The sequence below is a fragment of the Cupriavidus sp. UYPR2.512 genome (assembly GCF_000379565.1).
In the GTDB taxonomy this organism is placed as follows: Bacteria; Pseudomonadota; Gammaproteobacteria; order Burkholderiales; family Burkholderiaceae; genus Cupriavidus.
In genome coordinates this window covers 1-51,106 of the sequence record NZ_KB903154.1, presented here as the reverse complement: position 1 = coordinate 51,106, position 51,106 = coordinate 1, and the positions used below count along the sequence as shown (strand labels likewise).

Annotated in this window: 44 protein-coding genes and 5 pseudogenes; 32 read left to right on the top strand and 17 right to left on the bottom strand. The window is 64.1% G+C overall.

The window, feature by feature from the left end:
- A partial coding sequence (locus A3A5_RS39390; RefSeq protein WP_018313498.1) for a transposase occupies positions 1 to 213 on the top strand: 213 nt, incomplete at its 5' end.
- A 403-nt stretch (positions 214 to 616) separates the two neighbouring features.
- Here A3A5_RS39390 and A3A5_RS0126505 read toward each other — a convergent pair.
- Positions 617 to 2,077, bottom strand: coding sequence for an efflux transporter outer membrane subunit (locus A3A5_RS0126505; RefSeq protein WP_026201161.1), 1,461 nt, complete (start codon positions 2,075 to 2,077; stop codon positions 617 to 619).
- A gap of 89 nt (positions 2,078 to 2,166) precedes the next feature.
- Here A3A5_RS0126505 and A3A5_RS0126500 point away from each other — a divergent pair, with 89 nt between their 5' ends.
- The 5 genes and pseudogenes from A3A5_RS0126500 to A3A5_RS45125 form a co-directional block, all read left to right on the top strand.
- Positions 2,167 to 2,784 carry a TetR/AcrR family transcriptional regulator gene (locus A3A5_RS0126500; protein WP_026201160.1) on the top strand — a complete coding sequence of 206 codons (618 nt, stop codon included), beginning with the start codon at positions 2,167 to 2,169 and terminating at the stop codon, positions 2,782 to 2,784.
- 78 nt (positions 2,785 to 2,862) lie between these two features.
- Positions 2,863 to 3,978, top strand: a complete 1,116-nt coding sequence (locus tag A3A5_RS0126495) for an efflux RND transporter periplasmic adaptor subunit (protein WP_026201159.1) — start codon at positions 2,863 to 2,865, stop codon at positions 3,976 to 3,978.
- Complete coding sequence (locus A3A5_RS0126490) at positions 3,975 to 7,115, top strand: efflux RND transporter permease subunit (RefSeq protein ID WP_018313494.1); 3,141 nt, start codon at positions 3,975 to 3,977, stop codon at positions 7,113 to 7,115. The genes A3A5_RS0126495 and A3A5_RS0126490 overlap by 4 nt, the downstream gene beginning before the upstream one ends.
- Before the next feature lie 52 nt (positions 7,116 to 7,167).
- On the top strand, positions 7,168 to 7,974 hold the full coding sequence (locus A3A5_RS0126485) for an oxidoreductase (protein WP_018313493.1): 807 nt from the start codon (positions 7,168 to 7,170) through the stop codon (positions 7,972 to 7,974).
- A gap of 48 nt (positions 7,975 to 8,022) precedes the next feature.
- Positions 8,023 to 8,262: pseudogene (locus tag A3A5_RS45125) on the top strand (OB-fold nucleic acid binding domain-containing protein); the annotation flags it as partial.
- 73 nt (positions 8,263 to 8,335) lie between these two features.
- On the opposite strand, the gene A3A5_RS0126475 reads toward A3A5_RS45125, so the two are convergent.
- Positions 8,336 to 8,785 (bottom strand): zinc-finger-containing protein, encoded by a 450-nt coding sequence (locus A3A5_RS0126475; RefSeq protein ID WP_026201158.1) that lies wholly within the window; start codon positions 8,783 to 8,785, stop codon positions 8,336 to 8,338.
- 772 nt (positions 8,786 to 9,557) lie between these two features.
- Between A3A5_RS0126475 and A3A5_RS0126465 the strand changes: the two genes are divergently transcribed.
- Entirely contained in the window at positions 9,558 to 10,160 is a 603-nt protein-coding gene (locus A3A5_RS0126465; protein WP_018313489.1) for a DUF1326 domain-containing protein, read from the top strand.
- Positions 10,161 to 10,216: 56 nt separating this feature from the next.
- Positions 10,217 to 10,956: pseudogene (locus A3A5_RS39385) on the top strand (DUF2182 domain-containing protein).
- A gap of 815 nt (positions 10,957 to 11,771) precedes the next feature.
- Here A3A5_RS39385 and A3A5_RS0126450 read toward each other — a convergent pair.
- A complete protein-coding gene (locus tag A3A5_RS0126450; protein ID WP_018313488.1) occupies positions 11,772 to 12,569 on the bottom strand; it encodes an IclR family transcriptional regulator in 798 nt (265 codons plus the stop codon).
- Between the two features lie 173 nt (positions 12,570 to 12,742).
- Between A3A5_RS0126450 and A3A5_RS0126445 the strand changes: the two genes are divergently transcribed.
- The 5 genes from A3A5_RS0126445 to A3A5_RS42205 all read left to right on the top strand — a co-directional run bounded on the left by A3A5_RS0126445 (position 12,743) and on the right by A3A5_RS42205 (position 18,487).
- Positions 12,743 to 14,497 carry an FAD-dependent oxidoreductase gene (locus A3A5_RS0126445; protein ID WP_063829971.1) on the top strand — a complete coding sequence of 585 codons (1,755 nt, stop codon included), beginning with the start codon at positions 12,743 to 12,745 and terminating at the stop codon, positions 14,495 to 14,497.
- Positions 14,498 to 14,587: 90 nt separating this feature from the next.
- Positions 14,588 to 15,346 carry a glucose 1-dehydrogenase gene (locus tag A3A5_RS0126440; RefSeq protein ID WP_018313486.1) on the top strand — a complete coding sequence of 253 codons (759 nt, stop codon included), beginning with the start codon at positions 14,588 to 14,590 and terminating at the stop codon, positions 15,344 to 15,346.
- Between the two features lie 58 nt (positions 15,347 to 15,404).
- The gene (locus A3A5_RS0126435) at positions 15,405 to 16,760 is read left to right on the top strand and encodes an MFS transporter (protein WP_018313485.1); all 1,356 of its coding nucleotides are present in this window, start codon (positions 15,405 to 15,407) and stop codon (positions 16,758 to 16,760) included.
- A complete protein-coding gene (locus A3A5_RS0126430) occupies positions 16,757 to 17,926 on the top strand; it encodes an MFS transporter (RefSeq protein ID WP_018313484.1) in 1,170 nt (389 codons plus the stop codon). The genes A3A5_RS0126435 and A3A5_RS0126430 overlap by 4 nt, the downstream gene beginning before the upstream one ends.
- 279 nt (positions 17,927 to 18,205) lie before the next feature.
- On the top strand, positions 18,206 to 18,487 hold the full coding sequence (locus A3A5_RS42205) for a porin (RefSeq protein WP_081623993.1): 282 nt from the start codon (positions 18,206 to 18,208) through the stop codon (positions 18,485 to 18,487).
- Positions 18,488 to 18,945: 458 nt separating this feature from the next.
- Here the strand turns inward: A3A5_RS42205 and A3A5_RS0126425 are convergent, their stop codons facing one another.
- From A3A5_RS0126425 to A3A5_RS0126380, 10 genes are all read right to left on the bottom strand, one after another.
- On the bottom strand, positions 18,946 to 20,007 hold the full coding sequence (locus A3A5_RS0126425) for a phosphotransferase (RefSeq protein ID WP_018313483.1): 1,062 nt from the start codon (positions 20,005 to 20,007) through the stop codon (positions 18,946 to 18,948).
- Positions 20,000 to 21,196 carry an acyl-CoA dehydrogenase family protein gene (locus tag A3A5_RS0126420; RefSeq protein ID WP_018313482.1) on the bottom strand — a complete coding sequence of 399 codons (1,197 nt, stop codon included), beginning with the start codon at positions 21,194 to 21,196 and terminating at the stop codon, positions 20,000 to 20,002. Before A3A5_RS0126420 ends, A3A5_RS0126425 begins: the two co-directional genes overlap by 8 nt.
- Positions 21,197 to 21,207: 11 nt before the next feature.
- Positions 21,208 to 21,999 (bottom strand): SDR family NAD(P)-dependent oxidoreductase, encoded by a 792-nt coding sequence (locus A3A5_RS0126415; protein WP_018313481.1) that lies wholly within the window; start codon positions 21,997 to 21,999, stop codon positions 21,208 to 21,210.
- 43 nt (positions 22,000 to 22,042) lie between these two features.
- Positions 22,043 to 23,512, bottom strand: a complete 1,470-nt coding sequence (locus A3A5_RS0126410) for an NAD(P)(+) transhydrogenase (Re/Si-specific) subunit beta (RefSeq protein WP_018313480.1) — start codon at positions 23,510 to 23,512, stop codon at positions 22,043 to 22,045.
- A complete protein-coding gene (locus A3A5_RS0126405; RefSeq protein WP_018313479.1) occupies positions 23,509 to 23,865 on the bottom strand; it encodes an NAD(P) transhydrogenase subunit alpha in 357 nt (118 codons plus the stop codon). Before A3A5_RS0126405 ends, A3A5_RS0126410 begins: the two co-directional genes overlap by 4 nt.
- 10 nt (positions 23,866 to 23,875) lie before the next feature.
- Positions 23,876 to 24,994 carry a Re/Si-specific NAD(P)(+) transhydrogenase subunit alpha gene (locus A3A5_RS0126400; protein WP_018313478.1) on the bottom strand — a complete coding sequence of 373 codons (1,119 nt, stop codon included), beginning with the start codon at positions 24,992 to 24,994 and terminating at the stop codon, positions 23,876 to 23,878.
- 103 nt (positions 24,995 to 25,097) lie between these two features.
- The gene (locus A3A5_RS0126395; RefSeq protein ID WP_018313477.1) at positions 25,098 to 25,892 is read right to left on the bottom strand and encodes a TauD/TfdA family dioxygenase; all 795 of its coding nucleotides are present in this window, start codon (positions 25,890 to 25,892) and stop codon (positions 25,098 to 25,100) included.
- Positions 25,893 to 25,918: 26 nt separating this feature from the next.
- A complete protein-coding gene (locus A3A5_RS0126390; protein ID WP_026201153.1) occupies positions 25,919 to 26,890 on the bottom strand; it encodes a zinc-binding dehydrogenase in 972 nt (323 codons plus the stop codon).
- Positions 26,891 to 26,968: 78 nt separating this feature from the next.
- The gene (locus A3A5_RS0126385; RefSeq protein ID WP_018313475.1) at positions 26,969 to 27,334 is read right to left on the bottom strand and encodes a hypothetical protein; all 366 of its coding nucleotides are present in this window, start codon (positions 27,332 to 27,334) and stop codon (positions 26,969 to 26,971) included.
- Positions 27,324 to 27,785, bottom strand: a complete 462-nt coding sequence (locus A3A5_RS0126380) for a hypothetical protein (RefSeq protein WP_018313474.1) — start codon at positions 27,783 to 27,785, stop codon at positions 27,324 to 27,326. The genes A3A5_RS0126385 and A3A5_RS0126380 overlap by 11 nt, the downstream gene beginning before the upstream one ends.
- Positions 27,786 to 27,989: 204 nt before the next feature.
- Here A3A5_RS0126380 and A3A5_RS0126375 point away from each other — a divergent pair, with 204 nt between their 5' ends.
- The 15 genes and pseudogenes from A3A5_RS0126375 to A3A5_RS0126300 all read left to right on the top strand — a co-directional run bounded on the left by A3A5_RS0126375 (position 27,990) and on the right by A3A5_RS0126300 (position 43,958).
- Positions 27,990 to 28,280, top strand: a complete 291-nt coding sequence (locus A3A5_RS0126375; protein ID WP_018313473.1) for a UxaA family hydrolase — start codon at positions 27,990 to 27,992, stop codon at positions 28,278 to 28,280.
- A gap of 5 nt (positions 28,281 to 28,285) precedes the next feature.
- The gene (locus A3A5_RS0126370; RefSeq protein WP_018313472.1) at positions 28,286 to 29,440 is read left to right on the top strand and encodes a UxaA family hydrolase; all 1,155 of its coding nucleotides are present in this window, start codon (positions 28,286 to 28,288) and stop codon (positions 29,438 to 29,440) included.
- A gap of 6 nt (positions 29,441 to 29,446) precedes the next feature.
- Positions 29,447 to 30,151, top strand: a complete 705-nt coding sequence (locus tag A3A5_RS0126365; protein WP_018313471.1) for a GntR family transcriptional regulator — start codon at positions 29,447 to 29,449, stop codon at positions 30,149 to 30,151.
- The gene (locus A3A5_RS0126360; RefSeq protein ID WP_018313470.1) at positions 30,148 to 31,194 is read left to right on the top strand and encodes an Ldh family oxidoreductase; all 1,047 of its coding nucleotides are present in this window, start codon (positions 30,148 to 30,150) and stop codon (positions 31,192 to 31,194) included. The genes A3A5_RS0126365 and A3A5_RS0126360 overlap by 4 nt, the downstream gene beginning before the upstream one ends.
- Positions 31,195 to 31,283: 89 nt before the next feature.
- Positions 31,284 to 34,841 (top strand): indolepyruvate ferredoxin oxidoreductase family protein, encoded by a 3,558-nt coding sequence (locus A3A5_RS0126355; RefSeq protein WP_026201152.1) that lies wholly within the window; start codon positions 31,284 to 31,286, stop codon positions 34,839 to 34,841.
- A gap of 73 nt (positions 34,842 to 34,914) precedes the next feature.
- A complete protein-coding gene (locus A3A5_RS0126350; protein WP_018313468.1) occupies positions 34,915 to 35,895 on the top strand; it encodes a tripartite tricarboxylate transporter substrate binding protein in 981 nt (326 codons plus the stop codon).
- Between the two features lie 57 nt (positions 35,896 to 35,952).
- Positions 35,953 to 36,930, top strand: a complete 978-nt coding sequence (locus tag A3A5_RS0126345; RefSeq protein WP_018313467.1) for a tripartite tricarboxylate transporter substrate binding protein — start codon at positions 35,953 to 35,955, stop codon at positions 36,928 to 36,930.
- Between the two features lie 120 nt (positions 36,931 to 37,050).
- Entirely contained in the window at positions 37,051 to 38,379 is a 1,329-nt protein-coding gene (locus tag A3A5_RS0126340; protein ID WP_018313466.1) for an MFS transporter, read from the top strand.
- 97 nt (positions 38,380 to 38,476) lie between these two features.
- Positions 38,477 to 38,623: pseudogene (gltA, locus tag A3A5_RS0126335) on the top strand (citrate (Si)-synthase); the annotation flags it as partial.
- A 199-nt stretch (positions 38,624 to 38,822) separates the two neighbouring features.
- The gene (locus A3A5_RS0126330; RefSeq protein ID WP_232431464.1) at positions 38,823 to 39,251 is read left to right on the top strand and encodes a nuclear transport factor 2 family protein; all 429 of its coding nucleotides are present in this window, start codon (positions 38,823 to 38,825) and stop codon (positions 39,249 to 39,251) included.
- Positions 39,252 to 39,642: 391 nt separating this feature from the next.
- Positions 39,643 to 40,170 (top strand): DUF3455 domain-containing protein, encoded by a 528-nt coding sequence (locus A3A5_RS0126325; RefSeq protein WP_026201151.1) that lies wholly within the window; start codon positions 39,643 to 39,645, stop codon positions 40,168 to 40,170.
- Positions 40,171 to 40,571: 401 nt separating this feature from the next.
- Positions 40,572 to 40,950: pseudogene (locus A3A5_RS42200) on the top strand (transposase); the annotation flags it as partial.
- Positions 40,951 to 41,457: 507 nt separating this feature from the next.
- Positions 41,458 to 41,643: a diguanylate cyclase gene (locus tag A3A5_RS0126310; RefSeq protein WP_018313460.1), complete on the top strand. Its 186-nt coding sequence runs from the start codon at positions 41,458 to 41,460 to the stop codon at positions 41,641 to 41,643.
- 113 nt (positions 41,644 to 41,756) lie between these two features.
- Positions 41,757 to 42,968 carry a S53 family peptidase gene (locus tag A3A5_RS0126305; RefSeq protein WP_026201150.1) on the top strand — a complete coding sequence of 404 codons (1,212 nt, stop codon included), beginning with the start codon at positions 41,757 to 41,759 and terminating at the stop codon, positions 42,966 to 42,968.
- A gap of 555 nt (positions 42,969 to 43,523) precedes the next feature.
- The gene (locus A3A5_RS0126300; protein ID WP_018313458.1) at positions 43,524 to 43,958 is read left to right on the top strand and encodes a universal stress protein; all 435 of its coding nucleotides are present in this window, start codon (positions 43,524 to 43,526) and stop codon (positions 43,956 to 43,958) included.
- Between the two features lie 149 nt (positions 43,959 to 44,107).
- On the opposite strand, the gene ybgF is transcribed toward A3A5_RS0126300, so the two are convergent.
- The 3 genes from ybgF to A3A5_RS0126285 form a co-directional block, all read right to left on the bottom strand.
- Positions 44,108 to 44,866, bottom strand: a complete 759-nt coding sequence (gene ybgF / locus A3A5_RS0126295) for a tol-pal system protein YbgF (protein ID WP_026201149.1) — start codon at positions 44,864 to 44,866, stop codon at positions 44,108 to 44,110.
- 73 nt (positions 44,867 to 44,939) lie between these two features.
- Positions 44,940 to 45,200, bottom strand: coding sequence for an H-NS family nucleoid-associated regulatory protein (locus tag A3A5_RS0126290; protein WP_026201148.1), 261 nt, complete (start codon positions 45,198 to 45,200; stop codon positions 44,940 to 44,942).
- Positions 45,184 to 46,371: a DNA-binding protein gene (locus A3A5_RS0126285; RefSeq protein WP_018313455.1), complete on the bottom strand. Its 1,188-nt coding sequence runs from the start codon at positions 46,369 to 46,371 to the stop codon at positions 45,184 to 45,186. Before A3A5_RS0126285 ends, A3A5_RS0126290 begins: the two co-directional genes overlap by 17 nt.
- A 139-nt stretch (positions 46,372 to 46,510) precedes the next feature.
- Between A3A5_RS0126285 and A3A5_RS0126280 the strand changes: the two genes are divergently transcribed.
- From A3A5_RS0126280 to A3A5_RS0126270, 3 genes are all read left to right on the top strand, one after another.
- A complete protein-coding gene (locus A3A5_RS0126280; RefSeq protein ID WP_018313454.1) occupies positions 46,511 to 47,746 on the top strand; it encodes a tyrosine-type recombinase/integrase in 1,236 nt (411 codons plus the stop codon).
- A 289-nt stretch (positions 47,747 to 48,035) separates the two neighbouring features.
- A complete protein-coding gene (locus tag A3A5_RS0126275; RefSeq protein ID WP_018313453.1) occupies positions 48,036 to 48,296 on the top strand; it encodes an XRE family transcriptional regulator in 261 nt (86 codons plus the stop codon).
- Between the two features lie 534 nt (positions 48,297 to 48,830).
- A complete protein-coding gene (locus A3A5_RS0126270; protein WP_018313452.1) occupies positions 48,831 to 49,091 on the top strand; it encodes a hypothetical protein in 261 nt (86 codons plus the stop codon).
- A gap of 82 nt (positions 49,092 to 49,173) precedes the next feature.
- Here the strand turns inward: A3A5_RS0126270 and A3A5_RS0126265 are convergent, their stop codons facing one another.
- The gene (locus tag A3A5_RS0126265; protein WP_369797818.1) at positions 49,174 to 50,766 is read right to left on the bottom strand and encodes an IS66 family transposase; all 1,593 of its coding nucleotides are present in this window, start codon (positions 50,764 to 50,766) and stop codon (positions 49,174 to 49,176) included.
- A 114-nt stretch (positions 50,767 to 50,880) separates the two neighbouring features.
- Between A3A5_RS0126265 and A3A5_RS0126260 the strand changes: the two are divergent.
- Positions 50,881 to 51,106 (top strand): annotated as a pseudogene (locus A3A5_RS0126260) (IS3 family transposase); the annotation flags it as partial.

Below are 51,106 nucleotides of genomic sequence, written 5' to 3'. Positions count from 1 at the left end.
CAGGATATCCTGGACCGCTGGCTCTTCGAGCACCGTATGGTTCTCTTTCATCTGCCGCCTTACAGCCCCGAACTCAACCTGATTGAAATCGTCTGGAAACATGCCAAGTACCACTGGCGACGCTTCGTCACATGGACCAAAGAAACCATCGATACCGAGATCGAAATTCTCCTCTCCGGCTACGGCTCAAAGTTTGAAATCCGTTTCTCGTGAATACTTATATCAAAAGATATACCACTTGGCGATGGCTATCAAGATATCTACCACTGCGATTCTTGGTCATCTCCTGCCCTTCTGCTGTCTGGGCCGCACTCCGAGCCGAGATGAATCTGGTCAACGCTCCTACCAATTTTTCCCCGCCTCCCGGCAGCGTGAGCCCCCAGTTCCTTCAACCTTTGGTCTTTTAGGTCACATCTGCACATCGGCCGTGCACTTCTGAAAATGCGGAGGTTATATGCTTCGCTGTCTCGTACCAATCTACACCCGCCCGAAATAAATATTGCCCCCTGACGCCTCAGTTCGCACTGACTTCCCTGCCACCCCGGGCAGGACCAGGCCGCGAGTTGTCGCGCCATCCATGCCACGTGGCATCGCCCACCCTCTTGGCGTGCCGTTGCTATCTGATTGCCACCGCCTCGGATTCGCGGGGTTGCCAACCACCACCGAGCGCCTTGAAGGCAGCGACCGCTGCGCGTGCTGATTCCGTTTGCGCCTGTGCTCGCGTATCGGAGGCGCGTAGCAAGTTTTCGTCGGCTTGCAGGACTTCGATGAGGCTGACGACACCTTTTTGATATGCCGCAAACGAAGCCCGTCGCGCGCGGCCGAGCGAATCCACTCCCTGAGCGAGCACAGCAGCCTGCTCCTCGCGCTTGACCAGGGCCGAAAAGGCGTTTTCCACGTCCTCAGTTGCATGCAGCACGGCCAGTCGATAGGCCGCCAGCATCTCGGCCTCCTGGCCCTTGGCCTGATTGATCTGCGCGTTGATGCGGCCGAAGTCGAACAGACGCCAGCGCAGACCCAGCACGCCGGCAGCCTGACTGGCGCCGCCTGTGAACAAATTGCCAGCGGCCAACGAGGTCGCGCTGCCGATCAGTCCACTCAGGGAGAGCTTGGGGTAGTACTCGGCAATGGCGACACCAATCCGCGCGTTCGATGCGGCCAGGCGGCGCTCGGCCACGATCAGGTCAGGCCGGCGCCTGAGCAGGTCACCCGGTGATCCCGTCGCTCCGAGTTGCGGCGCGACCGGGATGTCGCCAGCTTCAACCAGCTCCGCCCTGTGCGTGCCGGGCGGCGAGCCCAGCATCACATCCAGTGCGTTCATGGCCGCGTCCAGGGCCGCCTCGAGGAGCGGAACGGTTGCCCGAACCTGGGCGAGCGCTCCTTCGGCCTGCCTCACCTGAAGTTCGGCCGCCAACCCCTTGCCATACAGCAGGTTGATGGTTGAGAGCAGTTCCTGCTGCGTCTGTACCTGCCGCCGGGCAACGTTCAGACGGGCTTGCAATCCACGGACACTGATGTAGATGTCGGCGGTCTGTGCCGCCACAGCCAGGCGCGTGGCCGCTGCGCCAGCTTCCGAAGCCTGGTACTCGGCCAGCGCCGCTTCCCGTCCGCGACGCAGGCCGCCGAACAGGTCCAGTTCCCAGCTCGCGCTGACATTGGCCTCGTAAGCATTGCCATAGCGGTCGAAACCGGGCGTCGAGTTCAAGACTCGCCCCAAGGGCGTTTCAACGGATTGGTAGACCCTGGCTGCCTGGCCGCCGACATTGCCGGAAGGCAGCAACGCGGCATTTGCCATCCCAAGTCCTGCACGTGCTTGAACGATACGAGCGGATGCCTGCGCGAGGTCAAGATTCTGTTCCAACGCAAGGGTCACAAATCGTGTCAGTTGCGGATCTCCGAAACCCATCCACCATGTGGCGAGGTCGGCACTGCCAGTCGCGTGCCGATGGTCGACCGCTGCCTGGCCCAGGAACCGTTCCGACATTGGTGCGTCTGGCCGGACGTAATCAGGGCCGACCGCGCAGCCTGCCGAGAGGGTGGCAACAATGAGTGCAGCAAGGGTATGTTTAGGCAGCATAGGGCTTCTTCATAGGCAACACGCTAGTGACCATAATACCAAATGGTCACGAGTTGTCCAATGCTTGCGGCTGGCGTAAGCTGGAGCCCATGACTAAAACCAGTACTTATCCCACCCCAGCCCGGGGCCCGGCCGACCACGAGGTGCGAGATCAGATCGTGGCCGCGGCCACCGAGCACTTCAGCCGCTACGGCTATGAAAAAACGACTGTCTCGGATCTCGCCAAGGCCATCGGTTTTTCCAAGGCATACATCTACAAGTTCTTCGAGTCCAAGCAAGCCATCGGCGAAATGATCTGCGCGAACTGCCTGCGCGAGATCGAAACCGAGGTCAGAGCGGCTGTTGCGGAGACCGATCTGCCGCCGGAGAAGCTGCGGCGGATGTTCAAAGTCTTCATCGAGGCCAGCCTTCGCCTGTTCTTCCAGGATCGCAAGCTTTACGAGATTGCCGCATCGGCGGCCACAGAGCGCTGGCAATCGGTGCTTGCCTATGAAGGGCGCATCCAGAAGTTACTTCAGGACATCTTGCAGGAGGGCCGTCAGAGCGGAGACTTCGAGCGCAAAACACCCCTCGATGAAACCGCAATGGCGATCTACCTGGTGATGCGCCCTTACCTCAACCCGCTGCTCTTGCAGCACAGCTTCGACTACACCGACGAAGCGCCGGCGCAACTGTCTGGCCTGGTTCTGCGCAGCCTCTCGCCCTGACGCATTTGTGACCATTGACTAAATTGGTCACATGAACAACAATGAAGGTCCTGATCACTTCGGTCAATGGGGACTTTCATGCTCCGGCCTCGCATCGTTACCGCTACAGCCATCTGTGTATTGCCGTTTGCATTGGTCGCTTGCGGCGGAAAAGCACAATCCGATCCGCGCACCGAGGCACCGCTGGTGCGTGCTGCAATCGTCCAGGGTGCGCCCCCTGCGTCACGTTCGTTCACCGGCACCGTAGCCGCCCGGGTGCAGAGCGACTTGGGTTTCCGGGTCTCCGGCAAGGTGCTGGAGCGGCTGGTGGATGCCGGGCAAACCGCCAGGCGCGGCCAGCCGCTCATGCGCATCGACCCCGTCGATCTGAAGCTTGCCGCGCATGCACAGCAGGAAGCCGTCGCCGCCGCGCGAGCGCGGGCGCGGCAGACAGCGGAGGATGAAGCCCGCTATCGCGACCTGCGCGGAACCGGCGCAATCTCGGCGTCGGCCTACGACCAGATCAAGGCTGCAGCGGATGCTGCCAAAGCCCAGCTCAGTGCGGCCGAAGCCCAGGCCGACGTTGCCCGTAATGCAAGCCGCTATACAGAGTTGGTGGCGGATGGCGATGGTGTCGTCATGGAAACGCTGGCCGAACCCGGCCAAGTCGTCAACGCTGGACAGACCGTGGTGCGCCTGGCCCATGCCGGGCGTCGCGAGGCCGTTGTCCAGTTGCCGGAAACCCTGCGCCCCGCGATCGGTTCCACCGGACAAGCCACGCTCTTCGGCAAAGAAGGCGTGGGCGTTCCGGCCAAGCTCCGGCAACTCTCGGATGCTGCAGATCGACTCACCCGCACCTTCGAGGCCCGCTACGTACTGGAGGGAGAGCTAGCCAATGCGCCATTGGGCACCACGGTCACAGTCCAGGTCCCGGACGGCCAACCCTCCGTGCAAGGCGGCTTACAGGTGCCGATTGGCGCCCTGTTCGATGCGGGCAAGGGACCAGGGGTGTGGGTCATCCATGGTGTGCCGGCAAAGGTTTCCTGGCGGCCGGTCGCAGTCCAGCGCCTGAATGACGACGGCGCACGCATCGCCGGTCAACTCAAGCAAGGCGACCGGATCGTCGCGCTCGGCGCGCACCTGCTGCGCGAAGGTGAGCAGGTCCGGGTGGCAGCTCAAGCCGCCGCCACCGCGACCGAAGGAGTCCGTCCGTGAGCGAAGGTCGTTTCAACCTGTCGGCGCTCGCCGTGCGTGAGCGCTCCATCACCTTGTTCCTGATCTGCCTGATCTCACTGGCCGGGCTCATTTCATTCTTCAGGTTGGGCCGGGCGGAAGACCCGGCCTTCACGGTCAAGGTGATGACCATCGTCACCGCCTGGCCTGGCGCCACCGCGCAGGAAATGCAGGACCAGGTCGCCGAGAAGATTGAAAAGCGCATGCAGGAGCTGCGCTGGTATGACCGGACCGAGACCTACACAAGACCTGGCCTGGCGTTCACGACCTTGACCTTGCTCGACAGTACGCCACCTTCGGAAGTGCAGGAGGAGTTCTATCAGGCTCGCAAGAAAGCCGGCGATGAGGCCAACAACCTTCCGCCTGGCGTGATCGGACCGATGGTCAACGACGAATACGCGGATGTCACCTTTGCACTGTTCGCGCTCAAGGCCAAGGGCGAACCGCAGCGCTTGCTGGTACGCGACGCAGAGACATTGCGCCAGCGGCTGCTGCACGTGCCGGGCGTGAAGAAGGTCAACATCGTCGGCGAGCAGTCGGAGCGCATCTATGTCGAGTTTTCGCATGAGCGCCTGGCAACGCTGGGCGTCAGCCCGCAGGACGTATTCGCCGCCCTCCATAGCCAGAATGCCCTGACGCCGGCTGGCTCCGTTGAAACCAAGGGGCCGCAGGTGTTCATTCGCCTGGACGGCGCTTTCGACGAAATGCAGAAGGTCCGCGACACGCCGGTGGTGGCGCAAGGCCGCTCGCTGAAGCTGTCGGACATTGCCACGGTCAAGCGTGGTTATGAAGATCCTTCTACTTTCATGATCCGCAACGGTGGCGAACCCGCGCTGCTGCTGGGCATCGTCATGCGCGACGGTTGGAACGGACTCGACCTGGGCAAGGCGCTGGACAGAGAGGTTGGTGCGATCAACGCAGAGCTGCCGCTGGGCATGGGCCTGACCAAGGTCACCGACCAGGCCGTCAACATCAGCTCGGCGGTCGATGAATTCATGGTCAAGTTCTTCGCCGCTTTGCTGGTGGTCATGCTGGTGTGCTTCGTGAGCATGGGCTGGCGTGTGGGCCTGGTGGTTGCCGCAGCAGTGCCGCTGACCTTGGCCATGGTCTTCGTGGTGATGGCCGCGTCCGGCAAAAACTTCGACCGCATCACCCTGGGATCACTGATCCTGGCGCTGGGCCTGCTCGTAGACGACGCCATCATCGCCATCGAGATGATGGTGGTGAAGATGGAAGAAGGTTACAGCCGCATCGCCGCCTCCGCTTATGCCTGGAGCCATACCGCAGCGCCGATGCTTTCGGGCACGCTGGTCACGGCCGTCGGCTTCATGCCCAATGGCTTCGCACGATCTACCGCTGGCGAATACACCAGCAACATGTTCTGGATCGTCGGCATCGCACTGATCGCGTCGTGGGTAGTCGCAGTGGTTTTCACACCTTACCTGGGCGTCAAGCTGCTGCCCGACTTCAAGACGGTCAAAGGCGGCCACGACGCGCTCTACGACACACCGCGCTACAACCGCTTCCGTCAGGTGCTGGAGCGCGTCATCACACGCAAGTGGCTGGTCGCCAGTTCGGTGGTGGCGCTCTTCGTCGTGGCTGTGCTCGGCATGGCGGTGGTCAAAAAGCAGTTCTTCCCGATCTCTGACCGCCCGGAAGTGCTGGTCGAGGTGCAGATGCCCTATGGCACATCGATCGCGCAGACCAGTGCCGCCACGGCGAAGGTGGAGGCCTGGCTGGCCAGACAAGAGGAAGCAAAGATCGTCACAGCCTACGTCGGCCAGGGCGCGCCACGCTTCTATCTGGCAATGGGGCCGGAACTGCCTGATCCATCGTTTGCCAAGATCGTGATCCGCACGGACAGCCAGAATGAGCGCGATGCGTTGAAACTGCGACTGCGCCAGGCGATTGCCGGCGGTCTTGCTTCTGAGGCGCGCGTGCGTGTCACCCAACTCGTGTTCGGTCCGTATTCGCCGTTCCCGGTGGCCTACCGGGTCACTGGCCCGGACCCGGATAAGCTCCGCGGTATCGCGGCTGAAGTGCAGCAGGTCATGGATGCCAGCCCAATGATGCGGACGGTCAACCCTGACTGGGGCACGCGCTCACCCACGCTGCACTTCACCTTGCAGCAAGACCGGTTGCAGGCGGTAGGACTGACCTCCAGCGCCGTGGCGCAGCAACTGCAATTTTTGCTAAGCGGCGTGCCTGTCACCGCCGTGCGTGAGGACATTCGAACAGTGCAGGTCATGGCGCGTTCGGCCGGCGACGTCCGGCTGGACCCAGCCAGGATCGGCGACTTCACGCTGGCTGGCGCCAACGGACAACGCGTCCCGCTGTCGCAGGTGGGCAAGGTCGATGTGCGCATGGAGGAACCGGTCATGCGCCGTCGCGACCGGATGCCGACGATCACTGTCCGCGGCGACATCGCCGATGGCCTGCAGCCGCCAGACGTGTCGGCAGCCATCACCCGGCAGCTTCAGCCCGTCATGGCCAGGCTCCCGGGCGGTTATCGCATCGAGCAGGCTGGCTCGATCGAAGAATCAGGCAAAGCGACGAAAGCCATGCTGCCGCTATTCCCCATCATGCTGGCAATCACCCTGCTTATCATCATCTTTCAAGTGCGCTCGATTTCCGCGATGGTCATGGTGTTCCTGACCAGTCCGTTGGGCCTGATCGGTGTGGTGCCGACCCTGATTCTTTTCCGGCAGCCATTCGGCATCAATGCGCTGGTCGGCCTGATTGCGCTATCGGGAATCCTGATGCGCAACACGCTGATTCTGATCGGGCAGATCCGCCACAACGAGTTGGCGGGATTGGATCCGTTCAAGGCGGTCGTCGAGGCAACCGTGCAGCGTGCCCGACCGGTGATCTTGACCGCGTTGGCAGCGATCCTGGCCTTTATCCCGCTGACCCATTCGGTGTTCTGGGGGACGCTCGCCTACACGCTGATCGGCGGTACTTTTGCAGGGACGATTTTGACCCTGGTGTTCCTCCCGGCCATGTATTCCATCTGGTTCAAGATCACGCCGGGCAATACAGCCGATCTGTGGAGAAGCGCGCACGAACAGGCACAGCCTGCGGAACAGATGCTGCAGGACTCGCCCGCCGCCCGGGGGTAAAGGACGCCACTCAGCTTTTTGTCCCAATTCACCTGTATCGAAAGGAACTGCCATGTCGAAGCCCACAGTAGTCGTTGTTACCGGCGTGTCATCGGGTATCGGACGTGTCGCCGCAGAGAAGTTTGCCAAACGGGGATGCCGGGTATTCGGCACCGTACGCAGCATCACCAAAACGGCCCCATTCCCCGGTGTCGAGCTTGTCGAGATGGATGTTCGCGACGAAGCTTCCGTTCAACTTGGAATTCAATCCATCATCGACCAGGCCGGCCGCATCGATGTACTGGTCAATAACGCTGGAATGAACATGATCGGCGCGGTGGAGGAAACTGCGACCAGCGAGGCCGCATCTCTCTTTGACACTAACGTATTCGGCATTCTGCGCACGACACGGGCAGTGCTCCCGCACATGCGAACACAGCATCACGGAAGGATCGTCAATGTCAGTTCTGTGCTCGGCTTTCTCCCGGCTCCGTACATGGGACTTTATTCGGCCTCCAAGCATGCCGTAGAAGGGCTGTCAGAAACCCTGGATCATGAGGTGCGTCAGTTCGGCATTCGCGTAACACTGGTCGAACCGGCTTACACCAGGACCAATCTGGAAGCCAATTCGCCTCAGGCAAAAGCGAAGATCGCGGACTATGACCGCGAACGTGACCTCGTATCGCGCTCTGTCGCTGACAGTGTTAACGGCGCTCCTGAACCCGATGGTGTGGCCAACACCATCGTCGAAGCGGCGCTTGGCGCCTGGCGTATGCGTCGCACTCCAGCCGGACAGGCATCCCTCTTGAGTAAATTGCGTCGTTTCATGCCTGCTGGCCCCGTCGATGCAAGCCTGAGGAAAGCAGTCGGACTCGCTTGAAATCATTCGATCGCCGCGGAGCCCAGGCTCGCCAGACCGCTTGCGACGCCGGGCATTTCGAATAGCGTTGTCTTCATGACGCTGGAGGATGAGACCGGTGTTATCAACGTGATTATCTGGCCCACCGTGCTGTAGCGATTCCGCAAGGAAATCCTGAGCGCGTCGTTGGTTGGAATCTATGGGCAATGGCAGTGCGAGGGCGAGGTACGCCATTTGATCGCGCAGCGCGTCGTGGACTTGTCGTGGATGCTTGGCCAGCTCGACACGAGGAGCCGAAACTTCTGCTAACCGCGGGACCGTGCAACGAACCGCATCACAGCCATTGCGCGACCGTGGCGGTGCTGCACTGACCGGATGGCGTTCAAGCGGATGGATCGGGTCGCCGGGAAGCCTGAAACTCCGCGATGTATCGGATCGCCTCGTCGCATTGGTCAAGCGACAAGGCATGAATGCTCGGCGTCGCGACGTCCATGCCAAGCGATGCAATGAGCCATTTCATGGCTTTGCCCCGGGCCTCGAAGGCATTGACACCGTCGCGTCGCATCTTTGCCGCGACCAAAGGCTCCAGCGCATCGTGCAGCTGACTTTTTCGCTCACGCAGCGCCGCGTTGGCCAGCCGACCCAGTGGCGTGTTGTGCTTGCTGCGTGCCCGCACGCCGATCCAGGCCTGGCACGGAACGCAAATCCAAACCGGGCCATGGCCTTCGAGGTAGGGATAGCCGTCTTCGCCCGCGCGTGCAAGGATCACCTTTGCACCACAGTAGTCGCAGACGGGCTGAGGGGGAGCGGGTATCGGTCGGCCAACACGCATGACAAGTCGAGACGCAACAAGGGACGTGAGCGATTCTACGACAGGAGACCGAGCCCTTTTGCTGCTAGGCAGCCAGGCGGAGCACATTTTCCTCTTGCTGCCCCGGGCGCAGATGATCGAGATGTGGCCGCCCTCGCCTGGAAAGATCTGCAGGACTCTGGTCATGGCAATGTATTCGAACAGGAAATTCCCCTATAGGTCCAGGCCGCTCAGTCAATCCCGGCCTGCTATTACATTTCACGACATCAGTTCTGTGCGATGGCGAACCCAACACCGCAGATTGTGAGATCAGAACCTTTTAGGCTCAAAACGTGCGGCGCCCTACCCCCCGGCGCACCGCGCGTTTCACCCCGCCGGCGGCACCATGTCGACGGGGTGTTTTTCTCCGGTTTTGCCCCGGCAGAACCTCTGCAGGACGATTCCGGCCCGCGGCTCCGCTTAGCGGGATCAACAAGTGGCGAAGCAATGTTAGAGCTTGCCGACGGCTGCGACGAACACGACGGCGCCAATCACAGCGTTCACATTGAGTTCGAGTTTCGCGGCCCATTGGGCCGGCAATGGCTTTGCATGGCAATTTCGGCTTCCTACAATTGTGAGGTGACAAGTTCGTCGACAGATTGCGGGGTTGCGGACGCCGCCTGTAATCGATACGGCCGGCTGTCCGCATGCGTTTTCCGCCGCATACCGCCGCCCGTTCCGGCCCTGGCGCAGTGCCAACCGGTTGCACCCGGGGCCGCACAACTTTCATCGAAAGAATCCATCGGAGGAAGCGATGAGCTATCACCTTGAAGGTCGTCTGCTCGAGGTCTGCAACTGCCGCGTCCTGTGTCCTTGCTGGATCGGCGAAGACCCGGATTTCGAAACCTGCCAATCGATCAATGCCTGGCACATCGACCAAGGCACGGTTGAAGGCGTCGACGTCGCCGGCAATACCATTGCGACGGTGTGCCGCATCCCGGGCAACGTGCTGCAGGGCAATTGGTCCGTGGCCATCTACATCAGCGACCACGCCTCGAAGGCGCAGGAGGAGGCGCTGCTGAAGGTCTACTCCGGCCGGGCCGGCGGCCCCGTCGCCGACCTCGCGCAGTTGTTCGGCACCGTCGTGTCCGTGGAGCGCGCGCCCATTACCTTCGATGTCGTCGGTGGCAAGGGAACCCTCAAGATCGGCGCGGATTACCACGCAGAACTCGAGCCCTACTTGGGCCCCAGCGGCGCAAATACCACATTGTCGGACACCGTCTTCTCGACGGTTCCCGGCGCGCCGGTGTTCGTCAGCAAGGCGCCCGTCTACCGCTCGAAGAATGCTGCGCTCGGCATCGATCTCAACCTCAAGGACCATAACGCACTGCAGAGTACCTTCCTGTTCGATGCCTGATCGAGGTGTCCGGCCACCGCTCCACACCCTCGCCCTGCCCAGCGCCCGCGCCGGTCATGCACGCCCTATCGCGTCATCGACGCGTCTTCCGGCCGGTGCTTGCCACCCTTGTTACGCTAGCTTGGCTCGCGCTGTGGCTTTGGACACGCAGCCCTTACGGGCGCTACCTTGAACACGGCGACTGGACCACATCGGGGCCGGTAGCAGCGCTGTGCGGTGCTATCCCCGGTGGCTCGCTGATTGTGCCGGCCGTACTCTACGCACTGTCGTGGACGTTGATGATCCTCGCGATGATGCTCCCCACCACAGTGTTGCTGTTCAATACGTTCGACCGTGTCGTCGCGGTCCGAACGGACCGCACACGCCTGCTGTTCCTACTCGGCCTCGGCTACGTGGCAGCGTGGAGCGCATTCGGACTGCTGGTGCACGGACTGCACGCGCTGCTCCTCGCGGGCATCGAGCGGGTGCCGGCGCGTTTCAGTTCAGCGAACTCAAGTACCGGTGCCTCGACAAATGCCGCACGCCGCTGAGCTTCGTGATCAGCCATTGGCGTGGCCGCGCACCCGAGCGGCACGCCTTCACGCTGGGCCTGCACCATGGGCTGTTCTGCGTTGGCTGCTGCTGGGCGCTGATGTTACTGATGTTTGTCGTCGGTGCCGGCAGCCTCGGCTGGATGCTGACGCTTGCCGCAGTGATGGCGATCGAGAAGAACATATCCTGGGGACGGCGGCTTAGCTCGCCGCTCGGCGTGGCATTAATGGCCTGGGCCGTGCTGCTCGTGGCGAGTCATGCCTGAGGTAGCTTTGAACCCGCCCGTGAGAGCGGCTTTCCGACAGATAGGAATGGTTCAATTGCATGGCATGCCCGGAAGAGACGCCCCATAGCTTGTTAGCCCATGACAGGTATCTCTGACGGAATCGTCATCCGAGGGTGAATCTCGGTCGAGGGGAAATTTTCCCACCTTAGTGCAACAATAACGAAACTCAGTCGATCCGGCTGGGACACTTTTCACTGCCGAAGGAGTCATGGCGGGTTGCTCCGGCGTTGAGACACTCTTCGCCTCTCGCGGAGCCATGGCGGGCTGCACTGGCGCCGGGACATTTTTCGTCACAGAGGGAGCCATGGGGAAGCGCTGAGGCCTCGAGACGTTTCTCGTCGCTGTGGGAGTCGTGGTGGGTCGCTGAGGCGCCGGTATGTTCTTCGTCGCCGCGGGGGGCGGAATACCCTGATCTTCTGTTGCCGGATCTACACATTGTCCCTTCTGGCAAATTCGCTCGCCTTTGCACTGCATGTCATGTTCGCAACCAACTGCACTGGCATGCAGCGGGACGACCGCCATCGCTGTGGCGAGAAGCAAGCCTAGTGGTTTCATGGCTTCGCCCCCAAACGGGAACTGTGGGTGTGTCGAGGTGTGGATGTTCCTCCGTATTTTGAATCAAACCTCGTGAAGTTGCATGGCGGCAAGGCGTTTGGGAGACTAAAACCTAACACCATAGCAATACTGTCCCGCAATATGCAAAGACTGCACTGAGTGCGTCAGGATCCACTCGGCTCGTTCAATGTCGACACGGACCATTTCAGCCCTCTGAAGCTAGACGCCTGTAAGCACTTCTACAAGCCCCTGTAGCCGAGGCGCTTCGAAACCGCATGCGCACAAGCATCCAATGCTTTGGCCACCGGCCCCTCCCAATCGGTATCAACAGTGCCGGTTGGTCCCATGATGGTGATCGTCAGCGCAATGTTTCCCGAATAATCGAATACGGGCGCAGAAAAGGCGATGATCCCTGGCGTGGGATGGTTGATGCTGCGGGACATGTGGCGCGCCCGCGCTTCCTTGATCATTTCCTCGACCACGGCGGCGTCCAGCGGATGTGCAATATCGGGGCCGAGCCGAATGCGATCGTCCAGCAACAGCTTTTCGGTGAACTGACGTGGCAGGAATGCCGAGAAAATCCTGCCGGTCGCCGTATTGGCCAGCGACATGACCGTGCCGGTGCGGATGTTCGTGTGGATGGGATAGGACGCATCGATCAACCGCACAATGACCGGCCCAAGGTTTCCCCAAACGGCGAGCGCGACCGCGTGCGACGTTTCTTCCGAAAGCGCTTCGGCGAACGGCGTGGCCTCGCGGATCGGGTTCAGCGTCTGCAGGCTGGTCAGCCCGAGCTGGATGGCCATCGGGCCGAGCAGGTAGTGACCCGTGACCGGGTCCTGGGCGACTAGCCCGATCTTGCCAAAGCTCACCAGATACGGATGGATCTTGCCGGAGGGCATGTTCGCCGCCTTCACGAGATCGCGTAGCGCCATCGGCCTGGCCTCGGAGGCCAGCACCTTCAGGATTTCTCCCCCAACTTCAATCGACTGGATGCCGCGGCGCTCTCGCTCGGGTGCCTGGTCGGTCTGGTCCACGATATGTCTCTGCCATGAGATGGATAGTGCGCGCAGTATAGCACTAGACATTATCTAGTTAACAAGCGTAGGGTTAACGTGTAGATAATTTCAAGCGCGCTAGTATTAATCTAGCAAACATGGAGGCGCCGGCTTTTGGCGACCGTACCGCCCGCACTTGAATGGAGAAGTCGATGTCTACACTGCAACAGGAAAAATGTGATGTTCTGGTCATCGGATCAGGCGTCGCCGGCATGTCCGCGGCCATTACTGCCGCCAGCCGGGGGCTGAAGGTCATCGTGGCCGAGAAGGCGAGCTACTACGGCGGCACGACGGCCCGCTCGGGAGGCTGGCTCTGGGTGCCGAACACCCATCTGGGCAAGGCATACGGCCATCACGAACTACCGGACCAGGCGCTGACCTATATCCGGAACCAGGCCGGCGCCGGGTTCGATGAGGCGCGTGTTCGCGCCTTTTTGGCGAACGGCCCGAAAGCGATCGAGTTCTTCATGACGAAGACCGCCGTCCAGTTCGACATGCCGCTCACGTTCCCGGACTACCATGCCGAGGCGCCCGGCGCCGCACAGGGCGGCCGCTCGATGGTGACGCGTCCATACGACGCGCGCGAGCTCGGCCCGCTGCTCAAAACCCTCGGCCCCGTGCTGCCGGAACTGACGGTCTTCGGCGTGACGATCGGTTCCGGCAAGGAGATCGTCCACTTCATGCGGGTGACTCGATCGCTGGAGTCTGCGTGGTATGTCACCAAACGTCTGACCAAACATTTCCTGGAGGTGATGAAGTACGGGCGGGGCATGACGCTGACCAACGGCAACGCGCTGGCCGCGCGGCTCGCGAAGTCGGCAGCCGACCTGTCGATTCCGGTATGGCTGTCGTCGCCTGCCGTGCAGTTGTTGCAGGAGGGGGGGCGCGTCACCGGCGCGGTGCTTGAGCGCGACGGCCAGCGGGTCAGCGTGAAGGCGCGTCACGGTGTGGTGCTGGCCAGCGGCGGATTCCCGCACAACCTCGAGCGGCGCAAGGAGACTTACCCGCACGTGAAGGCCGGGCACGGTCACTTCTCGCCAACGCCCCAGACCAATGTGGGCGACGGCACGCGCATGGCCGAAGAGGTGGGCGGTGTGTTCGACAAGACCCTGTCGAATGCCGCCGCGTGGACGCCCATGTCGCTCGTGCCGCGCAAGGACGGCACGACCGGCATCATGCCCCACTTCATCGACCGGGCGAAACCAGGCGTGATTGCCGTCAGCCTGGATGGCAAGCGCTTCGCCAACGAGGCGAACTCGTATCACGATCTCGTCCAGGCGATGATCGCCGCCTCGAAGGGCAAGCCGGAGACGGCTTGCTGGCTGATCGCCGACCATGCGGCGATCCGGCACTACGGCCTCGGCTTCGTGAAGCCGTTCCCGATGCCGCTCGGGCCGCATCTGCGCAACGGATACCTCAAGCGCGGCAAGATGATCGAGGACCTTGCGAAGCAGATCGGTGTCGATCCGGCGACACTCGCCGCCACCGTTCGCCAGTACAACGAAACGGCGCAGTACGGCCGCGATCCCGAGTTTGGGCGCGGCAGCAAAGCCTACAACCGCTATCAGGGCGACGCGCTGCACACGCCCAATCCCTGCGTCGCGCCGCTGGCCAACGGTCCGTTCTATGCGCTCAAGCTCGTACCGGGCGACCTTGGCTCATTCATGGGCATCCGTACGAACGAGCATGCCCAAGTCGTCTCCCGGGACGGCGATCCGATCCCCGGCCTCTACGCAGCGGGCAACGATGCGGCAAGCATCATGGGCGGCGAGTACAACGGTGCGGGCATCACGCTCGGCCCGGGTCTGACCTTTGGCTATGTCGCGGGCAACCACATCGCCGATCACGTTCAGGCCACGCCCCCGAAAGCGAGCGCCGCCGCGCGCGAGCCTCTGGCCATGCACTGAATTCCCTACCCGATTTTTGTCACCCACGCGGCCGCATTGCGGCGGCCGCGTGGCGGCGTTCACCCTGAATTTCCCTCGATTGCAATCATGATGATTCCTCAACTCCTGACCGGGAAGGTCGCTTTCATAACCGGCGCGGGCCAGGGCAACGGCCGGGCCATCGCCATCGGCCTCGCAGAAGCCGGCGCGACGGTCATCGTGACCGACATGAACCAAGCCAATGCCGACGAGACGGCGGCGATGATCGATGCCCGTGGACATGCGGCACGCGCCTGCACGCTGGACGTGACCGATGCCGCGCAATGCCGCGCCGTCGCCGAAGAGATCACCGCCTGCGTCGGCCCCGTCGACGTGCTGGTGAACAACGCCGGCATCCTCATTCGCGAGGGCATCGACAGCGAGAATGCGCTGGCCAACCTGCAGCGGGTGATGAAGGTCAACCACGAAGGAACCTTCAACGTCTGCCACGCGTGGCTGCCGGCCCTGCGGCAGACCCGGGGCGCTATTGTCAACGTCGCGTCCATCGCGTCGCTTTCGGGCCAGCCGAACACGCTCGGCTACTCGCCCTCGAAGGGCGCGGTGAAGATGCTGACCCAGTCGCTGGCAGCCGACCTCGCACGCGACGGTGTGCGCGTCAATGCCATTGCACCGGGCGTCATCGAAACGCCCATGACCATTTCCACGCGCACGGACCCGGCGAAGCTCGACCGCTTCATGTCCCGCGTCCCGATGAACCGGGTTGGGCAACCCGAAGAGCTGGTGGGCGCAGTGCTGTTTCTCGCCTCGTCGATGTCCACCTATGTGACCGGCGTGACCCTGCCCGTGGACGGCGGGTACCTCGCCGCCTGACCCTCACAAACGAGGCAAGCGCGCACAGCGCGCTTGCCCGCCCATCCAGGAGACAACGATGAAACAGGCATCCCGCACGATCGACGTGCAGTCCTTCATCGACGCTGAACGCTTTTCCCCTTGCCAGTGGCTGGTCCTCGCCCTCTGCTTCCTCGTCGTGGCGGCCGACGGCTATGACACGGCGGCAATCGGCTTTATCGCACCGTCGCTGGCGCGCGAGTGGGGCATCGGCCGCGGCGAACTCGGTGTCGTCATGAGCGCAGCACTGGCTGGCCTGAGCCTGGGCGCGATCTTCGCGGGACCCGTGGCGGATCGCATTGGCCGCAAGACGGTACTGGTGGCAGCTGTCACGTGCTTCGGAGGATGGACACTCGTTGCCGCCCATGCACAGACCGTCGGCACATTGACCGTCCTGCGCTTCCTGACCGGACTCGGGCTCGGTGCGGCCATGCCGACGACCATCACGATGATGTCGGAATACGCGCCGTCGCGTCTGCGTTCCCTTGCGGTGAATGCCATGTACTGCGGCTTCTCCGGCGGGCTGGTGGCGGGCGGCGCGGCATCGGCCTGGCTGATTCCTCATTTCGGCTGGCGAAGCGTGTTGACGGCTGGCGGCATCGCGCCGCTGATACTCGCCGTGCTGCTCCTTGCGCTGCTTCCGGAGTCGGCCCAGTTCCTGGCGGTACGCGCCGGGGCGCCCGAGCGGATCGCGCGCATCCTGAAGCGCATTGCACCTCGGCAATCGCTCGAACACTGCGTGTTCGTCGCGCCGATGGCTTCGGCAGGCAAGGCGGGAAAGGCTTCTGCTCTTGCACTCATTCTGTCGGCCGGATACCGGCGGCGCACGTTCCTGCTCTGGCTGTCGTGCTTCATGGGGCTGGTGATCTATTACCTGATGACGAACTGGATGCCGACGCTGTTCCGTGAGGCAGGGTTCAGCGGGGAGCGTGGCGCGTTGCTGGCCTCCCTGTTTCCCCTTGGCGGCTTGCTCGGCAACCTTGTTGCGGGCTGGCTCATGGACCGCTTCAATGCCAACCGTACCATCGTCGTAGCGTACCTGCTGGCCGCTGTGCTCGTCATCGTGGTGGGACGCGGTGTCGATCATCCGGAGTTCCTCGGCATCTCGCTTTTCCTTTGTGGCACCCTGGTCACGAGCGCGGCGACCTCGATGTCCACCTATGCCGCAGGCCTCTATCCGACCGAGGCGCGTACGACGGGCGTGGCGTGGATGCAGGGCATCGGGCGGATCGGTGGCATGGCCGGCGCCTTCATCGGCGCAGGCCTTCTCGGTCTTGGCTGGGGCTTCGGCCATGTATTCGGCCTGCTCGCCGTGCCGGCGCTGCTCGCGGCAGGGTCAGTCTTCATCATCGCAAAGCCCCGGCACGCCTATCCGATGGCAAGGGTGGCAGAGTGAGGCGGTTCGGAACGCTCGCCATTGCGGCGGTCATGAGCATGGCGTCCATGCGCGCCTGTGACGCCTTGCTTCCGGCACTGTCGTCGGACTTCAATGTACCCATTGGCATGGCGGCGTGGTCCATCTCCGCGTTCGCGCTGGCCTATGGCCTGATGCAGCTCGTATATGGACCGCTCGGCGACCGCTTCGGCAAACTCCACATCGTCACCCTTGCGCTGGCAGGCTGCGCCGTTGCGAATGTCATGGCCGCCGTGGCCCCGACCATGCCCGCCCTCGCGCTGGCCCGGGGACTCTCGGGCGCAGCCGCGGCGGGTGTCATCCCCATGAGCATGGCGATGATCGGCGATACGGTTCCGGTCAGGGACCGCCAGCAGGTGCTTGCCCGCTTCTTCCTCGCGACCATCGGCGGGATGATCGGTGGCCAGTGGATGTCCGGGCTGATCGCCGACTGGCTGCACTGGCGCAGCGTCTTCTGGGTGCTAGCGGCGGGCTCCGGCGTCGCGGCGCTCGCCGTGCGGATGCGGGAATCGGGCATGGTCTCCGACCTGATTGCCAGGCGTTCAATCGGGGAGCAGTTCCGCAGCGTGCTGGGTCAGCCACGCGCCAGACTGGTGTTCGCAGTGACGGCGATCGAAGGCCTGTTCACCCTGACGGGATTTGCCTTTGTGCCGACCTATCTGCACGGCCGCTTCGGGCTCGGCCTCGGTACGGCCGGCGCGGTGATGGCGATGTATGGCGTCGGTGGCCTGGCATATGTGGCGCTGTCCGGCGTGCTGATCAGGCGTCTGGGTTCTGATGCGCTGGCCGCCCTCGGAGGCGCGCTCCTGGGCTCCGCCTTCGCCATCGTGGCGGTCGGACCACGGTGGGAATGGAGCGTGCCCGGATGCTTTCTCGGCGGACTCGGCTTCTACATGCTTCACAACACCTTGCAGACCCAGGCGACCGAGGTGTTCCCGCCATCGCGCGGTACGGCGGTCGGGCTGTTTGCCGCGAGCCTGTTTCTTGGGCAGGCGCTCGGCATGAGCGGCGCTGCGGCCGTCGCCGGCACCCTCGGCGAGCGATGGCTGTTTGCCGCCGCCGCCGTGACTCTTCCCCTTCTCGGCATGGCATTCGGAGGACGGCTCCGCGCAGACGGTCCCCGTCACCGTCACGGATCGCTGCCATAGATGCCTGCCACCTGCCAGCCATCGAACCAGTTTGCCCTGAAGCGCTCACGACGCTGATCGCCGCTGGCTTCCACTTGCCGATTCACCAGACGACGGGCCGTTCGGCGCGTCGAGGAAAGCCCCTTTTTTTACAAAACCCGAACGAACACGCTTCAAGACCAACTGGAGGATCCAAGATGCAAGACTTGACGGCAAGAAGCGGTATCACCTGCTGCGTGGCGCTCTCGGCGGCGTCATACCCGGGTCCGTCGCGGGCGCAGCACCAACCAGGGCTCCAACCTGTACTGGCTGGGCGCCAACTGGCAACTCACGCCTGCTATCACGCTGGCTGGTGCCGCCTATTTCCAGGATTTCAGAACTACGGGCAGTGATCCCTGGCTGTTCGCATTCAATGCCGACTATGCCTTCTCGAAGCGGACACACGCGTATACCTCTCTCGGCTATACAAAGAACAAGGGCGTCGCGAATCTCGGCTTCTTCGACTCCGGCAAGTCGTTCGGAAATGCCAATCCCGGCCAGAATCACCTAGGAGCCGTCGTAGGGGTGCGGCACATCTTTTGAAGTCCGCAGGTAGTTCCTTCCTTCTGCCTCTGCCTGCCTCGCTCCCACGTCTGGGGAGCAGGCACGCGCCAGCGCTCGTACTCTGGCAGAGGGCCTTTGCAGGCCTGAAAGTGAAGGGGCTGGCCTGCTGACTGACACCTTGTCTTGCCACATTGGCGACGTCACCAAGTGGGTTCGCCGACGATCGCACGCAGCCGGCGGTCGAGTCTCTGCGAACTTCCGCAACGGCCGAGCACTTGCCGGCCGGCAGGAAGGCTCGGACGACCGCTGTAGCCTGGAAGGCGCCGCAGCAAACTCTTAGCATCTGCAGATTCGTCATGCCCTTCGCACGCGCGAGGGGCTGCGACAAGGGTTCGTTATCGGACCTTATTGCCCGGGCCTGTCAACGCGCCCGGCGGGATGCAGGGGATGGCATGCCCCCGCGCTGGACCTGATGGTCGAGTATGACTACGACAATGTCAGCCCACCCGCTGCGACTGTGCCCAGGCCAGGTCCGCCACGCGCGCGAAGCGTTCGCCCATCGCATGTGCCTCGGCACTGGACGCGGTGCCACGTGCAGCACGGCCCTTGACGCCGTGCAGGATCGCCGCGAAGCGGAACATGTTGAAGGCGATGTAGAAGTCCAGGTTGCCGATGCCGTCGCGCCCGGTGCGGCGGCAATAGGCCTCGACGTACGCCGCCTCGTCCGGCAAGCCCGCAGTCGCCAGGTCACGCCCCGCGATGCCGCCCAGGATATCGGGCGGCATGCGGAACATCATGCCGTGGTAGGCAAAGTCGGCCAGCGGATCGCCCAGCGTTGACAGCTCCCAGTCCAGCACAGTCAGCACGCGCGGCTCGGTGGGATGGAAGATCAGATTGTCGGCCCGGAAGTCGCCGTGGATGATGGCCACGTCGTCGGTGGCGGGCAGATGCTTCGGCAGCCACTCGACCAACCGGTCCATCGCCGGATGCCGGCCCGCCAGCTCGTCGTTCAGGTACTGACCGGACCAGCGCGCCACTTGTCGCGCGACATAGCCGCCCGCCTTGCCGTAGTCACCGAGCCCGACTGCCTGCGGGTTGATCGTATGCAGGCTGGCCAGTGTCGCGTTCATCGCATCCATGTACGCAGCGCGGTCGTCGCGCGGCACGTCCGCAAAGCCGGCATCCCAGAAGATCCGCCCTTCGACCATGTCCATGACGAAGAACCAGCTGCCGATCACCGAATCGTCGGTACAGAGCCCGTGGATGCGGGGCACCGGAAAACCCGCCTGCCCCAGCGCCGCCATCACGCGGGCTTCCCGTTCCACCGCATGGGCGCCCTTGAGCAGTTCGCCGGGCGGCTTGCGCCGTAGCACATAGCTGTGCCCCGGCGTGCGCAGGCGGTAGGTGGGGTTGGATTGCCCACCCTTGAACTGGTCGATCGTCAGCGGCCCGGCATAGCCCTCGACGTGCTGCGCCATCCAGCGCTCCAGGGCCGCCTGGTCGAATCGGTGCTGATCGCGTACCGGCACCGTGCCGGCGAAATCATGGGCCTCAGCCATGGCTCGCCTCGCCGCTCAGGGCCTTGCGCTTGATCATCTTCGCCAGCGACCACTTGTGGACCTCGGTCGGGCCGTCATAGATGCGGAAGGCGCGCACTTCGCGGAACACCTGCTCGACGATCGTATCGCGCGATACGCCCGATCCGCCCATGACCTGCACGCAGCGGTCCGCGACGCGGTATACGGCCTCGGAGACCGCCACCTTGGCCATGGAGCTTTCGTTGGTGCCGAGCACGCCACCATCGAGCACGCCGGCGCACCAGTCGATCATCAGCGCGGCCTGTTGCAGGTCGATCAGGTTCTCGGCCAGCATGAAGCCCACGCCTTCGTGGTCGATCAGCAGCTTGCCGAAGGCCTTGCGCCGGGTCGCGTAAGCCGTGGCGATCTCGTGCGCGCGCGTCGCGCAGCCGTGCCAGCGCATGCAATGCGACAGGCGGGCCGGGGACAGTCGCACCTGCGCATAGCGGAAGCCTTCGTTGACTTCGCCAAGCACCTGGCTGGCTGGTACGCGCAGATTGTCGATGACGATCAGCGCATGGCCGCCCGGCATCGAATTGTCGATGGTGTCGAGCACGCGTTCGATGCGGATGGCAGGGTCCGGCAAGTCCACCAGGAACATCGTCGACTGGACCTTGTCGTCGCCGCCCGTGCGCGCCATCACGATGCCGACCGAAGCGCCTTCCGCGCCGGTGATGAACATCTTGCGGCCGTTGATGACCCAGTGGTCGCCCTGCTGCACCGCAATGGTCTGCAGCATCGACGGATCGGACCCCGCGCCGCCCTCCTCGGCCGGCTCGGTCATGAAGAAGGCCGAGCGCGCCTCGCCGCTCACGAGCTTGTCGAGGAAGCGCTGCTTCTGTTCCAGCGTGGCGACCTTGCCGAGCAGATACATATTCCCTTCGTCCGGCGCCATCGTATTGACGGCAACGGGGCCTAGCGGCGACAGCGCGGAGCGCTTGAGCACCGCCGCCGTCTCGAGCTGCGTCAGGTGGCTGCCGTCGGGCAGGATGTGGGGCGTCATGACGCCGGCTTCGCGGGCCTTGGCACGCAGTTCGCCGACCAGGTCCTCAGTCGGGCCGTGACCGGCGTTGCGAGAATCGCGCTCATAAGGCGCGACAACGGCGCGCACGAAGGCCTCGACGCGGTCGGCGATGGCCTTGCTGCGCTCGGTGGGACAGGGAGTGAACATGGAGGCTTGCCTCAAAGCGAATTGATGGAATGGCCGCCGTCGACGGGCAGCACCGTGCCGGTCATGAACTCGGAGGCGTCGGAGGCCAGCAGCAGCAGCGCGCCGTCGAGCTGGCGCGGCTTGCCGAGCCGGCGCTGCGGGATGCGCTGGACCAGCGCCTGTCCGCTTTCGGTCTCGAAGAAGCTGCGGTTGATCTCGGTCTCGAAGTAGCCCGGCGCGAGCGCATTGACACGGATGCCGTGGCGCGCCCATTCCAGCGCAAGCGAGCGCGTGAGGTGGATCAGGCCGGCCTTGGCGGCCGTGTACGCCGGCACCTGCTGGGCCACGCGCAGCCCGAGGATCGACGCGATGTTGATGATGCTGCCGCCCGTGCCGGCGTCACGCATCATGCGCGCGGCACGCTGCGCCACGCGCCAGGCGCCGTTCAGGTTGGTGTCGATGACGCTTTGCCACTGGGCCTCATCCACCTCCATGGCCGGTCCCGTGGTGGCGATGCCGGCGCTGTTGACGACGATCTGCACCGGTCCAAGCTCGCGCTGCACGGCTTCGAACGCGGCGTCGACCGAGGCAGGATCCCTCACGTCCAGCGCCACCACGCAACCCTGGCCGCCCTGCCTGCGCAGTTCGGCCAGCAGCGCCTCGCCTTCGGCCACGCGCCGCCCGGCCAATGCCACCTTGCAGCCCGCGCGCGACAGGGTCTGCGCGAAATGCAGGCCGAGCCCGCCAAAGGCGCCGGTCACCAGCGCCACCTTGTCCTCGAGGTCGGCAAACGGCTCAAGACCGCGACCATCGTGCTGCTTCATTGCATGTCTCCTGTGTGCTGTGTTTTCTGCGTGGAGGCTCTGCTTACGCGGCCTTGACCATGTCCTCGACCACCTTCTTGGCGTCGCCGAACACCATCATGGTCTTGTCCATGTAGAACAACTCGTTGTCGAGACCGGCGTAGCCGGCCGCCATCGAGCGCTTGTTGACGATGATGGTCTTGGCCTTGTAGGCCTCCAGGATCGGCATGCCGGCGATCGGCGACTTCGGGTCGGTCTTGGCCGACGGGTTCACCACGTCGTTGGCGCCCAGCACCAGCACCACGTCGGCCTGCCCAAACTCGCTGTTGATGTCTTCCATCTCGAAGACCTGGTCGTATGGCACCTCGGCCTCGGCCAGCAGCACATTCATATGGCCCGGCATGCGGCCCGCCACCGGATGGATCGCGTACTTCACGGTCACGCCCTTTTCGGTCAGCTTCTCGGTCAGCTCCTTCAGCGCATGCTGGGCACGGGCCACCGCCAGGCCATAGCCCGGCACGATGATGACCGTCTCGGCATTGCCCATCAGGAAGGAGGCGTCATCGGCCGAACCCGACTTCACGTTGCGCTGGACCTGCGTGCCGCTTGCGCCAGCGGTGGCGGCTTCGCTGCCGAAGCCGCCCAGGATCACGTTGAAGAACGAACGGTTCATCGCCTTGCACATGATGTACGAGAGGATCGCACCGCTGGAACCCACCAGCGAGCCGGCAATGATCAGCATCGGGTTGTTCAGCGAGAAGCCGATGCCCGCCGCGGCCCAGCCCGAGTACGAGTTCAGCATCGACACCACCACCGGCATATCGGCACCGCCGATCGGGATGATGATCAGCACGCCCAGCACAAAGGCAATGGCGAGCATCACCAGGAACGGCAGCCAGTCCTGCATCATGAAGAACGCGACGCCGAAGCCGATCATCGCAATGGCCAGCGCCAGGTTCAGCATGTGCTGGCCCGCGAACACCACCGGTGCGCCCTGGAACAGGCGGAACTTGTAGCGCCCGGCCAGCTTCCCGAAGGCGATCACCGAACCGGAGAAGGTGATGGCGCCGACGAAGCAGCCGATGAACAGCTCGACGCGATTGCCCAGCGGAATCTCATGAGAACCGGCCGGTGCAATGCCGAACGCCGCCGGCTCCGCCACGGCGGCCACCGCGATGCACACCGCGGCCAGGCCGATCAGCGAGTGCATCGCCGCGACCAGCTCGGGCATCTTGGTCATCTCGACCTTCTTCGCCACGTAGGCACCAATGCCGCCGCCCACCACCAGCCCGGCGAGAACCAGCGCCAGGCCGAAGCCGATCTCCGTGCCGGCGCCGCCGGACGCGAGGAACTCGTTCTTGAGCTTGGCAATCAGCGCCACCGTGGTGAGCGCCGCCACTGCCATGCCGATCATGCCGAAGGCATTGCCCTTGCGGGCCGAAGCGGGATGCGAGAGGCCCTTCAAGGCCTGGATGAAGCAGGCCGACGCACCCAGGTAAAACAGCGTCACCGTATTCATGGACAGGGCATTCATCGCGGCATCTCCACGAGTTCGCCACCGGCATGCGCCGGCGCCTTCGCCTCGGCCCGCGCCTTGGGCGCCTTCTTGCGGAACATCTCGAGCATGCGCTGCGTGACCAGGAAGCCGCCGAACACATTGACCGCAGCCAGGGCCACGGCCAGCGTACCCATCGCGCGGCCGACGCCGCCTTCGGTCAGGCCGGCCGCCAGCATGGCGCCGACGATGATGATGGCCGAGATCGCATTGGTCACGGCCATCAGTGGCGTATGCAAGGCGGGCGTGACGGTCCAGACTACGTGGTAGCCCACGTAGATGGCCAGGACGAAGATGATCAGGTTGATCACCGTGTGGTTCACCATTTCCATCGATCTCTCCTTAACAGGCCAGGGCCTCTTCTTCGCGCCGCGTCATCAGGCAGGCGGCGACGATGTCGTCTTCGAGGTTCAGCATGAACTGGCCTTCCTTGTCGATGACCAGCTTAAGGAAGTCCAGCACGTTGCGCGCGTATAGGGCCGAAGCATCGGCCGCGACCATGCCGGCGAGATTCGTATGGCCCACGAAGGTCACGCCGTGGCGCTCGACCACCTCATCGGCCACCGTCAGCGGGCAGTTCCCGCCCTGCGCAGCGGCCAGGTCGACCACCACCGAACCGGGCTTCATCTGCTGCACGGTCGCCTCGTGCAGCAGCACCGGCGCCTTGCGGCCCGGGATCAGCGCGGTGGTGATGACGATGTCGGCCTGGATAGCGCGCTGATGCACCAGCTCGGCCTGGCGCTTCATCCAGTCTGGCGGCATCGGACGGGCATAGCCGCCCACGCCCTGCGCAATCTCGCGCTCTTCATCGGTGACGAACGGTACGTCGAGGAACTTGCCGCCCAGCGATTCGATCTGCTCCTTCACGGCGGGGCGCACGTCCGAGGCCTCGATCACCGCGCCGAGGCGCTTGGCCGTGGCGATGGCCTGCAGGCCCGCCACGCCGGCGCCGAGGATCAGCACGCGTGCTGCCTTGACGGTGCCGGCGGCCGTCATCAGCATCGGCATGAAGCGCTGGTAGTGATGAGCAGCGACCAGCACGGCCTTGTAGCCGGCGATGTTGGCCTGCGAGGACAGCACGTCCATGCTCTGTGCACGTGTGGTGCGCGGCGCAGCTTCAAGCGCAAACGCGGTGATGCCGGCGGCGATCATACGCGCGTTGTTCTCGGTATCGAACGGGTTGAGCATGCCCACTAGCACCGCGCCCGGCTTCATGTGCGCCAGCTCGGTGATCTCGGGCGCGCGCACCTTCAGCACCAGTGGCGCGCCGAGCGCATCGGCGGCGCTGCCAATCCGTGCGCCGGCGGCCTCATAGGCCGCATCCGGCTGGCTGGCCCGTACGCCGGCACCCGCCTGCACCACGACCTGATGGCCTTGTGCGACGTACTTCTTGACCGTCTCTGGCGTGGCGGCGACGCGCGCCTCCCCCGCCCGGATCTCAGTCGGGATTCCTATCTGCATGCTTCACTCTCCTGTGAACCGCGCCGTGCCGTGCGGGTCGCGATGCGCGGGGCAGCGCCACCGGCCAACAGCGGCCGAGGCGGTACCGGTAAGGTGGTGCCGCTCAGCGGGGCACTTCGCCTTCGAGCGTCACGCGGTTGAGCACGCGCTCGGCATTGCCGTAGTCATGGACGGCGTAGTGCATGGTGCAGCGGTTGTCCCACATCAGCACATCGCCCTCCTGCCACATGTGGCGGTAGACGTTGTCCGGGGTGACCGAGTGCTCGTACAGGAAGTCGAGCAGCGGACGGCTTTCCGCCTCGGTCATGCCTTCAATGCACTGCGCCGTGTCCGGGTGGCCAACATAGAGCGCCTTGCGTCCGGTCTCGGGGTGCGTGCGCACGATCGGGTGCACGGCCGAAGGCACTTTGTCCGAGCCCGTCATCTTTGCCAGGCGGGCGCCCGTGAAGCGCGCGCGCAGCCCTTCGATCATGCGTTGCATCGCGGGCGACAGCCGCTCGTACGAGGCGTACTGATTGCACCACATCGTGTCGCCGCCAACCGGGATCGTTACCGCCGACAGGATGGAGATCTTCGGCGGCACCTCGGTATAGATCGAGTCGGAATGCCAGGCTTCGGTTGAAGCGGTCTCCTTCGGGATCTTGGTGACCTGGGCCAGCTCCGGAAACTCGGTCAGGCCCTTGAGCAGCGGATTGCCCTGCACGGGCTTGCCCCAGCGCCGGGCGAACGCTACCTGCGCGGCGGGCTGCAGGTGCTGGCCGCGGAACACCAGCACGCCGTGCTTCAGGAAGGCGTCATGCAGGATCGCGAACGCCGCGTCATCGAACGGCTGGTTCAGGTCTACGCCGGTCACGGCCGCGCCGACGGATCCGGTCAGCGGCTTGATCTGAATCGTCATCATGTCTCCTCGTTTTTTTGGATGGTTCAGTCGACCAGCAGCACGATCTTGCCGACGTGCTGGTCTTGCTTCATGTACTCATGTGCCGCGTGGATATCGGTCATGGCAAAGGTGCGGTCGATCGGCAACCGTACGCGGCCGGCGCGCAGGAAGGGCAGCATGTCGCGCGCGCAGGACTGGATGCACTCCAGCCGCTCCTGCTCGGTACGGGTGCGGAAGGTCACGCCGATCAGCTGCAGGCGCTTGAGCCACAGCGTCGACAGGTCGATCTGGGCCGTGGCAGAACCGAGGCGCGCGATGTTCACCAGGCGCCCCTTGACGGCGAGGCTCTTCATATTGGCTTCGAAGACCGGGCCCCCGACCGTGTCGATGATGATGTCGACGCCCTTATTGCCGGTCGCCGCCATGACCGCGTCGACCTGGTCGTCCTTCGATGAATCGATGCCGACGTCCACGCCGAACTGGCTGATCTTGTCCAGCTTGGCCGCCGAACGCGAAGACGCCATGACAGGCTTTGCGCCCATCAGCGAAGCGATCTGGATCGCGGCCATCGCCACCCCGCCCGAGGCGCCGTTGACCAGCACCGACTCGCCAGCCTTGAGCTGCCCATTGACCACCAGCGCGTCGTGCGCGGTGATGAATACATTGGGGAACGCCGCCGCGTCGATCCACGACATGCCGTCCGGCACCGCGATCAGCGCCATCGGATCGGCGACCACAAATTCGGCCTGGCAGCCGCGGCCGTGGCCCATGACGCGGTCGCCCTTGCGCCAGCCGTTCACGCCTTCGCCGATGTCGGCGACCTCTCCGGCGAACTCGACGCCGGTGGTGATGGTGTTGCCGGTACGCAGCTCCTTCGCCTGGTTGATTTCCCCGCGGTTCAGGCCTGACGCACGCACCCTGACCAGCACCTGGCCCGGTCCCGCGACGGGAACGGGAATATCCTGCACCTCAACCTTGCCGCCCTCGGGGCCTGGTACTACACGGACTGCCTTCACTGTTGGCTCCTTGTCTGACTCTGTCGTTGTCTCTTGATCGGTCTGCGTTGATCGGTCTGTGACTCACGCGCTGCCGGTTCACATGGCGCCAAGCGCCGCCGCCCGGATCTGCGAAAGCAGCGCCAGCGCGCGTTCGGCCGCGGCCTCGCCGCCAGCGTGACAGCCCCGCACGAACGGCGCGCGGCTGTCCTCGATCGCCGCGAGCGCTGCAAGCGGCTTTTCCGCCGCCACCGCGAGCCGCCGGAATTCATTGACGGTCAGCAGGTAGCTGTGAAATACGTCCTGCTGCGGCGGCGTGGCATCAAGCTTGTGCAGCAGCGCGTTCAGCCAGTGCGTGCCGGCCAGCATCGCGGCCTCGATGGTCATCTCGTAGTCGGCCTCCCCGCATTTCTGCAGGGACGACTCGATGCGGCGCGCAAGCGCCACGTGTCCTTCAATGTCCATGTGCGCCTCCTTCCATGCGCTCTGACAGCAGGCCCAGGCAACGCTGCAGCGCCGCGTCGCAGTGCTGCACAATGACCTGCGTCGGCACCAGGCCTTCGCGCAGGCACGGATCGCGGTAGTGCTCGATCCGCTCCATGTCTTCCATCATCGCAGCAATGTCCGCGGGCACCGGCGCTTCCACTTTGGGACGGCCGACATGCAGCACGTCGCCGAGCGGCCGGAATGCCGACTTCAGGTTGCCGTCGGGCTGCGGCACCAGATAAACCCCGGGCTGCGTCGGGAACATGTCGTCGTCGAGCGTGATCCCTGCCTGGTGCAGTGCTGCATTGACCGCATGGGTTCCCGCCGTCATGCCGGCCCAGAACCACAGTTCGAAATCCTGTAGCGGATCGAGGCGTTCGCGCAGTGCCTGCAGCTTCGCAATCTTCCCCAGGTGTGATGCCACCTTCATGCCTGCCTCCTCCTGTTGATCCGGTGCCGCTAACAGCGGCGCCGTTGTCATGACGATAGACACGCGCAGTGCCCATGTCAACCACTTCTATATAGGACTTATACGTAAGAGTAGTGGTTTTCTCGGGGGGAAGCTTGTTTTTTCTTGACTAGGCGCGGCGCCATTCTCTACATTGCATCTCAACACCTATACAGGAATTGATCAATGCCTCGAGCCATCGTTCTGAACCCAGCCGACAATGTGGCCACCCTGCTGGATGCCGGCCATGCCGGTGACGCCTGCGCCCTGGAAGGCGAGCGGACGGGAAAGCTGGTCCTGCTGCAGGAGGTTCCGTTTGGCCACAAGGTGTGTGTCGCCGACACCTCGCCGGGCCAGGAAATCCGCAAGTACGGCCAGATCATCGGCCGCGCCAGCCAAGCGATCCGTGCCGGCGAACACATGCACGTTCACAACATCGAGTCGGCGCGTGCGCGCGGCGACCTGCACAAGGGCTAAGACAGATGCCAACCACCTTTCTCGGATACCCGCGCGAAAACGGCGCGGTCGGCGTGCGCAACTGGGTCGCCGTGGTCTCGGTCATGGACAACTGCAACCCGGTCACGCGCACCATTGCGCGCACCGTGGGCGGCTGCATCCCGGTCACCACGCTGTTCGTGCGCGGGCAGTTCGGCGCCGACCTCGATTTCGCGTTCGAATCGCTGGCCGGCCTGGGCCGCAATCCCAATATCGCCGCAGTACTGCTGGTAGGGCTGGAGCCGTCGTCCACGGAAGAGGTGGCGCGCCGCATCCAGGCCACCGGCAAGCCGGTCGAGCGGGTCCACTTGCAGCCCAACGGCACCGTCGACTGCATCGCCGAAGGCACGCGCAAGGCGGCTCGGCTGTCGCTGGCCGCGTCGCGTGCGCGCCGCGTGCCCTGCCCCGTGTCGTCGCTGGTGATCGGTGTGGAATGCGGCGGATCGGATACCACCTCGGGCCTGAGCTGCAATCCGGTCATCGGTCGCATGGCGGACATGGTCATCGCCGAAGGTGGCACCGTCATCATCTCGGAGACCTCGGAGTTCATCGGCGCCGATCATCTGTTCGCCGAACGCGCCGCCGACGGTCGGGTGCGCGAGGCCTTTGTCACCGCAGTGCGCAACATGGAAAACCTGGCGATCTCGCGCGGCGTCGACATGCGCGAAGACCAGCCTTCCCCCGACAACAAGCGTGGCGGTCTCACTACAGTCGAGGAAAAGGCGCTGGGCGCCATGGCCAAGGCTGGCAGCACGCCGCTGGTTGGCGTGTTGCGCTACGGCGAGGCACCGTGCAAGCCGGGCCTGCATTTCATGGACGCACCGGCCGCGGCAGTGGAAAATCTGACAGCGCTTGCTGCTGGCGGATGCCAACTCACCTTCTTCGGCACGGGGGTAGGCAACCCGATCGGCAGCATGGTGGCACCGACCGTCAAGGTGTGCGGCAACGTCAATACTCTGCAGACTATGGCCGACAACATTGATTTCGACGTCAGCGGCGTCCTGCAGCACGGAGAAAAGATCTCCGACCTCGGCGAGCAGTTGTATGCCTATGCGATGGATATCGCATCGGGCACGCAGCTGACCAGCGAGGTGCTCGATGTCCGGGAGACCGCCATCAGTCGATTCGCACAGAGCCTCTGAGCAACCATGACCAAACTGAACAGCGTCTCCGACGCGATCATCCGCTCCATCGAATCTGGTGACCTGCGCGAGGGCGACCGCCTGCCGTCGGAAGGCGAGCTGGCCGCCATGCATGGCGTAAGCGTCGGCACCATTCAGAAAGCGCTGATCCGGCTGACGCACTCGGGACTGATCACACGCGAACAAGGCCGCGGCACGTTCGTATCCGGCACGCGCGTGGCGCCGGCCGATGTCCGTTACCTGCGCTTTCGCGACGAAGGCGGCAACGAACTGCCATCGTATGTGCACGCGCGCTCGGTCAAGCGCATCAAGCGCAAGGGCCCCTGGTCGGAGTTCCTTGCCGGTGACGGCTACGTGCGCATCGAGCGCGTGATCAACGTCGGCGGGCGCTTCGACCTTTACAGCGAATTCTGGCTGCGTGAGGAAGATTTTGCGCAACTGGGCGGCCTGGACCGCGAGGCGCTGGAGAAGAATCTGCGCGAACTGATCGGCCAGCGCCTGTCGCTGCCGACGCTGCGCGTGGACCAGTGGATCCGCTTCGGCCCGCCGCCGGCAACGGCCGCGCGCGAACTCGCACTCGATCCCGAGGCGCCGGCCTTCATCATGGAAATGCGCGGCTACACGCTGCGCGACCAGCCGCTCTACTACCAGTCGGTCTACGCCGCGCCGTTCTCCGAGCGGCTGATGATCGTGCGGGAGAAATCTTCATGACGACCCGATGCAATGTGCACAGCCTGGAGCAATGGACGTCGGCCGTATTCGAATCGTGCGGCGTGGCGCCCGAGCATGCCGTCGAGGCTGCCACAGCGCTCGTGCGCAGCGAGTTGCGCGGCTACAAGACGCATGGCATGACGCGCGTGCCGTCCTACGTCGACCGCCTGCGCGCCGGTGACTTCAATCCGCGCGCGACGATGTCGCACCGCGCCTTCGCCGGCGGCATCGTGCTGGACGCCGACGGCGCCATGGGCCAGGTCGCCGGGCCGCATGCAGTGCGGCTTGGCCTGGAGGCGCTGGGATCGAGCGCATCGGTGCTGGTCGCGGTGCGGTCGTGCGGCCACCTCGGCGCGCTCGGCATCCATGCCCTGCTGGCGGCGGAGGCAGGCGCGTTCTGCATGGTCGGACAGCGCACGCCGCCGGTGCTCGGCATGGAAGGCTTCTCCGGCCCTGCCATCGGCCACAATCCCATCGCCTTCGGCTGCCCTCTGCCGGGCCATGCACCGATCGTGTTCGACGTGGCCTGCAGCGTGGCCGCACGCGGTCACATTCTGCTTTCCGCTCGTGAGGGCAAATCCATTCCCGAAGGCTGGGCACTCGACGCCGACGGCCATCCGACCACCGATGCGCAACGCGCGCTTGCCGGCTCGCTGCTGCCCACGGGCGGCCACAAGGGCATTGGCATCGCCATGATGGTGGAGTGCCTGGCAGGTGCGCTGGCCGCCACGGCCCAGTCGCTCACGCCGGAGCGCAACCACGTCGGCAGCGGCGGCGCAGTCGGCCGCCAGGGAGGCTTTGTCTGGCTGGTCAAGCCCGAGGCCTTTTCCGGCCAGGGCGTCTTCGCCGACTACATGGTGCAGTGGACTGGCAACTACCTGGCTGCCGGCGGCGGGGATGCAAGGCTTCCCGGCCACCGCGGCGACACGCTGGAACGCGAAGGGCGCGAACACGGCATCGCGCTGCCCGATGCCATCACCCGTGAACTGGGCGCACTGGGCCAGCAACTGGGCATCCCGCTTCCAATCCCGCTTTCGGCCTGACCCCACCGCACAGACATTGCAGATATCCGGGCTACCGGCAGACGCTGGCCGTCCCCCTACCCCACAAACACACAGGCTGAATCCGCCCCATGAACGCTCCAATTCTCCCCGACGCGGCCCGGCAGGCCATGGAAGCCGTTTCGATCGACGACAAGTACGCGCTCGAATCCGGACGTGCCTACATGAGCGGCGTGCAGGCGCTGGTGCGCCTGCCGCTGCTGCAACGCCGGCGCGACGCCATGGCTGGCCACAACACCGCGGCATTCATTTCCGGCTACCGCGGCTCGCCGCTCGGCAACTATGACCAGGCCATGTGGCAGGCGAAGAAATACCTCGCCGACAACCACGTCGTGTTCAAGCCCGGCGTCAACGAAGAGCTTGGCGTCACGGCGGTGTGGGGATCGCAGCAACTGGACTTCGATGCGGACAGCAAGAAGTACGACGGCGTGTTCGGCATCTGGTATGGCAAGGGCCCCGGCGTCGACCGCAGCGGCGATGCACTCAAGCACGCCAACCTGGCGGGTACGTCGAGCCTTGGCGGCGTGATCGCGCTGGCCGGCGACGACCACGTGTCCAAGAGCAGCACGCTGGCGCACCAGAGCGACCACACCTTCATCGCCTGCGGCCTGCCGGTGTTCTTCCCGTCGAATGTGCAGGACATCCTGGACCTGGGCGTGCACGCCTTCGCCATGAGCCGCTTCAGTGGCCTGTGGGCCGGCATGAAGACCGTGCAGGAGGTGGTGGAATCGGGCTCATCGGTCATCACAGATTCGGACCGCGTCAGTATCCTGCTGCCGGAAGACTTCGGCATGCCCGAGGGCGGCCTGCATATCCGCTGGCCGGACGACCCGCTGGCGGCCGAGGCGCGCATGATGGAGTTCAAGTGGCCCGCGGCACTCGCCTATGTGCGCGCCAACCGCCTGAACCGCAACGTGGTCGAAGGCCCGAACGACCGGTTCGGCATCATCGCCAGCGGCAAGGCCTACAGCGATACGCGCCAGGCGCTGCTCGACCTCGGGCTCGATGACGCCGCCTGCCGCGCGCTCGGCATCCGGGTCCACAAGGTCAGCGTGGTGTGGCCGCTGGAATCGCTCAGCGTGCGCGAGTTCGCGCATGGCCTGCGCGAAGTGCTGGTGGTGGAGGAAAAGCGCCCGCTCATCGAGCAGCAGCTTAAGGACGAGCTGTACCACTATCCCGAGCAGGCCCGCCCGGCCGTGTTCGGCAAGTACCACCACACCGAAGGCGTGGGCGGCGAATGGAGCCACGCGCGGCCGGCCGAAGACTGGCTGCTGCGCGCCAAGGCCGACCTGTCGCCGGCACTGGTGGCCAAGGCCATCGCGCAGCGTCTCAAGGCACTGGGCGTGCCCGCGGACGTGGCCGCGCGCATGGACGTGCGCCTGAAGGAGATCGAGGCCAAGGAACGCGCCACCGCGCAGGGCGATTCGCGCGGCACCGACCGCCTGCCCTGGTTCTGCCCGGGCTGCCCGCACAACACCAGCACAAAAGTGCCGGAAGGTTCCGTCGCGACGGCCGGCATCGGCTGCCACGGCATGGTGGTGTGGATGGACCGCTCGACCACGTCGTGGTCGCAGATGGGCGGTGAAGGCGTGCACTGGATGGGCCAGTCGGCGTTCAGCAAGCGCACGCACATGTTCGCCAACCTGGGCGACGGCACGTACAACCATTCCGGCCTGCTTGCGGTGCGCCAGTCGATCCACGCCGGCGTGAACATGACCTACAAGATCCTGTTCAACAGCGCCGTGGCCATGACCGGCGGCCAGCCGGTTGACGGGCAGCTCGACGTCCCGGCCATGTCGCGCGAACTGGCCGCCGAAGGCGCCAGGCAGATCGTGGTGGTCACCGACGAGCCGGAAAAGTACAAGGGCGTCGCCAACCTGGCGGCGGGCGTCACCGTGCGCCATCGCGACGAGCTCGATACCGTGCAGCGCGAGCTGCGCGAGGTGTCCGGCGTGACCGTGATCATCTACGACCAGGCCTGCGCCACCAAGAAGCGCCGCGAGCGCAAGCGCGGCACCATGGCCGATCCTGACAAGCGCGTGGTCATCAACGAGCTGGTGTGCGAAGGCTGCGGCGACTGCTCGGTGGAGAGCAACTGCCTGGCCGTGCAACCGGTGGAGACCGAATTCGGCCGCAAGCGCAAGGTGAACCAGGACACCTGCAACAAGGATTTCTCGTGCACCAAGGGCTTCTGCCCGAGCTTCGTCACCGTTGAGGGCGGCGCGCTCAGGAAGCCGTCGACGGGCGGCAAGACCCAGCCGGTGCCGACCGACATCCCGCTGCCCGCGCTGCCGGAAGCGGCCCGCATTGTCGTGGCCGGCATCGGCGGCACCGGCATCGTGACCATCGGCGGCGTGCTGGGCATGGCCGCGCATCTCGAAGGCAAGGGCGTCATCACGCAGGACGCCACCGGCATGGCGCAAATGGGCGGTTCCACCTGGAGCCACATCCAGATCGCCGCGAGCCCAGATGCGCTGCATGCCAGCCGCGTCGACATGGCCATGGCGGATCTCGTGATCGCGTGCGACACGGTGGTGGCAGCCAGCAAGGCAACGATTGCCGCCATGTCGCCGCAGCGTACTTATGTCGTGCTCAACAGCCATGTGACCCCGACCGCCGCCTTTGTCCGCAACCCGGACTGGAACCCGCAGACCGAGGAAGCCGTGGGCCGTATCGCGCAGGCCGTCGGCAACGGCCAGCTCGGCAGCTTCAATGCCGAGCAGGTGGCGAAGCAGGTGATGGGCCAGTCGATCTACGCGAACCTGATGATGCTCGGCTACGCGTGGCAAAAGGGCCGCGTGCCGCTGTCGCATGCCGCGATCATGCGCGCCATCGAGCTCAACGGCGTCCAGATCGATAGCAATAAGGCCGCGTTTGAATGGGGCCGGATGTGCGCGCACGACATGTCGCGCGTGCCGGTGAGCGCCGCCAATGCACAGGTGGTCCAGTTCGTGCGCAAGCCGTCGCTGGACGACCTGCACGCCCGGCATGTCGAGTTCCTGACCGGCTACCAGAACCGCGCCTACGCCGCGCAGTACGCGAGCTTCGTCGAGCGCGTCAGAGTCGCCGAGTCGGTCACGGGCAGCACGCGCCTCACCGAAGCCGTGGCGCGCTCGCTGTTCAAGCTGATGGCCTACAAGGACGAGTACGAGGTGGCGCGCTTGCACACCGACGCCGCGTTCCGCAAGCAGATCGAGTCGATGTTCGAAGGCGACTTCCGCCTGGTGCACCACCTGGCGCCGCCGCTGTTCGCCAAGAAGAATCAGGACGGCGTACCGGTCAAGGCTGCCTATGGTCCCTGGGTGCGCAAGGCGTTCGCGGTGCTGGCCCGCTTCAAGGGCCTGCGCGGCACCGCGCTCGATCCGTTCGGCTACACCGCCGAGCGCCGCGAAGAGCGCGCGCTGATCGCGAAGTACCGCGACTGCGTCGAAGCGCTGCTGCCGAAGTTGTCCGCGCAGACCCTGGACCTGGCGCTGGAGATCGCGCGGCTGCCGATGGACATCCGTGGCTACGGGCACGTCAAGGCACGCAACCTCGCCGCCACCGGCGCGCGCTGGGAACGCCTGATTGTGCAGTGGAAAAGCAACGACGCCCGCAACGAGAAGATCCAGCCGACCGTGGCCGCCTGAACCAGACTGGCGTAAGAGAGGGCCCGTTGCACGGCGGCGCGGGGACCACCAGACAACAATGAGGAGACAAGTCATGAAATCCGGACTGCACCGTGCCGGCCGTACCCTGGGCGCGATTGCGCTTGCCGCCTGTGCCGCTAGCGCCCTGGCCCAGGGCGGCTACCCGAACCACCCGGTCCGCATCATCGTGCCCTGGCCGGCAGGCGGTGGTGTCGACACCGTCACCCGGACCGTGGCCGAGAAGCTGACCGCCAGCCTGGGCCAGCAGTTCGTGGTCGACAACCGTCCCGGCGCGACCGGCAATATCGGCGCCGGCGCGGCGTCCAAGGCCACTCCCGATGGCTACACGCTTCTGGTCGCCAGCGCGCCGATGGCCATCAATGCGAGCCTGCAGAAAAACCTGCCGTTTGACCTGGGCAAGGACTTCGCGCCGCTCGGGTTGATGGCGAGCTCACCTTACATGCTGGTGGTCAATCCCTCCGTCGCCGGCACGGTCAAAGAACTCGTCGCTCGTGCCAAGGCCGAGCCCGGCAAGCTCAGCTACGCATCGGTAGGCCCGGGTACGCAGCAGAACGTGGTCAGCGAGGTCTTCAAGGACATGGCCCGCGTCGATATCGTCCATGCCCCTTACAAGGGCGGCCCGCAGGCGCTCACCGACATGGTCGGCGGCCATATCCACATGATGTTCCACGGCGTGCCGGCGGTGATGCCGTTCGTGAAGGGCGGCCAGCTCAAGGGCATTGCGGTGGCAAGCAAGGAGCGCCTGCCCTTGTTCCCGGAGATTCCGACCATGGCTGAGGCCGGCTTCCCCGGCATCGAGGCGAGCGAATGGTACGGACTGGTAGCCCCGGCCGGCACGCCGAAGGACATCGTTGCGCTGCTGGGCAAGGAGATCGAGAAGGCGCTCAATGCGCCCGGCGTGCGCCAGCAGCTGGCCAGCAAGGGGTATGAGCCGGCCAGCAGCAGCTCGCCCGACCGGTTCGCGACCTTCATGGCAGCCGAGCAGAAGAAATGGGCGCTGGCCATCAAGCAGACGGGATTCCGGCTGGAATGACGCATGGCCGCCCCGCCAGCCCGGCGGGGCGCAATCAAGCAGCAAAGGAGACAGGTTGTGAAATCCCAGACGCAAAGCAAGCAGAAGATGCTTGGCGCGATCGGGCTGGCGGCCATGATGACGGGGGCCTGGGCACAGGGTACCTACCCGAATCACGCTGTGCGGCTCATTGTGCCCTGGCCCGCAGGTGGAAGCGTAGACATGGCCACGCGCGTGGTGGCCGAGCAGCTCACCGTCGGCCTGGGCCAGCCCGTAGTGGTGGAAAACCGCCCCGGCGCGGCCGGCAACATTGGCGCGGCCGCGGCAGCGAAGGCGGCTCCGGACGGATACACCCTGCTGGTGGCGACCACTCCGATGATCATCAACCGCAGCCTGTCCGGCGGTGCCACAGTGGACCTGTCGCGCGAGTTCACGCCGATCGGCCAGCTCGTCAGCCTGAACTACGTCATGGTGGTCAATCCGGCCGTGGCCAGTTCGGTACAGGATCTGGTGGCGAAGGCCAAAGCCCGGCCAGGGCACTACAGCTACGCCTCTTCGGGTCCGGGCACGCAGCTTCACCTGATTGGCGAATCGTTCAAGCGGCAGGCCGGCGTGGACATCGTGCACGCGCCCTACAAAGGCGCCCCACCGGCGCTGGCCGACGTGGTCGGCGGCCATGTGCAACTCATGTTCCCGGGCCTGCCGGTGGCGGAGCCGCTGCTCCGTTCCGGGCAGATCAAGGCGCTCGCGGTGGTCAGCAAGCACCGGCTGCCGCAGTTGCCGGACGTACCGACGCTTGCCGAAGCCGGCGTGGCGGGCATCGATACCACTGAATGGTACGGCCTGGTCGCGCCCGCGGGCACGCCGCCGCAGGTCATTGCCAGGCTGAGCCAGGCGCTGACGAGCGCGGTAGGCAAGCCGGCGGTACGCCAGCGGCTGACAAGCCAGGGCTTCGAGCCGGTTGGCAGTACGCCGCAGGCATTCGCCAGCCTTATCGAGGCTGAACAGAAAGTATGGCCGCTCGCCGTCACGCGCGCGGGACTCCAGGCCGAATAGGCGAGCTGGAACACGGACACGTGCACGGTGCCGCATGAGGCCCCGTCGAATTCAGATTTCAGATGTAGAAAAGCGGCAGCCACACATGGCTCACCGGACTGCCGCGCCAGGAGACTCGCAATGCCCCTCGACCCCACCACCATGGCCGCACCGACGAACCTGCCGGTATCCAGCCAGGACGCGGACCAGAAGAAACCCATGTCGAAGGCGTCGGCCATTACGGCCATCACCATCGGCGGCGCGCTGGAGCTGTATGACTCCGGCGTCTACAACTTCTTCGCCACGCTGATCATTCCGCTCTACTTTCCCGTGGGCAATCCGTTTGGCCAGCTGCTGCTGTCCTTCGGCACGTTCGGCGCGGGCTACCTGATGCGCCCGCTCGGCGGGCTGGTGATCGGCGCCTATGCCGACCGCCGCGGCCGCAAGCCGGCGGTGCTGCTGTCGATGTGGCTGATGGCGTTCAGCGCGCTGATCCTGGTGGTGACGCCGCCTTATGCGCAGATCGGCATTCTCGCCCCGGTCCTGATGATCCTGGCCCGGCTGGTGCAGGGCTTCGCGATCGGCGGCGAGATGGGTTCGGCCACCGCCATGCTGATGGAGTACGCGGACGAACGTTCGCGTGGCTTCTACACGAGCTGGCAGACCGCCAGCCAGGGCATCGCCGCCGTCTTTGCCGCACTGGTGGCCCTTACGCTCAGCCATTCCCTGAGCCCGGCTGCCCTGGAGCACTGGGGCTGGCGCGTGGCCTTCCTGATCGGGATCCTGGTGATCCCGGTCGGCCAGGTCATTCGCCGCCGCCTGGAAGAAACGCTGGAGCCGCCCGCGCGCAAGAAGGCCGCTGCCGGCGGCTGGCAACTGATGCGCCAGCACTGGCGCGAACTGGTGGCCAGCGTGCTGCTGATGACCGGCCTGGCCGCCGCCGTGCACCTGATCGCCTACTACCTGCCCAACTACGCCACCTTCCAGCTCAACATCCCGCGCGGCGACGCGGTCTGGGCCGGCTTTGTCGCGGCGGGCATGATGGTGATCTTCGGCCCCATCGCCGGCCGGATGAGCGACCGGTTCGGGCGCCGCACCATCGTGTGGTGGTCGCGCCTGGCACTGCTGGTCATGGCATACCCGGCCTTCGTCGTGATCAATGCCTTCCCGTCCCTGACCTGCCTGCTGGTGGTGGTCGGCTGCCTGGCGATCCCGATGGCGATGACCTCGCCCGCCACGCTGGTGCTCGTCAGCGAGGTGCTGCCACAGCGCCTGCGCGCCACCGGCATGGCCGTGACGTACTACATGGCCATCGCGGTGTTCGGCGGCTTCGCCCAGCTGTTCTCGACCGTACTGATCCACCTGACCGGCAGCCCCAATGCACCGGCGTTCTACCTGATGGGCTGCGGTCTGGTTTCGCTGCTCGGGCTGAAGATGGTGCCGGAGACGCTTGGCCGAAGGCTGTCCTAGCGGCCATATCCCCGAAGTTTCTCCCGGACCATTGGTCACGTCCGCTGTGTCCGGTATGGTCTTCCTGCAATGACCAGTTTTCTGTAGAGGAATAGAGATGACCCCGTCCGAAGTGAAAGCCACGCTATCGTTCTCCGATGGTTCCCCCAGCGCTGATCTGCCGATCTACAAGGGCACTGTGGGCCCGGACGTGATCGACATTCGCAAGCTGTACGGACAAACCGGTAAGTTCACCTACGACCCCGTCATCGAGGGAGACGCGATGGTCATGCCGACTTCTGCGAGGAACCACTAGAAACCTCGGGCCACAAGAGCACTCACTTCAGGGAGTGTGTTCGTTTGCGCAATGCTATGGTTTCGCGCCACATACTCGTCCGTACCAGCCGGGCGCATTTCCGAGTGGAGGTGCGCTACCGGCGACACATTTCAAGGTAATGGAAACCATGAACGATACAGAGAGCTTGTCCCTTGTCATTGCCGCCGGGCAAACCGTAATGCGGATGTACCACGCTTTGGACCGCAGCGATTATTCAGGTGCCTCCAAGTACTTCACGCCCGACGGCGTCTGGGAACGGGCCGGTAATGCACTCCATGGGCAACAACAGATCCTTGCTTCCCTCAACCAGCGGTCCGCGACATTGTTTACGCGACACTATGTCACCAATTTTGTTGTCTTTGAACATAGTGGACCCATGGCTAAGGCAGCATTCAGTTTGAGCGTCTATCGTTCCGACAAGAATGCACCGCCAACGCTGCCCGTGGGTCCGGCGATACCGGCCATGCTAGCCGACGCGGAATGCGAGTTGGTATGCAATGACGGTGGGGATTGGCTCATCAACCGTCTGGCGCCCGTGATTACTTTCGCGGCATAACAAACTGCTGTCGCGTTTGATCGGCCAACCGTAGTTGGGTGGAAGGCCGCCGTAGCTTGGTGCTGGGCGAAGGCAGCAATTCGGCCACTCCGGCCACTCCGGCCACTCCGGCCGCTCAGAGTTGAGTCGCTGGACGGCAGAGATGGGTCGAAACGAGAGACGCCCCTATAGCCCAGGCCAAGACCCCTTCTTGGGCCAGAAGCGCCCGTGCCAGCGCTCTCACCACCGCCGCTACCGAAGAGCAAGCCGCCGGATTCTTGCATGTGGGCGCCGGAACTCGTTCGCCGATGGGCTCCACCCACGGGCCGGCACCGTCCGGACCCGCGCGGACGCAACTGGCAGCGTGGCTCGGGAAGTACTATCCTCCCATGTGCTAAGGTAAGGAGGCCAAATGTCGCAAGGTTCTCGGCATTTTCGCAAAGCGAATCTCACTGTACTCTGCATGGCAGGCGTGCTCGTTTCGTGTACCACACCGAGGATATCGACTCCGCCCGAACTCCAACCCACCGACGCGCGTGGAACGATCGCGGTGCTGCACGCATCCGGTGTACAGATTTATCAGTGCAAGCGTGCGAACGACGGCCGGTTGTTATGGAGCTTTTCGGCCCCGGAAGCAACCCTGAAGGATGACGCCGGACAACTCGTCGTCAAACACTACGCTGGGCCGACCTGGGAAGCGCCTGACGGCAGCAAGGTGACCGGCAAGGTATTGCGACAGACGCCCAATGCTCAGGAGCCGGACAGCATTCCACTCTTGCTGTTGCAGGCAACGAGCACCGGCGGAGCTGGCCTGCTTGCGAGGACGCGTTACGTGCAACGGCTGAATACGCTAGGCGGACAAGCCCTCCCTCAGGTCTGCACACAGGAGGGACAGGAGAATCGCATGCCGTATCGGGCGGACTATGTCTTCCTGGAATAGCCAAGGTGACGCTGGCAGATACCGCGCCGGTTAAGTACTCCCCGCTGGCGGTGGCCTGCTGGTTGTAAGGTTTGGTGGCGCCGCCAGTCCCGAAGTATTCGAGATTAACCAAGGCACTGTCGCTACGCCGGAGCTGGGCGTTCTAAAGGTCCCGGATGTCCGAGGACGGTCCGGAATATACGACCAAGTAGACTAGCGGGTCGAGGTCCCTTGCCGGCCAGTTACGGTCGTCGGCCTGCTGGTCCATTCGGACGCTAGAGCGTCGCTTGAACCTTGCGGATTCAACCGGTCGATGCAACAGCTTGATGGAATCGTTCAGCCGGTGTATCGAAGTTTAGCGTTTTGCGCGGACGTTCATTGAGTCGCCTGGCGATGGCGTTGAGCTTGGCAAACAGTTGCGTGCGTGGTCCTTGGTCAAAGAACTCTTCGGTTGGCGGCAGTTTCACAACCGCCGGGACGTCGCTGGCTGCCTTGGCCTGGCGCCGACGCCGTACTCAAGCGGCACGTGAAGTCGAGCAAGGCATCAGCAAGGCTGGCAACAAACGAGCCCGGTGGCTGATGGTGGAACTCGCGTGGAGCTGGTTGCGCTTCCAGCCGGCCAGCCAATTGAGCCTATGGTTTAACCAACGCTTTGCAGGCGCTGGCAAGCGCTTGCGGCGTATGGGCATCGTCGCGCTCGCGCGCCGTCTCGCGATCGCCTTGTGGCGCTATCTGCAACATGGCGAGATTCCGCTCGGAGCAACACTCAAGCCATCCGGCAGCCACGCCATGGCGACCTGAGCGGCAGACGTCCCAATCGACGACAAGGCTTGAAGGTCAGCGCGCCCGGGCAACACACGGGTTACCCGGCGGGTAATCGTAGTTTTAGACGGGGCGCGTCGTTAAAGGATTGAATCCGCATCTGACAATAGACGCTAAAAAATTGACAGGCACACGAATTGGGCGCTTGGTATGGACAGCGCATGCATGTTCGCCTTGGGGGCAATCAGCATTACGCACGCCGCGAATGGCATTGATTCCTTTGAAACTTACGTCTCTTGCCCCTTCCCGTGTAGTGCGACGCGGTTGAAAGCCTTTCACGTAAGAGCGCAGGCCGATACCTCGGCATCGAGGTAGACGACACCCTCGAAATGGCTGAGCAAACCAACGCTCAGAAATTTTGCGCGAGCGCGCATTGCAACACGAGTTGGAGACGCCGGATCTGAGCCGGCCGGCACAACCGCCTCATGTTCAAGTCTGAGTTCGAGAAGACGCTGACCCGTGCCCGCGCCGCCGGCCGGACACTGCATGTCATTTTCGTTGACCTTTCTGGACGAATGCGAGGTCGTGAACGACACCTTCGAGCACAACGCAAGCGACACCGTGCTGCGCGAGATGGCCGACCGGCTACGGGAGAGCCTGGTGGGCGTGAAGCTTATCCCCCGCTTCGGCGGATCGGTTCGCCCGCCATTTCTCCAGGGAAGTGTTTGCTAGCGCGCAGAAGAAACTGGCTGTGTGGCGAAATACTTCAGTCTGGATTAGCAATCTCATGCAGCTTCAGACTGCCCATAGGACCGCACCGCTTTCGCTAAAACTGGGGGGAAACAATGACAAATGTTCCAAAAATCGGGTGGGCAATCCTGCTTGCCGTGTCCGGCGCCTTCGCAATTCCAGCGATGGCTGAGCCCGATGGCCATTCAGCTTCGTATATCGAAGGCATGCGCCCTCTGCAGGGCCATGCACGCCCGCCTTTTCACGTGAAGCCGTCTATCAGTACTGCCGCGCCAACCGGTCTGACACCAGCTAGGGTGCGGCGTGCGTATGGTTTTGACAACATATCCAATCAGGGCGAAGGCATGGTGATTGGCATTGTCGATGCCTATGATCATCCGAGGATCGAGTCGGATCTTGGGGTATTCAGCTCCACCTTCGGCCTGCCACCGTGCACGACTTCGAACGGCTGTTTCCGCAAAATCTACGCAAGCGGTAGCAAACCGAGGTCTGATGCCGGCTGGTCCCTCGAAATTTCCATGGATGTCGAGTGGGCACACGCCATCGCCCCCAAAGCGCAGATCCTGCTGGTTGAAGCAGCCAGCAGCAGCTTTGGCGACCTGATGAATGCTGTTGATATGGCGGTGCAGAACGGCGCATCGGCGGTTTCCATGAGTTTCGGCGCAACAGAATTCAGTCTCGAGTCCAATTATGACAGCCATTTCAAGAGCAGTGGCGTGACTTTCCTGGCTTCCTCAGGGGATAGTGGCTACGGTTCTGAATACCCGGCTGCGTCGGCATTCGTCGTCGCCGTGGGAGGCACTACCCTTAACGCGGATCTGGCCGGCAACTACATCGGCGAGTCCGCGTGGAGCGGAAGTGGCGGCGGCCTTAGCGCCTATGAGCCCGAGCCGGATGGCCAGATGGTGTGGCCGTTGCCTTATGCGGCAAAGCGCGGCATTCCGGATGTCGCATACAACGGTAACCCCACTACAGGGTTCGCCGTCTATGACTCTGTCAATTACCAGGGGAGGTCAGGCTGGTTCCAGGTCGCCGGTACCAGCGCAGGTGCACCACAATGGGCGGGCCTGTTCGCAATTGCCAATTCCGTGCGCGTTGCCGCCGGAAAACCCACGCTTTCTGCCGGCTACAACACCCTATACGCCATTGGCAAGAACGCCTATGGCAGCGCCTACAATGATGTCGCGACTGGCAGCAACGGCAGCTGCGGCACCATTTGCTATGCTTCGGGCGGCTATGATTATGTCACTGGACTGGGATCGCCACGCGCTGCAGTGCTTGTTCAGAGCATGCTGAACCAACCTTGAACACAATCCTTCAGCATGGTCGCCATGGAGATGTGGTCGTTTGCCATCGCGAAGAGAACTATATCGACCGCGCGGCCGGTAAAGCCATACAACGATCATGTGAGGCGCCAACCCCCGCGGCTCTCCCCCAAATTTCGAGGGGAGCGACGCGTCCCCCTACCGGCAACAGTATATTGCGGCGCACAATGAACGGCAAATGCGCGTGGCTCATGGCCAAGCCGAATCGCGCCGGGATTTCGTGGAGGCTGTTTGGTCTTGTCAGCTCACACCGAGCCAGTCCCTGGTCCGCCGGTCAACACCGCAGATTGTGAGATGAGAAGTTTTTAGGCTGAAAAGGTGCGGCGCGCCCTACCCCCAAGCGCACCGCGCGTTTCACCCCGCCGGCGGCACACATGTCGACGGGGTGTTTTTCTCCGGTTTGGCACCGGCAGGACCTCTGCAGGACGATTCGTCTGTGTTCGCGACAGTCGCTTCGCAGGCCTATGCGACGCTCCAAAAGCAGCGAAAGAATCCTAAAATCACGGGATTCTGTTCCGACAACATAAGGGCGAAGCCATGTTCAAGCACGTACTGGTACCCACCGACGGTTCTGACCTTTCTGGGAAGGCCGCTGCCGCTGCGATCGAGTTTGCCAAGGCAATGGGCGCAAAGATCACGGCGTTCACTTGCATGAATGAGTACCCCTTCCTCACATCGTCCGACTCGGGCCACCAGACCCGCAAGGCATTCGAGGAGCATGCAGCGATCGAGGCAAGGGCGAGGCTCGACCTGGTCGTGACGGCCGCGCAGGCGGCTGGCGTTGCCTGCAGTACTGATACGGCGATCACGACGACGCCGTACAAGGAGATTATCGAGGCCGCCAACCGGCATGGATGCGATGTGATTTTCATGGCATCGCATGGACGTCGCGGCCTTGAGGGACTGCTGGTGGGCAGCGAAACGCAGAAGGTGCTGACGCATTGCGCGATCCCTGTGCTGGTGTACCGGTAGTGGGAATGGCCAGACCCCTGACCGGGATTCCAGCGGTAGGACCGGGGTCATCGCTGACCCCCACACTCCGAAAAATGTAGGGTTCGTCAAAATCTGAAGATCCCGGCAGGCTTCGGCGTGTGCTGCGGCTGGCTGGAAGCCGCCCGCACTTACTTCAGCGCCTTCAACCGGTTGTTCGCCGCACGCGCGCCTTCGGTACCGGGATACTTGGCCACCACCTGTTCCAGCGTTTTGCGCGCGGCATCCTTCTGGCCGGACTCGAGCTGATTATTGGCGACCGCGATCATGGCGTCCGGCACCTTGGGATGCGTCGGGTTGGCATCGATCATTTTGTGCAGCACCCAGGTGGACCCTTTATAGTCGCGCTGCGCGTAGAGCGAGTTGCCGAGCCAGTACTGCGCCAGCGGCAGGTACGGGCTCCGCGGATACTTCTTGATAAACGACGAGAACGAATTCCCGGCGCTCTTGAAATTGCCCGCCTGGAAATGCTTGAGCGCGGCGTCGTACTCGGGCTTCTCGCCCGGCTGCGACGTGCCTTGGCGGTCTTCGACTGAAGCCTGCTGCGGCTCGAGCTTCTTCACGCGCGCATCCAGGTCGGCGTAGTAGTCCTTCTGCTGCTTCTGCAGCGTCCCCACCGTGTTCTGCAGTACTTCGTTCTGGCCACGTAGCCGCGCCAGTTCCTGGCGTAAGCCTTCGAGCTGGTTCTGCATGTCGAGCGTGGTGCGGCTGTTCTGCTCAATGCGCTGGGTCGCAGTCGCCTGGAAACTGTTGAACTGGTCGCGCAGGTTGATGACCGTTCTGCGCGCCTGGTCATCGTCGAACACTCCGGCATGCGCCTGCGTGGGTGGCAGCATGCCGCCGCTAGCAATGGCGGCAAACCACAACAGGGTGGAAACGCGTACTTTCATGGATGGGTCGTCGTTGGTTGTGTCGGTTAGCCCTCGTCACATCGCCGTTGGACAGAGGGCCGAATCTGCGGGCCTATCCGACCCGGTAAAACTCCACGCTCTGCCCCGCATTGACCGCCCGCCGCAGCCAGTCCGGCATCTCGCCGGTCCCGTCCCAGTTCTGCCCCGCGGCGTTGCGGTAGCAGACCACCGGCGGCGGCGCTGGCGGGGGTGGCGGTGGGGGCGGCGGATCAAAGCACCCTGCCGCCCGCAGTTCGTCCATGGTCAGGTCATAGTCGGCCATCTGGTCCTGGATCCAGCGAATCGCCGCCGCCCGCTCAGTTTTTACTGTCATCGTTTGGGTTGTCGTTGCTGTCGCTGCTGTCGCTGCCATCTTCCGGGTTCGAGCCGCTAGGCGCCCCGTGCTCGTCGACCGGCTTTTCATTGGGTGCTTCGCTATCGATCGGTGCCGGGCCGCCAGTTTTTCGCCGCCGTTCCCGCTCGCGCGGCAGGCGCAATTCTGCCAGCAACTGTCGCGCCAGCACGGCTTCCGCCTCGGCGCGCTCGGCCCGGCGCTGGGCCGCCGCCAGCTCGGTGCCCCGCCGCTCCAGCTCGAGTGTCTGTCGGCCTTGCGCCGCCTCGGCGGCCGCGAGCCGCTCGGTGAGCCGCTCAGTGAGCGCCGCGACCTGGGCTTCGAGCCGGGCCCGGGCCTCGGCCTGCGCCACCGCCGCGTCGCGGGCCTCGCCGCGCGCCGCCCCCAGCTCCGCACGTAGCTCTTCGGTGGCGCGCTCGCTCTTCTGGCGCGCGGTGCGCTCCTGGTCGAGTTCGCGCAGCGCGCGCCGCTCGCTGGCCTCGGCCCGCTCCTGCGCGATGGCCACCTGCTCGCGCGCGAGCTCGAGCTCGGTCGAGAACTGGGACCGCAGTTCCGCCAGCTGGCGGCCCGCCGCCTCCAGCTCCACCCGCCCCGCTTCCCATCGCGCCCGCGTCGCGGCGTGCGCCTGGCGCTCGCCCGCCAGTTCGGCCTGCACGGCCTCCTGCGCCTGGCGCGCCTCGCCCAGCTGGGCCGAGAGCGCCAGCGCGTCTTCGCGCGCGGCCGCGGTCTCGGCGCGCGCGGCATCGCGCTCGGCCTCGGCCGCATTCGCCGCGTCGCGGGCTTCCGCCCGTAGCGCAGCCAGTTCGCGGCTGGCGGCTACGTTGGCGGCCTGCCAGATCGTCTTGATGGCCTCGGCGGCGATGTCCTTCAACGCCTCCGGCAGGTCCGGGTGGTCGATGGTCACGCGGGTGCGCCCGCGCAGTTCCTGCCAGAACGACTGCAGCACCTCGGCGGGCGTGCCCATGCTGCCCTTGCGCACCAGGCTGTAGAGCTTGTTGGCGGTGGGCGTCACGCCGTAGCGGAAGAACAGCAGGCCGCAGACCTCGCGGTACAGCGCNCGGGTTTCGGGGAAGCGGCTGCGCAGCTCGGCAATGTCGTCGGCCATGGCGGCCTGCAATGCAGCATCGGTCAACTCCAGGTCGGCGGTGGCCATCGGGTGTAAAAGTGGTTTTGATTCAATAAATATTACTACGTAATACGTTCCATATCAAATCACTCAGGCGATTACTTTAGACATAAGTTTGATTATGTCTATAATCATGTCTGGATCTCGGCCTGAACTCATACCTCACATGGACTCCCCTTCGGATATCGGTCAATCTGCCGTCCACGCCCTGCCCGCTACGCTTCCGACGCCGCTCGAGCGCCTGCACCTGACCGAGGAACTTTCCGGCGCCCAGGGCAGGAATCGCGCGCCGGCGCGCGGCGCGCAAATTGCCGCGTCGGACGACCTGGCCGCCGTCGCCGCCTGGCTCGCCCGCTACGCCAACAGCCCGGCCACGCTGCAGGCCTATCGCCGCGAGGTCGAGCGGCTGGTGCTGTGGGCGACGCTGCAGCGCGGCAAGCCACTGTCGTCACTGACCCACGAGGACCTGCTGGCGTACGAGTACTTCCTGGCCGATCCGCAGCCGGCCGCGCGCTGGGTGCTGGCCGCGGGCAAGAAGCTGGCGCGCAGTCACCCCGACTGGCGTCCCTTCGCGGGGCCACTGTCGGCGGCCAGCACGCGCCAGGCCATGGTGATCCTGAACGCCTGCTTTGCCTGGTTGACCGAGGCCGGCTACCTCGCCGGCAATCCCCTCTCGCTGGCGCGCCGCCGGCGTGGCCCCACCAAGGCACGGATCACGCGCTACCTGAGCCATGCACTGTGGGACGTCGTCAAGGAAGCGGTGGAGGCCATGCCCATGGGCACCGAGCGTGAACGCCTGCACGCGGCGCGCTGCCGCTGGCTGTGCACGGTGCTCTATCTGGGTGGCCTGCGCGCAGCGGAAGTCGCGGGCACGGCGATGGGCGCATTCTTCTGCCGGCGCGATGCGCAAGGGATCGAGCGCTGGTGGCTGGAGGTCATCGGCAAGGGCAGCAAGCCACGCCTTGTACCGGCGACCGACGAACTGGTTGCCGAACTCGCCCGCTACCGGCGCGCGCATGGGCTGCCGCCGACGCCCCAGCCGGGGGAAGCCCGCCCACTAGTGCTGCCGGTCATCGGCCGCGCGAACCGCGAGAAGGCCTTGTCGCGCGGCGCACTGCATTTGATCATCAAGGAAGTGTTCGGCATGGCAGCCGAGCGCCTGCGGGCACGCGGGCCGGAATGGGCGGCGCAGGCCGAGGTGCTGACCAGCGCGTCGGCGCACTGGCTGCGGCACACAGCAGGCTCGCACATGAGCGATCGCCAGGTCGACCTGCGCCACGTCCGCGACAACTTTGGCCACGCGTCGATCGCCACGACCAGCATCTACCTGCATACCGAAGACGATGCGCGGCATGAGGCGACGCAAGACAAGCACCGCATTGGCTGGACCCACAAGACATAGCTCCCGCCTGCCGGCAGGCCAGCAATGCCTGCACGTAGTTGAGGGATTGAGGGTGCTCACACCTGCCTCCCCGCTCCAAGGGCAACCAGTGCCCTTCCGCTAACGCTGTGTCGGCAATTCTGTCGTCGCCGGCCGTCGCAGCAACGACAGGATAAAGGTCAGGAGAACGCCCCTCTCAGTGTTTCCCCGAGATTGTATTGACATTCAATACGCTGAATAATCGCGCCTTCAGCCACCATCACGCACGATGCAGAAAGGGGTTGTTGTCTAGCGAATGAAAGGAGTTCACATGTTTTGCTTCGAGTACGGAAAAGGTAATGTCTACGCGCAGCTTGGCTTCGCAGACGCCGAAGAGATCCCGCTGAAAGCGAACATCGTGAAAGACATCACCGCCCGCATCCGAGTCAGCGGGCTGAGGTTGTCGGAAGCCGCCACGCTGCTTGATACGCCGCAATCGGATCTGCTGCTGGCGCTTGCCGGGAAGTTCCAGTCCTTCCGCGCAGCCGAATTGCGCAACTGGCGGGATCGGCTAAGCATGCCCCTGCGTTGATCGCCGCCGCGGATCGCGGCGGTCCCATTGATCCCCCGATTTAGGCAACATTACAGGTTTTCTGCTGACCTATCTGATTTTGCGGGCTAGCCGTCCTCAACGCGCCAGGCGACTTTTGGTTGGAGAACTCTCTTAGCGATTAATTGCATTCTGAAGCAACCGTCCGGGCCGAACGTTGTACCTGTTGTTGAAGATCGAGGTTGATGCGACCCACGCTCAACTTTCCTGCGATCGTTCCTTTTTTTGGTCAACATTCATGCGACTGTGTCTTGTCAATGCGATGCAAGCTGCCGGTGAGGCGTTGCGTGGGCCCTTCGAAGAAGCTGACTAAAATTCCCAAGGTAATAGAGATTCCAGAACCAGGTCGTTTCAAGCTTGCCGGGATGTTGCTCGCACATTGAAAAGGCCGGATTCAGCCAATCGAGTCGCCAGAATGTAAGCGCTAGATTCAGCACACCTTGAGGAATCGGTTGTTACCCGGTAACGTTGCAGAGAACGGTATGTTACCGGGTAACGCAGATGAAGGAGTGCAGGATGGCGCAGACGACAGCACAGCGGCAAGCCGCCTATCGGGCAAGGCGCGCGACGGCGGGCACGGACGGAAACGGAGAGCGGCGGCTGGACACATGGGTCAGTACGGAGGCCGACCTTGCTCTTGCACGGCTGGCGCACCGTTACACGGTAACGAAGCGTCAGATGCTGGAGCGGCTGATCGCGCGAGCGGACGACGCGATCGTGCGCAGGCTCGATCCGGATTCGGAGCACTGGGATCGCTACTTCAACGTCCCCCGCTAGCGCGTCGCCGTTACCGGGTAACGATGGGCTTCTCTCAGTGTGATGGAGTCCCCGACTTTGGGGGCAACGATCGACCCGCCGCTCAGGCAGGGTGCGGCGGCGCGGTTTGTGCGGTTTGCCGCCGGGCGAAGTTGAACGGCAACAGGTCGCTGATGTCAGCGTCCGGCTCGCGCTGTGGCAGCTCTGTGAGCACGTGGAGCAGATAAGCATACGGCTCGACGTCACAGGCGCGACACGTAAGCATCAGGCTGTAGAGCATGGCGCTCGCCTTCGCCCCAGCGACGGTGTCTGCGAAGAGCCATGCCTTGCGCCCTGTGCAGAATGGGCGGATGTCACGCTCGACCGGATTGTTATCGATGGCCGCACGCCCATCGATAACATATCGGCTCAGGTATTCCCACTGGTTGCGCGTGTAGGCGATGGCCTTGCCCAGCAGGCTTTCCGGCAGTACCTGCGGCGCCTGTTCAACCAGCCATGCCTTGAGGGCTTCCAGCAGCGGCACGCTGTGCTGTTGACGCATCCGGTACGTGTAGTCGACGCGCGTTTCACCTTCTGGCAGTTCTCGCCGGGCAAGGGTCTCGACCTGGTACAGCGCCTGGAAGTACTCGAGCGCCTTTTGCACTCGAGCGCTGAGCTTTTTCTGCCCCTTTTGGGCATCAACGAACAGCCTCCTCGCATGCGCAACACAACCAAAGTGCGTAACGCCTTCGAGCGTGCGCCAGGCGCTGTAGCCATCGGTCATTAGCATGCCTTCGTAGCCGGCGAGAAACGCCTGCGGATACTCCTTTCCGCGCCCCGGCTGGTAGTCGAACAGCACCACCGGATGCTCGCAGTCCTCCGCGCTGCGATATACCCACATGTAAGATTTGCTCTGCGCGGCCTTGCCTTCCTCCTTGAGCACCTGCACCGTCGTCTCGTCGGCATGGATCAGTGGCTGCGACAGCAGCGTGCGGCGCAGCGCCTCGTACAGCCGGCTGTAGTGCAATTGCGCGGGCCGGATGATCCAGTTCGCCAGTGTGCCGCGGCCAACTTCAATGCCGGCGCGACCCAGCGCGTCTTCCATCCGATAGAGCGGCGTGCCATCCACGTACTTGCCGGTGGTCACCGTCGCCAGCATCGCTGGGCTTGCGTTGCTGCCAGGAAGTGGTTGCGCCGGCATCGGCGCGGTCACCACCGGCGTGCGTTCGGCGTTGCGCTCGCAGTGCCGACACGCGTATTTGAAGCGGACGTGTTGCAGCACCGAGACCTTCACCTCGATATGCAACTGCTCGCTGACTTCCTCGCCCAAGCGGTGCATTGCGCCCTGGCAGCACGGGCAGATCTTCTGGTCTGCAGTCAGGTCGTACTCGATACGTTGGCGCGGCAACTCCGCTGGCAGCGGCTTGCGGCCACGTTTGCGGCCTGCGGGCTTATCAGGCTCCGGCAGTCCCGTGTCCGGCAGCGCGAGCGCGTCATCCTCATCGTCATCGGCCGGCTCCGCAGCGGCCATTTGTTCGGCTTCATCGAACACACGGTCCTTGAGCTTCTCGCTGCTTGGTGCAAAGCGTTTGGACTGCGCGAGGCGGAACTGTTCCTCAAGGAGCTTGATGCGCTCGTTCAGTTCGACGATGTGCTGAGCGTTGGCAGCAGCCTGCGCTTCGAGTTCGCGGATATAGGCCTGGGCGGCCGGCGGCAATTGGGAGAGGTCGTGTTCGTTCATGCTGAACACGATAGTGCAGCCGCCGCCCAATCGGGTATACTGAATCGCCCCGGGTTTTGAGGAGGCTCCAACTCTTGCGAGAATGGAGCCATGAACAAGCAGATCAAGCATTCCCCCGAAGTCCAAGATCGGGCTGTTCGCCTGGTGCGAGAGCAACTCGGCGAGCATCCTTCGCTATGGGCGGCGGTCCAGGCCATCGCCCCAAAGATTGGGTGCTCGGCCCATACATTGTTGAAATGGGTCAAGCGTGACCAGGTGGATAGCGGCGAACGCGACGGCGTCACGACGGCAGAGCGAGAGCGCATCAAGGCGCTGG

Excerpts from the sequence above, each read along its gene's own strand:
- A3A5_RS0126465 (WP_018313489.1), top strand. The coding sequence starts at position 9,558 with ATGAGCTATCACCTTGAAGGTCGTCTGCTCGAGGTCTGCAACTGCCGC.
- A3A5_RS0126290 (WP_026201148.1), bottom strand. The coding sequence starts at position 45,200 with ATGACAGTAAAAACTGAGCGGGCGGCGGCGATTCGCTGGATCCAGGAC.
- A3A5_RS0126350 (WP_018313468.1), top strand. The coding sequence starts at position 34,915 with ATGAAATCCGGACTGCACCGTGCCGGCCGTACCCTGGGCGCGATTGCG.
- A3A5_RS0126330 (WP_232431464.1), top strand. The coding sequence starts at position 38,823 with ATGAACGATACAGAGAGCTTGTCCCTTGTCATTGCCGCCGGGCAAACC.
- A3A5_RS0126495 (WP_026201159.1), top strand. The coding sequence starts at position 2,863 with ATGCTCCGGCCTCGCATCGTTACCGCTACAGCCATCTGTGTATTGCCG.
- A3A5_RS0126445 (WP_063829971.1), top strand. The coding sequence starts at position 12,743 with ATGTCTACACTGCAACAGGAAAAATGTGATGTTCTGGTCATCGGATCA.
- A3A5_RS0126360 (WP_018313470.1), top strand. The coding sequence starts at position 30,148 with ATGACGACCCGATGCAATGTGCACAGCCTGGAGCAATGGACGTCGGCC.
- A3A5_RS0126420 (WP_018313482.1), bottom strand. The coding sequence starts at position 21,196 with ATGTTCACTCCCTGTCCCACCGAGCGCAGCAAGGCCATCGCCGACCGC.
- A3A5_RS0126340 (WP_018313466.1), top strand. The coding sequence starts at position 37,051 with ATGCCCCTCGACCCCACCACCATGGCCGCACCGACGAACCTGCCGGTA.
- A3A5_RS0126310 (WP_018313460.1), top strand. The coding sequence starts at position 41,458 with ATGTCATTTTCGTTGACCTTTCTGGACGAATGCGAGGTCGTGAACGAC.
- A3A5_RS0126365 (WP_018313471.1), top strand. The coding sequence starts at position 29,447 with ATGACCAAACTGAACAGCGTCTCCGACGCGATCATCCGCTCCATCGAA.
- A3A5_RS0126400 (WP_018313478.1), bottom strand. The coding sequence starts at position 24,994 with ATGCAGATAGGAATCCCGACTGAGATCCGGGCGGGGGAGGCGCGCGTC.
- A3A5_RS0126395 (WP_018313477.1), bottom strand. The coding sequence starts at position 25,892 with ATGACGATTCAGATCAAGCCGCTGACCGGATCCGTCGGCGCGGCCGTG.
- A3A5_RS0126475 (WP_026201158.1), bottom strand. The coding sequence starts at position 8,785 with ATGCGTGTTGGCCGACCGATACCCGCTCCCCCTCAGCCCGTCTGCGAC.
- A3A5_RS0126425 (WP_018313483.1), bottom strand. The coding sequence starts at position 20,007 with ATGGCTGAGGCCCATGATTTCGCCGGCACGGTGCCGGTACGCGATCAG.
- A3A5_RS0126270 (WP_018313452.1), top strand. The coding sequence starts at position 48,831 with ATGGCGCAGACGACAGCACAGCGGCAAGCCGCCTATCGGGCAAGGCGC.
- A3A5_RS0126500 (WP_026201160.1), top strand. The coding sequence starts at position 2,167 with ATGACTAAAACCAGTACTTATCCCACCCCAGCCCGGGGCCCGGCCGAC.
- A3A5_RS0126415 (WP_018313481.1), bottom strand. The coding sequence starts at position 21,999 with ATGAAGCAGCACGATGGTCGCGGTCTTGAGCCGTTTGCCGACCTCGAG.
- A3A5_RS0126280 (WP_018313454.1), top strand. The coding sequence starts at position 46,511 with ATGGACTCCCCTTCGGATATCGGTCAATCTGCCGTCCACGCCCTGCCC.
- A3A5_RS0126380 (WP_018313474.1), bottom strand. The coding sequence starts at position 27,785 with ATGAAGGTGGCATCACACCTGGGGAAGATTGCGAAGCTGCAGGCACTG.
- A3A5_RS0126405 (WP_018313479.1), bottom strand. The coding sequence starts at position 23,865 with ATGGAAATGGTGAACCACACGGTGATCAACCTGATCATCTTCGTCCTG.
- A3A5_RS0126485 (WP_018313493.1), top strand. The coding sequence starts at position 7,168 with ATGTCGAAGCCCACAGTAGTCGTTGTTACCGGCGTGTCATCGGGTATC.
- A3A5_RS0126355 (WP_026201152.1), top strand. The coding sequence starts at position 31,284 with ATGAACGCTCCAATTCTCCCCGACGCGGCCCGGCAGGCCATGGAAGCC.
- A3A5_RS0126375 (WP_018313473.1), top strand. The coding sequence starts at position 27,990 with ATGCCTCGAGCCATCGTTCTGAACCCAGCCGACAATGTGGCCACCCTG.
- A3A5_RS0126275 (WP_018313453.1), top strand. The coding sequence starts at position 48,036 with ATGTTTTGCTTCGAGTACGGAAAAGGTAATGTCTACGCGCAGCTTGGC.
- ybgF (WP_026201149.1), bottom strand. The coding sequence starts at position 44,866 with ATGAAAGTACGCGTTTCCACCCTGTTGTGGTTTGCCGCCATTGCTAGC.
- A3A5_RS0126300 (WP_018313458.1), top strand. The coding sequence starts at position 43,524 with ATGTTCAAGCACGTACTGGTACCCACCGACGGTTCTGACCTTTCTGGG.
- A3A5_RS0126385 (WP_018313475.1), bottom strand. The coding sequence starts at position 27,334 with ATGGACATTGAAGGACACGTGGCGCTTGCGCGCCGCATCGAGTCGTCC.
- A3A5_RS0126440 (WP_018313486.1), top strand. The coding sequence starts at position 14,588 with ATGATTCCTCAACTCCTGACCGGGAAGGTCGCTTTCATAACCGGCGCG.
- A3A5_RS0126325 (WP_026201151.1), top strand. The coding sequence starts at position 39,643 with ATGTCGCAAGGTTCTCGGCATTTTCGCAAAGCGAATCTCACTGTACTC.
- A3A5_RS0126370 (WP_018313472.1), top strand. The coding sequence starts at position 28,286 with ATGCCAACCACCTTTCTCGGATACCCGCGCGAAAACGGCGCGGTCGGC.
- A3A5_RS0126410 (WP_018313480.1), bottom strand. The coding sequence starts at position 23,512 with ATGAATGCCCTGTCCATGAATACGGTGACGCTGTTTTACCTGGGTGCG.
- A3A5_RS0126505 (WP_026201161.1), bottom strand. The coding sequence starts at position 2,077 with ATGCTGCCTAAACATACCCTTGCTGCACTCATTGTTGCCACCCTCTCG.
- A3A5_RS0126435 (WP_018313485.1), top strand. The coding sequence starts at position 15,405 with ATGAAACAGGCATCCCGCACGATCGACGTGCAGTCCTTCATCGACGCT.
- A3A5_RS0126305 (WP_026201150.1), top strand. The coding sequence starts at position 41,757 with ATGACAAATGTTCCAAAAATCGGGTGGGCAATCCTGCTTGCCGTGTCC.